Raw genomic sequence first — 57522 nt, 5'->3', positions numbered from 1 at the left:
ACTGACAGCACGCATCCGCATCTACGATATTCAGCCGCCGTTAACCGCCTACGATATCGGCCTGTTCGCGCTGGAGAAACGCCTTAAAGATCCGCTGATTAATGCCTTCTGGAATCGCCAACGCTAAATTCTTGCAGCGAGTCACCCCCAGAAACGCAAAAAGCCCTCAGGGATCTCTCCCTGAGGGCTTTTCGTTTTATCAGTACAACGCAATCAGATGCTCAGCACCTTGTCACCACGGGCAATGCCGGTAACACCACTGCGCACGGTTTCCAGAATCGACGCGGTGCCGATGGCCTGGATAAAGCTGTCCAGCTTGTCGCTCGTGCCGGCCAGTTGAATGGTGTAAACGCTGCTGGTCACATCGACGATCTGCCCACGGAAGATGTCGGTGGTACGTTTGACTTCAGCACGTTGAGCACCAGTGGCCTTGACCTTAACCAGCATCAGCTCGCGCTCGACGTGAGCACTTTCCGACAGATCGACCAGCTTGACCACCTCGACCAGCTTGTTGAGGTTTTTGGTGATCTGCTCGATGACTTCATCATGGCCCACAGTGGTCAGCGTCAGACGCGACAAAGTCGGGTCTTCGGTCGGCGCCACAGTCAGGCTTTCGATGTTGTAGTTGCGTTGCGAGAACAGACCGACCACGCGGGACAATGCGCCGGGCTCGTTTTCCAGCAGCAGGGAAATAATGTGTCGCATGATTAGGTACGCTCCGTCTTGCTCAGCCACATATCGCGCATTGCACCGTCTTTGATCTGCATCGGATAGACGTGCTCACTGGTATCAACCTGGATATCGAGGAACACCAGGCGATCTTTCATCGCGAAGGCTTCCTCCATCTTCGGCTTGAGATCCTTCAGATCAGTGATGCGCATGCCGACATGGCCATAGGCCTCGGCCAGCTTGACGAAGTCCGGCAACGATTCCATATAGGAATGCGAGTGACGGCTACCGTAGTTCATGTCCTGCCACTGGCGCACCATACCCAGCGCACCGTTGTTCAGGTTGACGATCTTCACCGGCAAACCGTACTGCAGGCAGGTCGACAGCTCCTGAATGTTCATCTGGATGCTGCCTTCGCCGGTTACGCAGGCGACTTCGTCATCCGGAAAGCTCAGCTTGACGCCCATGGCTGCAGGGAAGCCAAAGCCCATGGTGCCCAGGCCGCCAGAGTTGATCCAACGGTTCGGCTTGTTGAAGCGGTAGTACTGGGCAGCAAACATCTGGTGCTGACCCACATCGGAAGTCACGAACGCATCGCCACCGGTCACTTCGGACAAAGTCTCGATCACGGTCTGCGGTTTGATGATGCTGCCGTCGCCCTTGTCGTAAGGGAACATGATGCGACCGCCACGCCACTCTTCGATCTGCTTCCACCAGCTCGCCAGGGCATCCTTGTTCAGCTGCTCGCCGATCTCTTTAAGGATCGCGACCATCTCGGTCATCACGCTATCAACCGGACCGACGATTGGGATATCGGCCTTGATGGTCTTGGAGATGGAGGCCGGATCGATATCAACGTGGATGATCTTGGCATTCGGGCAGAACTTGCTCGCGCCATTGATCACGCGGTCATCGAAGCGTGCGCCAACCGCCAGGATCACATCGGCGTGGTGCATTGCCAGATTAGCGGTGTAGCTGCCGTGCATACCGAGCATGCCGAGGAACTGGCGATCGGTGCCTGGATAGCCACCCAAGCCCATGAGGGTATTGGTGACTGGCAGGTTGAGCATCTGCGCCAGCTCGGTCAGCGGCGCTGCAGCACCACCCATGATCACACCACCACCGGAGTAGATGACTGGACGCTTAGCAGTCAGCAGCAGTTCAGCCGCCTTACGGATCTGCCCGGAATGACCGCGCAGAGCAGGGCTGTAGGAGCGCAGCTTGACCTTCTTCGGATAGACGTACTCGAACTTCTCAGCCGGGTTGGTCATGTCCTTCGGAATATCCACGACCACCGGACCTGGACGACCGGATTGCGCCAGATAGAAGGCTTTCTTCAAGACTTCTGGGATCTCCGAAGCGTGCTTGATCATAAAGCTGTGCTTCACGATCGGCCGGGAGATACCGATCATGTCGGTTTCCTGGAAAGCATCAGTACCGACCATGGTGCTTGGCACCTGACCGGACAACACCACCATCGGAATGGAGTCCATATAGGCAGTGGCAATACCGGTAATGGCATTGGTTGCGCCAGGACCCGAGGTTACCAGCACCACACCGGCTTTACCGGTTGCGCGGGCATAGCCGTCAGCCATATGGGTTGCCGCTTGCTCGTGACGAACCAGGATGTGCTGCACTTCCGGTTCTTTGAACAGGGCATCGTAGATGTGTAGAAGAGCACCGCCTGGGTACCCATAGATGTTCTTAACGCCTTCGTCACGCAAAAAGCGGACGACCATTTCAGCGCCGGATAAAAGCTCCACGTTGTTCACCTCTAAAACGCCAGAAAACCGCCCAACAAGGAGGACGGCCTAAGATAGGTTTACTGCCAGCAGAGCATGAGCGACGGTGGTCGCCGACTACGTCAGCTACAACTGAGCAAGTATTGGGAACTCCCCAAAGTGTTGCGGGGTTTTCCCACCCAGCGCGAGGTAACGCGTTGCGGGTGTAACAGGTCGGCGCGGGTGTGCGCCTCATGTCTACTGAGCTAAAGCCTGCTTGCGGCGGACTCCACTACAGCGAGCGTGGAATTGTTGGGATTCGGCGCGACCAAGTCAAGTAATCCGTGATTGAATCTGCAATCTTCTGCTGTGACGCAGCGCAGGATGACGATTCAGACAATTTGGTTATAGTACTCAGCAGGCACCGCAGCTCAACATAAGGAAAACGCATGCGCCGCATGATGATCACCAGCAGCTTGCTGCTCGCCATGAGCGCCACCGCCATGGCCAGCCAGGTTTATAAGTGGGTCGATGCCCAAGGCGTGACGCACTTCAGCGCACAGCCGCCGCAAGGCCAAGACGCCACCAGCGTCAACACTGCAGCACCACCGCCAAAGCCTGCTGTTGCGGAAGAAAAGAAAGCAGCACCTACCTTCGAGAGCATCGCTGACCCCGAGCAGGCAGCCATCGATGAGAAGGTCAAACAGGATATTGCGGCCAAAGAAGTAGAGCGCAAGAAGTACTGCGCAGATGTGCGCACTAACCTTTCGCAGCTAGAGAACAATCCGCGCGTACGCACGGAAGTAGACGGTGAAGTACGGCGCCTAAGCGAAGAAGAACGCCAGAGCCGTATCAGCGAAGCACAGAAGGCGATCGCCGAAAACTGCAAGTAAGCCGTTGGCGCGACTCAGGTCGCGCCAACAATCAACTGATCGAACTCACCCAGCAGCTTGATCAGTTCTCTGGCCTTTTTGGCCTGGCCACCAAACACCTGCTCGGCCATCGGCTGAATTCCGGAAACACGGGGCAATGCGGCCCCCGCCTCCACCATTTGCTTCATTCTCGGTAAGAATATCCACTGCAGCCACTGCTCGAACGCCAGCGTGTCGACACAAAATGGCTCCTGACTGGACAGCGCCTGCGCGCTGGGCGCCTGCGCGTCCCACCAACCCTGCACGCGCAACTCTCGCTCAATGAGCAACAGCTGCTCCGCTACCGCAAGCACACGCGCATCCATTAGAGATTAACTCGCGCCTGCTCACGGGCCTGCGCAGCCCCGGCAGCATCGCCTTGACGCTCGCGCGCTTGAGCAATCAGGTTCCACAGGCTGGCCTGCAACGCCGGACGGCCGCTGGCATAGCTCAGACCGCGACGGGCGAATTGCTCGGCCTGCGCAGCATCACCTTGAGCCAAGCGCACCTCGGCGAGTTTGTAGAGCACCTGCGGCTCACGTGGCGCAATGCGCTGAGCGCGCTCCAGGCTGGAAGCGGCACCGTTCAGATCGCCACCGCCCTGCTGTTGCTGGGCAGTCGTCAACAAGGCCAGAACCGGCCCGTCCAGCTGCTCATCCATGGCCAAACCACCACTTGGAATGCCACTGGGCGCAGGGGCGACATAGCCACCTTGAGTCGTAGCAGGCGCCGAAGCACTCCAAGGCTGCGAAGTTGTGCCGTTGTCCAACGGTGCATTGGTCGCCGGGAACGACTGAATCGGCGCAGAACTCCCACCACCACCTGGCACCATCACGACCACGCCGGAGTCTTCCGGCAGGGCCTGAGGCTGTGTAACTGGGGCGCCATAGCTGCCAGGCGTACCTGACTGCGCGCCGGCGACCGCAGTGCCACCTTCAACGACCGGAATAGAGCCACGCGGCACACTGCTGCAACCCGCCAGTACCAGCGAAACCGTTACAGCTGGAATCAACCACTTATTCACGTCACACCCTCTTCGCTTAATCCAACCAGCCGCGTACCCAATCCATCACTTCATTGACCGGCGCCTGAATACCACAGGCCGGCCCGGCGACAGGCTGGCTGCCGCGAATATACGGCATCTGTACTGCATTCGGACAACTCGGGTCCGTTCCTTGGCCGCTGCTCGCATCCACCCAGGCCAACACCACGTTGTCCGGTACAGGCATATCCAGCGGCAACGGATCGGCCTGACGCATAAAGTCCGTCCACACCTGCAGCGCACCGGTCGCACCGGTCAGCGGTGTCGGGCCATTGTCATCACGCCCCAACCAAACCACGGCCAGGACATCCTGGCTGAAGCCGGCAAACCAACTGTCACGGGAGTCGTTACTGGTGCCGGTCTTGCCGGCGAGTGCCAACGAACGCGGCAGTTGGCTGTAGACCGAGCTCCCAGTGCCTTCTGACATCGTGCGTTGCATGGCGTTCTGCAGCAGATAAATGGCACCGCTGTCGAAGCGCTGCTGAATCTGATACGGGTAGCGTTTGAGGGGTTCACCCTCAGCGGTCAACACCGCACGAATACCGCGCAACGGCGTATTGAAGCCGCCATTGGCCAAGGTCTGGTACATGCTCGCCACGCTCATTGGGCTCAACCCGCCAGCGCCCAGCAGCATCGACGGATAGGCCGGCCATTCCTGCTCAACACCTAAACGGTTCAGCGTCTTCAGCACTTCCGGCACGCCGATTTCCAGCCCCAACTTGGCGGTCGACAGGTTGTAGGAGTTCACCAAGCCCTGGTACAGGTAAATGGTGCCATGGGCCTTGCGGTCATAGTTCTGTGGGCGCCACACCTGACCGTCCTGACCCTTGATCGAGAAGGGCTGATCTTCAAGCAAACTGGTCAGAGTGTATTGGCTCGGCCGCTCCAGCGCGGTCAGGTAGATGGCTGGCTTGATCAGCGAGCCAATTGGCCGCACCGCATCCAGAGCACGGTTGAAGCCAGCAAAGCGTGGCTGACGGCTACCAATAACGGCCTGCACCTCACCACTTTCTGGGCTGGTCACCACCATGCCCGCTTCCACCTGATCAACCCCTTTGCGCCCAGACAAGCGCTTCAGCGTGCCGGCCAACGCACTTTCGGCTTTCAGCTGCATGATCGGATCGAAGCTGGTGAAAATGCGCAGACCTTCTTCAGTGAGGTCCTGCTCCTGGTAATCCTCGCGCAACTGGCGTTTGACCAGGTCAAGGAAAGCTGGGAACGAGCTGTCTGCCAAACTACCGCGCCGCGTGATGCCCAACGGTTTCTGCTTCGCGGCATCCACTTCTTCAACACTGGCGACACCCTGTGCGGCCAGTACATCAAGCACCAGATTGCGCCGTTCCAGCGCCCGCTCCGGGTTGCGCCGCGGGTTGTAGTAGGTTGGCCCTTTGACCATACCGACCAGCAGTGCGACTTGATCAAGTTTCAACTCGGAGAGAGGCTGACTAAAGAAGTATTGGCTGGCCAAGCCAAAACCGTGCACTGCACGCTGGCCATCTTGGCCAAGGAAAACCTCGTTGAGGTAAGCCTCAAGGATGTCCTTCTTGTCGTAATGCAACTCCAGCAACACCGCCATCATGGCTTCGGTAGCCTTGCGGACCAGAGTGCGCTCGTTAGTCAGGTAGAAGTTCTTTACCAACTGCTGAGTCAGGGTACTACCCCCCTGACGCAGCTGACCGGCAGTGGCGTTGATCCACACGGCGCGGGCAATGCCTTTGGGCGACACGCCGAAATGATTGAAGAACTCACGGTCTTCAATCGCCACAAGGGTTTCCACCAGATACGGCGGCACCTGCTCCAGCTTGATCAGCACGCGGTCTTCCTGGTGCGCCGGATACAGCCCGCCAATCAGCAACGGTTCAAGCCGGGCTACTGCCAGGTTGCCGCCCCCGGCCTGCGTCAGGCCCGCGACATAGTCACCGGAGAAGCGCACGCGCACGCGCTGCGAAGGCTCAGTGCTTTCATAAAATTGAAAACCGCGTGAATGCAGCTCGATATTGTTGCCTGCCACCGACACACCGCCGGGGCCGGCTACCGCGCTTTCACGGCGATAGCCCAAGGCATCCAGCTCCTTGAGGAAGTCATCCTTGGCCAGTTTCTGCCCAACGAACAACTCCAGCGGCCTGGCATAGACCTTGGCGGGCACAGTCCAGCGCTTGCCGGAGAACTTCTCCTGCACCACAGCATCGAGATAAACCGCAAACACGGCGAGCACCACCAAACCAACCAGACCGAGCTTGATAGCCCAGCCCAACCAGGGGCGCATACCGCCGGAACGGCGTTTAGAACGGGGACGGGAAGATCGGGTACGAGTCATGGCGCGGCATTATACGCACTTTGCCCGCTTGCCAGCAGGCCAGCTCAGCGGTTTGCAGACTGGCGTTGAGCGGCCATAATGGCCGCCTCTTATATCAGCACAACGCCAAGGATCGCCCGTGAGCCAAGCTCTGATCACCGCACTGCAGAACCCGGCCCTCTACCCTCATCCTGTAGAGCAGTTCCAGGTCATCGAAACCCATATTTCCTGGGTGGTGCTCACCGGCCCCTTTGCCTACAAGCTCAAGAAACCGGTGAATTTCGGCTTTCTCGACTTCACCGAGCTGAGCGCACGCGAACACTTCTGCAAGGAAGAGCTGCGCCTCAACCAACGCCTAACCCAGGGTCTTTACCTGGAAGTACTGCCGATCAGCGGCAGCGTCGATGCACCGCAATTTGGCAGCGACGGTCCTGTTATCGAATACGCGCTGAAAATGCGTCAATTCCCACAAAGCCAGCTACTCAGTGAGGTGCAGGCGCGTGGTGAACTGAGCGAAGCGCATATCGATGCCCTGGCCAAACAGATTGCCGACTTCCACGGTTCGACCCCAGCCGTCGCAGCCAGCCATACGCTATGTACCCCTGAAGCAATCGTCGCTCCCATGCGGCAGAACTTCGAACAGATCCGTCCAATGCTCAGCGACGCAGCCGACCTGCAGCAATTGGAAGCTCTTGAAGCCTGGACCGAAGCTAACTGCGCGCGCCTTGAACCGCTGCTGGCCGCACGCGCGGCCAATGGCTCGATTCGCGAATGCCACGGCGACATCCATCTGGGTAATGCCACGCTGCTGGACGATCAGGTGGTGCTGTTCGACTGCATTGAATTCAACGAACCGTTCCGTCTGATCGACATCGCCTCGGACGCCGCTTTTCTCGCGATGGACTTGGAAGACCGGGGCCTCAAGGCCCATGCCTGGCGCTTCGTCAATGCCTGGCTGGAGCACACCGGTGATTACGCCGCTCTGGAGCTGCTGAATTTCTACAAAGCCTATCGCGCCCTGGTACGCGCCAAGGTTGCGTTGTTTAGCCTGGCCCATCAGACCGATGCCGTGCAAAAGGCCGTGACCCTGCGCCAGTACCGCAACTACGCCAACCTGGCAGAAAGTTACAGCGCCATCCCATCAAGCTTCCTGGCCATTACCCACGGTGTTTCCGCTGTCGGCAAAAGCCATGTGGCCATGCGTCTGGTTGAAGCGCTCGGAGCTGTTCGCCTGCGTTCGGATGTGGAACGCAAACGCCTGTTCGGTGAACAGAAAGATACCGACCTCGGCAAGCTCAGCGCCGGCATCTATACCCAAGACGCCAGTGCCGCCACCTACCAACGCCTGCACCAGCTCGCCGAAGCCGCATTGCGCGCTGGTTTTCCGGTCGTGATCGACGCCACTTACCTGAAGCACGCACAGCGCGACGCGGCGGGCCAGGTAGCAGAGAACTGCGGCGCGCCTTTTCTTATTCTGGAATGCCACGCCCCAGATGAAGTAATTGCCAGTTGGCTGGAGCAACGCAACGCCGCCGGCAACGACCCGTCCGACGCCACCATGGACGTTGTAAAGGCCCAACACGCCAGCCGCGAAGCACTGAGTGAGCATGAGCTGCTGCACAGCAAGCGCGTCGACACCCACGAAAGCGCCAGCCTGGATACCCTGATCGCACGTATTCGTCAGCGCTTGCCGGGCGTTTAATCAGTTCAGGGAAACGCATCCGCGGCGCGAGCAGAGCGCGCCGCGACTTCTATACTGAGGATAACCCTCATATGGAGATGCCCCATGAGTCAGCCCAGACAACTGGATAACCCGTTGTATGCCCTGATCCACAATGAAAAAATCTCAGCCTTCAATGCGCAGAAGCCCAAGGATGTCATCGTCGACCTGAGCGACGGTGATTTTCGCGGGCTTGACCTACGCGCCCTAGACGCACAGGGCATCAACTTCACCAACGCTTACTTCCGCGGCGCCGATTTACGCGGCCTGGACCTGCGCGACGCTCAACTGCAAGGTGCCAGCCTGGCCCACGCGCAGATTTCTGGCGCTTACTTCCCAGTCGAACTGACAGCTGACGAGATTCTGATGTCGGTTAATTTCGGCACCCGTCTGCGCTATAACACCCGGTGAGGGGCAACGACGTGAGCCAACTGTTCGGTGCCCGAGCAGATGCTTACGCCAGTTTTCGCCCGCACTATCCAGCCAGTCTGTTTTCCTGGCTGGCCGCGCAATGCGCCTCACACCAACGGGCACAGGACATTGCGTGCGGCAGCGGGCAGGCCAGTCGCCCACTGCGACAGCATTTCAAGCAGGTGCTGGCCAGTGATGCCAGCCTTAAACAAGTGGTAGCCGGCAAGAATTACGCGGGGGTGCAACGGTTCGTCGCCGAAGCGCATGCGCAACCGCTGCCTAATCACAGCCTGGACCTGATCGTGGTAGCGCAGGCACTGCACTGGTTCGCCACTCCAGCGTTCTTCAGCGAAGTGCGTCGCCTGCTCAGGCCTGGCGGCGTGTTCTGTGCGTGGTGTTACAGCCTGATGCGCATTGACGATGAGCTGGACGCACTGATCGACGATCTTTACTGGAATACCCTCGGCGGCTATTGGCCTGCAGGCCGCGCCAGTGTGGATGTCGGCTACAGCGATATCGACAATCCCTTTACCCCATGCACTCCGCCGACCTCGGCGATCGAAAGCAGCTGGACGCTGGAACACCTGCTGGGCTACCTGCGTACCTGGTCGGCGGTTCAGCGCTATGAGCAGGAAAATGCTACGGACCCGGTGTCCCAATTACTGCCCGAGCTGCAGCAAATCTGGGGTGATGCCAAACAGCCACGCTTTGTCCGCTGGCCGCTACACTTTCTGGCAGGTACGCCAAACTGACTCCACCGCACAACGGCTCAACGGCGCAAGGAGGCTTGATGAACGATGAACTGCAACATTTGAAGAACCTCGGCAAAACCTCAGCTCAGTGGTTACACGCAGTCGGTATCCACAGCGCGAATGACCTGCGGCGGCTAGGGGCCGTCAGCGCCTACCGGGCAGTTCGCGCAAGGGGCTTCAGGGCATCTAAAGTGCTGTTGTATGCGATTGAAGGCGCACTGCTGGATGTGCACTGGAACGAACTGCCACCTGGGCATAAAGCCGAACTCAATGGCCAGCTCAATGAAAGTTCACCCCACAACAAGAGCTAGCTCACAACCTCTCAGGCTTTTGATTTACCTGAAGCGCGCTGGCAACTATTGTTTTAGGGACGTTCGTGCGGTTTAGTATGCCCAGCCAGTTCAAGGATATTCGCTCATGTATTTACTCGGGGAGCAACCGGCTTACGCCGATCAGCTGATCAACCGACTACAAAGCATCCCCACTCAATTGCTCGATGGGCTTGCACCTGCTGGATCGCCACTACAGCTTGAACGCGCAGAAGACCTGGCCAAGATGCTGCCGGGCAATCAGTTATTCATCATTGAAAATGGCCTGTTGCATGCCGTGGTCGATGAGCGTCCGCTGTTTTATCTGCAGGAAGGCGACCTGGTAGGCTTGCGCCAAGGCTTGGACATGCCCAGCTGCCGCTACAGCAGTGAAGAACAGCTGAGTCTGATTCCCTATTCACGCAGCGACGTGTTCAAACACATCTATGCCAGCGAACAGCGCCAGGAACTGTTTATCCAGTACCTGATCGGCCATACCGCCCTGCTTTCCGATGCCCTGGCGCGCTTGAAACAGCCAGAAATTCGCCCCTCCACCGGCTTCCAGCATTTCGCTGCGGGTGAAGAGCTGATCCATCAGGGCGACGTCGCCGACAACGTCTTTATCATCATCGAAGGCCATGCCGAGGCCTACGTCGACGGGCACAAGGTCGGTGACGTGCAGAAGGATGAAATCTTCGGCGCCATGGCGGTGTTCACCCGCGAGAAGCGCAGCGCCACGGTGCTGGCCAGCGAGCCATGCACCGTGATGGTCATTCCCAAAGAGCAGTTCCTCAGCCTGATGCAGAGCAACCCGCGCATTGCCCACAGCCTGATCGAGAGCATGGCCAAACGCATCGACCTACTGAACAAGGAAGTCACCCAGCTGCGCCTGCCAGCCGAAGTGTCCTGAAACCCGCTTGCAGCCTAAACAACCCGACCTTGTGTCGGGTTGTTTGTTTATGGGCCGAGCAGGTAGTTGGCAGGCAAATAAAAAAGTTTACTTAAGGGTGTTGACTTGAAAATGAGAATTGTTATTATTACCGCAACTGATCGCGAGATCAGCCGATAAGCTTAAGAGACCTTCAGTCGGCCTCTTCAGATTATCTCCTCATCAGGCTAATCACGGTTATTGACCCGGCTCTTGCCGGGTCTTTTTTTGCCTATCGAAAAGTACGCTTAGCAGCCTTTAGAAATCGACCTGTGCCAACCATTCCGGCAGATTGAAATGCTGGCTTACGCGGCAGATCTTGCCGTCGCGAATCTCGAAGAAACTCGCTGCCGTCAGCTGATAGCTCTGGCCACAGGCGTCCGGCAGGCCATCATCAGTGCTCAGGTATTCGCCGCTCAGGGTGAACTCACAAGCGGCGCGCTGCCCGCTTGGCTCGGTGAGGATTTGCAGGTTATCGATGCTTTCGCGGTAGCAGCGCTGGGTGCGCTCCAAATAGTCGGCAAAGGCTTTTATTCCCTGCTCGCGCGGGCCCTGGTTGATGTCCAGCAACACATCGTCGCTGAGCAGGGCCAGGCAGGCACGGCTGTCGCGTTCGTTGAGGGCGTTGAAGTAGCGGGTAAGCAGGGCGTGGGCAGCGGCTGGCATCAGCAGTCTCCGGTGAAAACCGCAGACTACCTGCTCAGCCGCAGGCAAATCGGGCTAGGGTCGCAGTTTTGCGCAGTGGTCCTGCTCAGGTTGCGCTGGCGTGTACCAGACGTAATCGGCCGACTCAGCGTCAACCTGGCTGCCGACCTCCGCAAGAATCAGCACTTGCACACCTTCAGCTGCCCCTAAATCCTGCAGATACAGCGGCACACCCAACTCACGGCGCACATGGAAGGCGCCAGCAAACAGCAGGCTTGGCGCCGGCGCAGCCAGCAGGGCTTCGGCCATACGCCGGTCACGCTGTTGCTGCACGGCGAGCATGGCGGGCAACTGACTTTCCGGCAGCAGGTTGCAATGCGACTCCCGAATCTGCTTGAACAGCGCCTCGCGCACCGGCTGCGCCGTGGATGCCGGACCTCGCAGTTGTGGGACCTGGGCGTAAATCTGCATGACTTCGCGGCGCTCGAGGTTGGCCGCCAGCAGCGGATAAGGCTGACGCAGGGCATGCTGCACCAACGGCCCGTACAGCGACCAAGCCCAGCCTGGCTGCCAGTTCAAAGCACTCAAGATGTCCTGCGGCGCCTGCCCTGCCGCGATAGCAGCGCGTACCTGATCGACCTTGACCTGTTGATCAGGGGTCAGCATTTCCAGCAGCAGACTGCCTTGCGGCCGCTGCGCTGCCAGTGCCCGCAACAGCCAGAGCTGCAGCGCATGGTGATCGGGATTGTCATGCCGCTCGCCGACCAGCACTTTGGGTGCCGCGGCCAAGCGCGTCAGCAGTTGCTCAGGCGTCAGCCGCGCGCCAGTACGCAGCTCAACAATCTGCCCAAGCTCAGGATGTTGTAATCCTTCCGGGCTTTGCCAGGCGGGTAAAGCCGGTAACGAGGTCTGACAGGCACTCAACAGCGCGGCAGCCAGCAATAACGCAATACGCATAAACAAGACCTTAACGAGCAACAATTAAAGGATGACCCCGTTCTGGATGCCGCTGCACCAGCACTTCAAGACCGAATACGGCTTGAAGCGGTTCGGCACGCAGCACGTCCTCAGGGCTACCGAGCGCATGAGGGCGGCCACGTTCCAGCAGCAACAGGCGGTCGCAGTAACGCGCGGCCAGGTTGAGATCGTGAAGAATCACCAGCACGGCTGCGCCCTGCTCGACGAAAGCGCGAGCGGCCTGCAGCGTGGTGTGCTGATGCAGTGGATCGAGCATCGAGGTAGGTTCATCGAGCAGCAGCATCTGCCCTTCCCCACCGGGCCAGAGCTGCGCCAGCACACGCGCCAGGTGCACACGTTGGCGCTCGCCGCCGGATAACGCCAGGTAACTGCGTCCGGCCAAATGCAAGGCATCGGCCGCTTCCAACGCCTGCTTGATGATCTGTGCATCACGCAGGCGGCCGCTGGCATGGGGTAAACGGCCCATGCCGACCACTTCTTCCACGCGAAAGGCAAAATTCAGCGTCGAGGTCTGCGGCAATACCGCCAAACGTTGCGCACGCTCGCTGCCGGGCCAGTCCTGTAAACGCCGTTGATCCAGCCAGACATCGCCGTGGCTCGGCTGCAGCTCGCCACACAAAGCACCGAGCAAGGTGCTCTTGCCGGCGCCATTGGGCCCAAGCACGCCGAGCACTTCACCCGGACGCAGTTCCAGGTTGATATCCGCTAACACCGTGCACGGGCCGCGCTGTACCGCCAGATTTTCCGCGCGCAGCATCAGGTACGCCCTCGCAACAACAGATAAAGAAAGAACGGCGCACCAATCAGCGCCGTGACAATACCAATCGGCAATTCGGCCGGCGCCAGCACCAGCCGTGCGGCCAGATCAGCCAGCAGCAGCAGGCTGGCACCCGCCAACGCTGACGCTGGCAACAGCACGCGATGATCCGGCCCCACAAGCAGACGCACCAGATGCGGCACCACCAGGCCGATAAAGCCAATCATCCCCGCCGCCGCCACCGCTGCACCGACGCCCAAGGCGGTGCAGAACACCAGCTCAGCCTTGATCCGCTCAACAGCAAAACCCAGATGACGCGCTTCGGACTCGCCCAGCAGCAGGGCATTCAGGGCCTTGGCCCGTCGTGGCAACCACAGCGCCACGGCGGCCGTGACCAACAGCAGCGGCCACAGACGTGCGTAGCTGGCGCCATTCAGGCTGCCCAGGTTCCAGAACGTCAGGGTGCGCAAGGTGGCGTCATCGGCCAGGTAGGTGAACAGGCCGATGGCCGCGCCGGCCAATGCGGTCAGCGCAATACCAGCCAGCAACATGGTCGCCACATTGGTTTCGCCGTCACGCCGGCCCAGACGATAGACCAGCGCCGTCACTCCAAGGCCGCCGATAAAGGCGAACAACGACAACAGATAAGGTGCAAAGGCTTCCGGCAAACCGCCAAGGGCAGCGCCGCCGACAATCGCAATCGACGCGCCGAGCGCCGCACCGCTAGATACGCCGATCAGGCCCGGGTCAGCCAGCGGGTTACGAAACAGCCCTTGCATCGCCACCCCGCACAACGCCAGCACCGCGCCGACCAGCAACCCGAGCAGGGTGCGCGGCAGACGAATCTGCCCGAGTATCAATTCAGCCTGGGCCAGATCATCACCCGGTTGCGCCAGGCCAAGCAGGCGCAGAGCTGCCTTGAGAGTATCGAGCAGCGGCAGGCTGACCGGCCCCAGCGCCAGGGATAACCAGAGCGCGAGCGCCAGCAACAGGCCCAGTGCGATAAACAGTGAGCGCGGTCGAATAACAGGATTCATAGCGTGGGCTTAGCTTCGGCGACCAGGGGTTGGCTGGCAGGATAAAAGGCTGCGGACAAGGCCGCCAGCCCATCCGGTAAACGCGGGCCAAGGCCACCGACCAGCAGCGTCGGGTCAAGCATCAACAAACGCTGATCACGTGCCGCCCGGGTCGCCGCCAGCGCCGGGTTCTGCTGCAGCAATGCCTCACGCGCGGCGTCACCGGACAGGCTGCGGTCGGCGATGATCACCACCTCGGGATCAAGCGCCAGCAGGGCTTCGGTGGACAGTGCCTTGTAACCGCTATGGCTGGCCAGATTGCGCCCACCGGCACGCTCGATCAGCCAATCGGCCGAAGTGTCCTTGCCGCCCGCCATCGGGCTACCACCGGCATGCCCGAGCAACAGCAACACCCCCGGAGCCGCTTGCTGACGCTGCGCAGTCACCAGCCAGTCGGCCTGCTGCTGCAAGCGCTGCTGATAGGCCGCAAAGGCCTGATCAGCACGCTGCGGCTCACCTAACAGAGTGCCGATGCGCTGCAGGCTGGCCTGCAAACTGCTCAGATCCGCCTTGGATGAGAGCATTTCCACCAACACCCCGGCGCCGCGCAATTGCGCCAGCACCGGCGGCGGGCCCATCTCTTCACTGCCAATCAACATATCCGGGCGCAGCGTCAACATGCCCTCGGCCGCCAGCTGGCGCTGATAACCGATGCTCGGCAGTGCGCGCAGCGATTCTGGATGCTGACTGGTGCTGTCCACCCCGACCAGACGGCTTTCGCCACCCAACGCCACCACCCACTCGCTGAGCGAGCCGCCGGAACTGATCCAGCGTTGCGGCAACGGCTCGGCGGCCATCGCCGAGGCACAGGACAACAGGCTCGCGCCCAGGGCGAACAAAGTATTAAGGCGTTTCATGGTTGGCCTCTAGAAGAATGCGACTGTCTTGAATGCCCTGCTGCTGCAGCAAGGCCATCAGATCGAGAAATGCCGATAGCGGTGCCTGACGATCCAGCGCCAGGTCCAGACCTACCGTGTTGTCGGCGACAAAGGCTGCAGTCAGTTCAGTGCGCAGCCTGTTGAAATCCGCATGCTGCACGCCGTTAAAGCGCCAAGCACCTTCGGCTGAGAGCTGTATTTGCATGCGTTCGCCACTGCCGGCATTCGCTGTTGGCAGCGCCTCGCGGCTCTGCGGCAACTGCAAAGGCAGCTCCAGCAGTGGCGTTTGCGCGGTCAGCAGAAAGAACACCAGCACGATAAAAATCACATCGAGCAGCGGTGTCAGATCGGGCAACAGATTGCCCTGAGAATTGCTGGCAGCCGGCAGGCGGATCACGACAACACCCACTGCGCGGCTGGCTGATGACTCGGCAGTTCCAGCTCCAGACCATCCAATGCCAGCTGACAACGATTGAGTAACGCTTGCACGCCCTCCAGATAACGCTCGGCCCACAAGGCAAAGCCCTGCCCTGCCGCCAGCGCCGGTATGGCGATCAGCAAGCCCCACACCGTGGTGTACAGCGCCTGCCACAATCCATCGGCGAGCAGCGCAGGGGTGACCGGGCGGTTCTGCCCGGCGATATTGGCAAACATCTCAAGCATGCCCAGCACTGTGCCGAGCAGCCCGAGCATGGGCGCCAGCATGCCGATCAGCTGCAGCAAGCGCAGTTGTCGGTTGAGACGCTGACGCTCTTCCAGCAACCAGCAGCCGAGCAGCTCTTCGCGCTGCACCGCCGGCAAGGCGCTATGTTTTAGCAACAACGCCAGGCCATAGCGCCAACCACGCGCGCGACCTTTGCAGTGCTCACGTTCACAGGTGCGGCAGGCGCTGACAGCCGCACGCCCGGCGGCAGTGCTCAGCGGCTGCAAACGCAGAAATACGCTAAGGCGCTCCAGAATCAGTGCCAGCGCCAGCAGCGAACACAGCGCCAGCGGCCAGCCCAGCGGCCCCATCGCACTCCACCACTGGCTCATCTCAGCACTCCAGCGCTGGCGCGCTTTCGGCCAGGGCGCGCCAGTCTTCGCGCTCTGGGACGCCCGGTTTGCGCGCGCCAAACAGCTGCACCACCAGCTCGCCATTGGCATCGAAGGCTTCCCAGCTGGTAATCACGCCATCGGTGCTGGGCTTGCGTACCCGCCACAGCTCGGTCACGCCAGTGGTCTGCAAGTGCAGATTGAACTCGGGATCGAGCACGTTGAACCAGGTGTCCATCCAGCGCAGGTTGCGCACCGGGCCGGAGTGAATCTGGATGCAGTGGCGATTGCCGACAAACACCATGATCGGCACTTCACGCGCCCCAGCCTGCTCCAACAGTTTGGGCAGTTCGTGCACGTCCAGCGGCTCGGCCCACTCACTCCCGGCCAGGCGCAGGGCCTGGGTGCGTGTAGTGCCGTGCTTTTTCAGCAGGGCGAAGAAATGGTGAGTGTCCTTGAGGGTCGACCAACCCACGCGCAGAGCATTCGCATCTATCTGGGCATCGGCTTGCGCGGGCTGCACCTGGGGCCGCGGCATCAGTTCCAACTCGGTGCTCTGCTCAGCCATGCGGAAACGTTCCACCAGTGGCGCCCAGGCACTTAGCTGGCTGTCTTCGGTGAGAAACACCTTGTGCACCGCAATGCCTTGGCGGTCGAACACCTGAATGCTGCGCTGGGTGCCTTTGCTGGTCTGCTCTTCGATGGCAAACACACTGGCCCAGCCGCCTAGGAACAGGCGCAGGTCGATATCGGCCGACACCACCAGGCCCATCTGGCCATTACCGGTCACAGTCACTTCACGGTAATAGCCTTTGCGCTCATGCACGCAATGCTCGTTGCGGGTCAGCGCCATCACATAGCCCAGCTCACCCAGTGCCGGCAGCAATTGCGCCCAGTCCGGCTGCAAGCGCACGGCATCGACATCGAGGCGGCTGGCCACCAGTTCGGCCTCGCTGACGGCCAGACGCTCGGCGGCATCCCGAGCGCGCAGGCGTGGCTGCTCGCTGCGCAGCACCTGCCAGGCCAGATACAGATCATTACTGGGCGCGACGGATTGGGCGTGTGTACTCATGGAAAGCTCCTCACTGATTAATCAACGGCTCGCCGTCAAGGCGAACTGAATAGGGATCTGTACACGGCTAGGCACAGCCTGACCGCCGGTGGTTTCGGGGCGAAAGCGCCACTTGGCAACTGCCTCCAGAGCGGCGCGATCAAGACTCTCTACGCCCGAAGAGCGCAGTACATTCAGGCTGCGTTGCTGGCCGCGCTCATCCAGACGCACCTCGACCAGCACCACACCCTGCTGATTACGCCGCCGCGCCTGGGACGGGTAATTCGGCTGGCGGGGCGGCTCGCTGAAACTCGGTTTGCGGCTAAGCACTTCAGCGACCGGCTTTGTGGCAACCGGCTTGGCAGGCGCGGCTTGAGCCGCTGCACGCACCGCAGCCGACTGACGGGTTGCCTCGGCTGGCTGCGCTTGCACCGGCTGGTTTTGAGTTGGCTGTGCCGCTACCACTGGCTTTGCCTTGGCCACTGGCGCCTGCACGACAGGCTTAGGTGCCGGGGACTTTCTAGGCACGACCGCCTGGCGTTGCGGTTGCGGTTGCGGTTGCGGTTGCGGTTGCGGTTGCGGTTGCACAGGCAGCTTGGCCGGCGCGGGCTCGGCCTGTTGCAGCACGGCAGCTAGGCGTAATACCTGGGGCGCTTCGCGGGTTTGCACCGCACTCAACGTAGGCGGTTGCGCCTCGCCATGCAGCAGCCAGCCGGCGGTATGCAGCGCCAGCGACAGCAGCAGAAACAGCGACAAACGCAACATGCGATTACCCAGTCAAATCGAATTAAATCTATTTGATAATTATTTGCATTCGCATGTCAATGTCGTTTAGGTTTGCCGCCGATGCCAACCCGGTGGTCACAGAAACCACCCGTACGATCCTGGAGTCCCCATGCACAGAAGTCCTCCATTCGCCCGCCGCCCCTGGCTTGCCCTGCTGTTACTCAGCCCATCGCTGACCCTTGGCGCCGAGAAAGCGCCGAACCAGTTCGATACCGTGACCGTCACGGCAACCCGCACCGAACAGACCCTCGACCAAGTGCCGAGCACAGTGTCGGTACAGACCGAACGCGATATCGATCAGAAGAACGTGAAGAACATTCAGGACCTGGTGCGCTATGAGCCAGGCGTGACCGTAGGCGGCACCGGGAGCCGCTTCGGCCTGGCGGGATTCACCATCCGCGGCATTGGTGGTAACCGCGTGCTGACCCAGGTGGACGGTGTACCGACCCCTGATGCCTTCACCTTCGGCCCCTTCCTCGATGCGCGGCGCAACTACGTCGACCCGGATACCGTGAAGCAGGTGGAAATCATCCGCGGCCCCGCCAGTTCGCTATACGGCAGCGACGCAATTGGCGGCGCGGTGAGCTTCCTGACCAAGGATGCAGGCGACTATCTGGATGAAGGTGACGACGTCTACGCGCGCCTCAAGACCGGTTACAACGGCGCCGACGACAGCTGGATGCGCAGCACTACCCTGGCCGCACGCAAAGGTCAGTTCGATGGCCTATTGCACCTCGGCCGTCGCGATGGCCAGGCTCAGGACACCTATGGCGGTCGTGGCGGCATCGGTGCCGCACGCGAGCAAGCCAACCCGCAGGATTACCGCGCCGACAACCTGCTGACTAAGCTCGGCTGGAACTACAACGACAGCGACCGTCTGCAGCTGACCTACGAAACCCTCGAAGACAGCGCAGATACCCAGGTGCTCAACGAATACAGCACGACCGCCACCGTGCGCACCTCCGATGCAACTGACACCACCGACCGCCAGCGCGTCAGCCTGCAACACCAGTTCGAGCTGGGCAGCGTCATCGCCGACCGCGCTGAATGGCAGCTGAGCTATCAGGACAGTCAGATCCGCCAACGCACCGAGCAAACGCGTTTCAGCGCTGGCAACCTGCGCGAGCGTATGCGCGACTCCACTTACGAAGAGAAGCTGTGGGCGTTCAATACCAAGTTCGACAAGCTGTTCGAAACCGGCAGCGCCAAGCACCAACTGATCTATGGTTTCGACGTCAAACGCCTGGACAGTAGCGACCTGCGCCGCGGCCGCGAAGTCTTCGCCAGCAATGGTTTGCCGGTGCCGGCTATTCCTGGAGATGAAACCTTTCCCCTGAGCGACTTCCCCGACCCGACGTCCACCGAGTACGCACTGTTCGCCCAGGACAATATCGAGATTGGTCGCTGGACCCTGTTGCCGGGCTTGCGCTACGACCACTACGAGATGAAGCCGGACGTGACTCAGGAATACCTGAACAGCAAACCGGTCAACAGCAATCCCTCGGATTACAAAGACGATGCAATCTCGCCCAAGTTTGGGGTGACCTACCAGCTCGATGACGCTCACAGCGTTTACGGCCAGTACGCCGCTGGCTTCCGCGCGCCCAATGCCGTGGATATCTTCGGTGAGTTCATCAACTTTGCCCGCGGCTACCAGACCATCGCCAACCCCGACCTCAAGGCCGAAACCAGCGACAGCTACGAGCTCGGCCTGCGTGGTAAATACAGCGCAGGCAGCTTCGGCCTGGCGCTGTTCTACAACCGCTACGACGACTTTATTGAGCAGGTCACCCTGGCCAATGATCCGACGGGCAACGGCCGCATGACCTTCCAGTACCAGAACCTGGATCGCGTCACCATCCGCGGTGCAGAAGCCAAAGGCGAGTTGTTCCTCAACAGCGTTGGCCTGCCGGACGGCACCCGTCTGCGCGGCTCGATTGCTTATGCACGCGGCAAGGACGAAGCCAGCGGCCAGCCGATCAACAGTGTTGATCCGCTAAAAGCAGTGTTCGGTCTCGGCTATGACGCCCCGAGCGGTCAGTTCGGCGGCGAGTTGGCCTGGACTCTGGTGGCGGCCAAGGAGCGTGTCGACGAAACCCAGATCGCCAACCAGTACGAACCCTCCGGCTACGGCCTGCTCGACCTGACGGGCTACTGGCAGGCAACTGAGCAGTTCTCGGTCAATGCCGGCCTGTACAACCTGGGCGACAAGCAATACTGGCAATGGGGCGATGTCCGCAGCCTCACCGAAAACAGCGCCAGCCTAGGCCGCTATACCCAGCCGGGCCGCCATGCCGCCGTCAATCTGGTCTGGGAAATCTAACCCAGCAACACGTCTACCGCGCTATCAACTAGCCGCAAAAAAGAGTTCCACTTGGCGCAAGGATGCGCCCTCCTCTTTCACTTCCACGCCAGGGCGGCATAATGCCGGCCTGTCGGGGAGGTTCCTATGTTGCGTTTGTGTGCACCGGATGAAGTGGCCGAAGGCCGGAGCCGGGGCTTTGAGATAGCGGGAGAGAAGCTGTTTGCCGTGCGCAAGGACGGCCAGCTGTATGCCTATCGCAATCGCTGCCCGCACCGTGGCATCCCACTGGAATGGCTGCCCGACCAGTTTCTCGATCACAGCTCCAGCATGATCCAGTGCGCCACCCACGGCGCACTGTTTCTGATCGAGTCCGGCGAATGCGTCGCCGGCCCCTGCGCAGGGCAATCGCTGCAGATACTGGCAGTTCGTGAAGATGATCAGGGCATCTGGGTTGATCTTAACGACGCCTAAGAGCTCTTAGTGTCGCAATAAGGTCAACTATCGCCGACCTGTAGGAGCACGCCATGCGTGCGAATCGCCGGCATGGCCGGCTCCTACAACCCGATGGCTAACGGCAACTCACTCCACGACAAATGATCTGTGACGCGACACTAGAGTCCTGCGGCCTGCAGCCGTTGCGCGTGCTCAACAAACAATTTGACCGGCTCGGCGCCTTTGCCGACCAGGCCAAAGGTCTGATTGATGATGTCGAAGTGATCCAGCGGGTACTGATCACCAATCACCGAGCCCAGGTGTGAGCTGTAGCGCCCGACCATGCCATCGCATTGCCCAGGCTCGCGCTGAAAGGTTTTGGCAAACATCCGGCAGGCGACATTCGGTCCGTCGAAGCGGTTACCGCCTTTATCGGTGATCCCCGGCTGAATGGTGCCGGACCAGGAGTAGTAGCGCACGCCGTTGACCTCGGCTGCGCCCTCACCGCCCCAGACTTCAGGCAGACCCTGCGGATACTGCGCATTGAATGCAGCCACGCCGTCGCTGGTCAGTGATTGCTGCGCTGCTGCCACATCCATCGGCAATGGTTCACCTTTGTAGCCGCGCTCCAGCCAGGCCATGCAGCGGGCCACGCCACGCAGCAGACGCGCCAACAGACGCTCGCGCCAGCTGCCGTGCGGGGCTTTGCGTTTGAGAAAATCCGCCAGTTCCGAGCCATGGTTAGGCCCGGCCACCGAGGTAACGGACGCCACCCACTCGGGCTTTAGCGCAGCCGCGTAGCGCGCCGTCAGGGCGCCCTGGCTATGGCCGATCAGATGGACCTTTTCTGCGCCGGTCTCTTGCAACACATCGGCGATGCGCAACAGCAGTTGCTCGCCGCGCACCTCGGTGGAATGCACCGAAGACACCAGCACCGGGAAGACTTTTGCACCGATGCGGCGCAGCGCCGTGACGATGCCGTACCAGTAGGGATAACCGAGCAGGCTGATAAAGCCGAGCAAACCTGGCACCAGAACCAGGGGATAACGGGGTGCAGAAGATGTCGACATAGCAAACCATCCTTGTGTCATACCGCCGAGAAAGAAAGTGCAGAACCACGAAGCATGCCAATGCCGCTCGTGGGAAAAGTGGGCCGCCTGACATATAGTCCCGGCTTCTCTTTGCGCTGCCATGACCATGCATACCATCGAACGGATTTACCCGAAGGATCTCAACCCGCTCAACCCGGATGACCAGGCCAGCCTGCAGATTCATATGCAGCGCTATGAGTTCGCCGCCGAGCATCTCAGCGGCCAGCGCGTGCTGGATATGGCCTGCGGCTGCGGCTACGGCACAGCCCTACTGGCCGAGCGCAACCCGGACAAGCAGGTTACCGGCGTGGACATTGACCCGTCGGCCATTGCCTACGCCCGCGAGCATTACCAGCTGTCCAACCTGCGTTATGAATGCGCCGATGCCGAACAATTCAGCAGCGACCTGGGCTTCGATTGCATCGTCAGCCTGGAAACCATCGAGCATCTGCCACGCCCGCACGTGCTGCTGGCCAACTATGCACGTTTATTGGCCGAGGGCGGCAAGGTCATCGCTTCGGTGCCGATCACTCCAACCCTGGACGGCAACCCCCACCACCTGCATGACTTCAGCAAACGCAGCTTTTATGCACTGTTCCGCCAGCAAGGGCTGCATGCCCGCCAGCACTTGGAACAGATTCAGTGGTGGCAGTTCAAAGGCTTGTTCTCGAAGCAGGTCGATCAACAGAAACAGCACCGCTCCGAAGGCGTCGGCAATGCTGTGCTGCTGTACTACCGCAAGCGCCCGCTGTACCTGTTCAGCCGGCTGTATTCGATGCTGCGCTATGGCTTTAGCAACCGGTATATGACTTGCGTGTTTACACGCCAGCCGGCATAGCCTCGGCAGGGCGCCGGCGGTAAATCCAGATCCGCCTCAGCACAGTCGAAAACTGGCTCCACAAACTGCCGTTGTTATAAACCTGGCCGTAACGCTCGGCGATCTCCCGTACTTCCACGGCCAACGCCGCATAGCGCCGTGCCGGCAGATCAGGAAACAGGTGGTGTTCGATCTGGTGGCTAAGGTTGCCGGTGAGGATATGAAACAGCGGCCCGCCGTTGAGGTTGCTGGAGCCGCGTAGCTGACGCAGATACCAGTGGCCACGGCTCTCACCGACCACCGACTCCTTGCTGAACACGGCCGCCTGCTCGGTAAAGTGACCGCAGAAGATCACCGTGAAGGTCCACAGATTGCGGATCAGGTTGGCCAGCACATTACCGGCGAGCACTGCCATGGCATTAGCGCCGACCAGCAGCGCCAGCAGTGGGAAGAACAGGTAATCCTTGCCCCACTGACGCAGTATTTTGGCGTTGAACTGTTTGATCAGCGGGCGCACTTCGGCCTTACTCAGCTTGCCCTTGTAGACCTTGTCCAGACGCAGGTGCTGGATCGCCACCGAGTACTGAAACAACAGCGCCTGAATCGTCACCCACAGCGGCTGCCAACGGTAGAACGGCTTCCAGCGCTGCTCGGGAAACAGCCGCACCACGCCATAGCCCACGTCATCGTCCATGCCCAGCACATTGGTCCAGGTGTGGTGCACATGGTTGTGGGTGTGCCGCCAGAAGTCACTCGGGCCGGCGATATCCCACTCGTAGCTGCGACCGGCAAACTCCGGGTCATTCATCCAGTCGTACTGGCCGTGCATGACGTTATGCCCTAGCTCCATATTCTCCAGAATCTTGCCCAGCCCCAGCAGCAGGGTGCCGAGCAGCCAGCTTGGCGGAAACCAACCGAGCATCAACAGGCCACGTCCGCTCCAGCAACAGAACCGCACCGCTGCGCGAATCCGGCGGATATAGCGTGCATCCGCCTCGCCCAGATCGGCCAGGGTGCGCTGACGCAGGGCGTCCAGCTCGCTGCCGAAGGCGTTCATTTCATCCAGGGAGAGTTCGCGATCACGACGCATGGGGATTCCCTCGCAAGTTAAAGATCAATGTCGACATCGCTGTGGGGCGCGCTGACGCACAAACGAATGGGTTGTCCGGGCTCGCTAAACAGTGCCCCGCTGCGCAGATCGCGCACCGTGCCGCTGAGCAACGTGCAAGTGCAGCTGGCACAGATGCCCTGGCGACAACCATGGGCCGGCTTAAGGCCATGGGCTTCGGCCTGTTCCAGCAAGCTGAGCTGATTATTGGCGGTCGCCTGCTGATGGCTGCGGGCAAACCCCAAGCGCACTTCGCGTAGGCTGACATCGGCGCGCAGCACGGGCGCAGTGAAGGCCTCAACCTGCAGCGCGCCAGGCAATTTGGCGGCCTGCCACCACTGCTGCACCTGGCCGACAAAACCCGCCGGGCCGCAGGCCAGAACGCGGCGCTGATCCAACTGCGCAACATCGGCCAGATGCTTATCCGTAAAACGCCCAACTGATCCTTCCGCTCCAACTCCGGCAGCGGTCAGTGACCAACGTACCTGCAGGTTGCTGTGCTGCGCCTGCAGGGCCTGCAATTCGGCAACAAAACCGCGCTGGCCCTGCTCCCGCACGTAATGCAGCAGCGTGATCGGCGCACTGAAGCCCTGCGCCAGCGCGGTACGCAGCAGGCCCAGCAACGGCGTGATGCCACTGCCTGCCGCCAACAACAACACCCCCTCGTGCGCCTCTGGCCAACTCAATTCGCCATACACAGGCCCCAGTTCCAGCACATCACCCACCGCCAGGTGTTCCAGTAAATAGGGTGACACCCGGCCGCCGGCCTGATGCTTGATGGCGATCTGCACGCAGCCATTCGGCTGCACCGCCGTCAGGCTGTAGCTGCGGCTCAGGCGCACGCCATTGCGTTCAAGGAACAGCTGCAGGTGCTGACCCGGCTGCGCGCCGCACCAGTTACCGTTGGCCTGCAGGGTCAGTTCAAGCATGTCATCCGCCACCCACTGGCGCTGAACGACCCGGGCGAATACCCGGTTCAAGCGCAGCGCCGGGTGCAGCAGTTTCAGCCCAGCATCGACATCGCTTTCGCGCAACCAGCCCTGCGCCGCCAGCACCCGTAAGGGCGCAAGCAAGCGCGTACAGCCGCGCACCCACGCAAAAGGGATCAGGGTCATGACAGACTCCAGTGAACATTTGTTCACTAGACTGGCAGAATCACAAGCACTCAGTCAACACTCGTACACTCAAAGTCGTACACGCTGCGGTTCGACGCCTGCAACACCGCTTTGTTAGAGTGCAGCGCTGAACGCCATGCCGAGCCTCGAAGTTTGAAACCACTACAACCGCGCGCCGAACAAAAACTGCAAACCCGCCACGCCCTGATGGACGCCGCCCGCAGCCTGATGGACAGCGGCCGTGGCTTTGGCAGCTTGAGTCTGCGTGAAGTCGCGCGCTGCGCCGGGATTGTGCCTACCGGGTTCTACCGGCACTTTGACGACATGGATGCCCTCGGCCTGGCCTTGGTGGCCGAAGTGGGCGAAACCTTCCGCGAAACCATTCGCCAGGTACGCCACCACGAATTCGAGCTGGGCGGCGTGATTGATGCCTCGGTGCGGATTTTCCTCGATGCCGTGGCGGCCAACCGCTCACAGTTTCTGTTTCTCGCCCGTGAACAGTACGGTGGCTCGTTGCCGGTGCGCCTGGCCGTAGGCGCTTTGCGTGAACGTATCACCGCTGACCTGGTGGCGGATCTGGCGCTGATGCCCAAGCTGCAGCACTTCGATACGCCAGCACAGAACGTGCTGGCAGACCTGGTGGTCAAGACCGTATTCGCCACCCTGCCCGAACTGATCGATCCGCCCGCCCGCGCCCTACCACGGCATGCCACCCCCGAAGCGAAGATGATCGAGCAGCTGCGCTTTATCTTTATCGGTGCCAAGCACTGGCAAGGCCTGGGCCAGCACAACGACTAAACGCACCACAACTGCGCACACAATTCGTGCGCGCACCAAAGCGCAGCCATCAATGCCCAATACTTAGGCACGACACCCGCCGCACAGCCCGCATCATGCGGCCAGGCAGCAGCTTGGCAAGGCACTTGCTCTATAACCGGTATTGACCTGCCGGAAACTGCCCCATGTTGGTGATTCACCGCCGTATTGCCGCCCAGCCCAACTGGGACGCCGAACTCGAACTGAGCTTCGAGGCCCGCAGCAAAAGCCGCCTGCGCTGCTTCAGCCGCACCGGCGAGGATGTCGGCCTATTCCTCGAACGCGGCCAGCCGGCGCTGCACGATGGCGAATACCTGCAAGCCGAAGACGGCCGCATCGTGCGCGTGCTCGCCCGCCCCGAGCCGCTGCTGCACGTCACCTGCGCCAACCCTTTCGAACTGATGCGCGCCGCCTATCACCTGGGTAACCGCCACGTGGCCCTGCAACTCGGTGATGGCTGGTTGCGCCTGCCGGATGACTACGTGCTCAAGGCCATGCTCGAGCAGCTCGGCGCCACGGTGCAGCTGATCGAAGCGCCCTACCAACCCGAGCAAGGCGCTTACGGCGGCGGCCATCACCACTCCCATGCTGGCGATGCCGAATTCAGCTATGCACCACGCTTGCATCAATTCGGTGCGCGCAAGTGAATAACGCCTGGCAGCTACTGCGGCTGGCCAGCCCGCAGCTGCCGATCGGTGGTTACAGCTATTCCCAGGGCCTGGAAATGGCCGTGGAACAGGGTCGGGTCGATAGCGCCGAGAGCGCCCAGCGCTGGATTGCCGATCAGCTGCTGCTCAATCTCGCGCGCTTCGAGGCACCGCTGCTGCTCGCCCATTGCCAGGCTGCTGCCAGCGAGGACTGGGCCCAGCTGCGCCACATCGCCGAGCAACAACGCGCCAGCCGCGAAACCCGCGAGCTGCGCCTGGAAAGCCGGCAGATGGGTTACTCCCTGCAGCAGTTGCTCAGCGGTCTGCCGGAACTGGACTCGCCAGCGCAGCAACTATTCAACGAACTTGAAGAACCCGGCCTGGCCGTCGGCTGGGCACTGGCAGCCCGCGCCTGGCAGATAGCGCCAGAAGATGCCCTGGCGGCCTGGCTCTGGGGCTGGCTGGAAAACCAGCTGGCGGTGCTGATGAAAACCCTACCGCTGGGTCAACAAGCCGCCCAGCGTTTGACCTCAGAGCTGCTGCCGATGCTCGACCAGGCGCAGCGCCACGCCAGTGAACTACAACCCGAACACTGGGGCAGCGCCGCCTTCGGCCTGGCCCTGGCGAGCATGGCGCACGAGCGTCAGTACAGCCGTTTATTCCGTTCTTGATGATAAGGAAGACTTGAAGATGAACAGCCAACCCCTGCGTGTCGGCATCGGTGGCCCGGTCGGCTCCGGCAAGACCGCCCTGACCCTGGCCCTGTGCCTGGCCCTGCGCGAGCGCTACAACCTGGCGGTGGTGACCAACGACATCTACACCCAGGAAGACGCGCAGTTTCTGGTGCGTAACGAAGCTCTGGTGCCGGAGCGGATCATCGGCGTGGAAACCGGCGGTTGCCCGCACACCGCCATCCGCGAAGACGCCTCGATCAACCTGGAAGCAGTCGACCAGCTCAACCGGCGCTTTCCGGGCCTGGACCTGATCATCGTCGAGTCCGGCGGCGACAACCTCTCGGCCACCTTCAGTCCGGAGCTGTCGGACCTGACCATCTACGTGATCGACGTATCTGCCGGCGACAAGCTGCCGCGCAAAGGCGGTCCAGGCATCTGCAAATCCGACCTGCTGGTGATCAACAAGGTCGACCTGGCACCACTGGTCGGCGCCTCACTGGAGGTGATGGAGCGCGACACCCTGAAGATGCGTGGCGACAAGCCGTTTGTCTTCAGCAACCAGAAGATCGGCCAGGGGCTTGATCAGATCATCGCCTTTATCGAACAGCACGGCATGCTCAACGCAGCCTGAGAACCTGCTTACGATCTGCTGCGCGTCGGCCATTCGGCGTTAAAAACAGCCTCGGAATGCTCATTTACAGCTCGTAAATTCCGCTTCCTCGGCTGTTTTTGCCTTGACTGGCTCTAGCTCGCGAGATCGTAAACAGGTTCTAAGTACAACCCATTCAGTCAAGGAGACACCCCATGAACCTGCGTAAATCCCTGTTCGCCCTCGCCCTGTTTCTCAGCCCCGCAGTGGCCTTCGCCCACGCTGGCCACGATCACTCCGGGCTAATGGCCGGCCTGGCGCACCCGGTATTCGGCCTCGACCACCTGCTGGCGATGCTCGCCGTCGGCCTATGGGCTGCGCAGCAATCCGGCGCGGCGCGCTGGGCGCTGCCGCTGACCTTTGTTGGCACGATGTTGATCGGCGGCCTGCTGGGCTTTAACGGCTTGCAGATTCCGCTGATGGAAACCGGTATCGCCGCGTCAGTGCTGGCGTTTGGTCTTCTAGTCGCCGTGGCCATCCGCCTGCCAATGGTTATTTCCATCGCCCTGACTGCACTGTTCGCCCTGACCCACGGCGTGGCCCACGGCCTGGAGCTGCCGGCGCTGGCCAGCCCATGGGGCTATGCCGCCGGTTTCGTGGTCGCAACCGCCGCTCTGCACGCCAGCGGCTACGCCCTGGTGCGCCTGCTGCCCCAGGCCGCTGCACCGGTGGTGCGCATACTCGGCGCGGCTTCGGCAGTCACCGGTGCCTGGCTGCTGGCCGGCTAAGTGACTGGCTCGGGTGGACGGCCAGCGTCCACCCGCATCCGCCACGCCAACAACCCCTGACCGCAAAGGTCGCTAGGCTGGCGCATTTCGCCTCTCGCCCAGCCGCCATGGCTTTGTCATAGTCGAGGCGTATTAAACCTCCTCTCCCTTGACTGCCCTGGACCCTGACCATGCTGCGCGTTGCCCGCTTTCTCTCTGTTCCACTGCTGTTACTGGCCATCGCCATCGGCGTACTGAGCCTGACCAGCACACCAGCCCAACCCGCCGCAGTGCTTAGCCGCTTTGCCGAACAACCGCTGGTGATTGCCCACCGCGGCGGCAAAGGCCTGTGGCCGGAGAACAGCCTGTTTGCCTTCGAGCGTGCCAGCGCGCTGGGCGTGGACATGCTGGAGATGGACCTGCACCTGTCCAGTGACAGTGAGCTGGTGGTGATCCACGACCGCACCCTGGATCGCACCACCAATGGCGAAGGCCCGGTTGCCGCGCTCAGCCTGGCGCAGCTGCAAGCACTGGACGCCGGCTACCGCTGGAGCGCCGATGGCGGCCAGAGCTACCCCTACCGTGGCCAGGGCGTGCGTATCCCGACCTTTACTGAGGTGCTCGAACGATTCCCCGATATCCCCAAGGTGATCGAGATCAAGGTGCCGGATGTCGGTATGGAAGCGCAGTTATGTGACGCCCTCACCGCCCACCAGCAACGCGACAAGGTGATTGTTGGCAGCTTCTATGACCGCAGCCTGCAGCTGTTCCGCGAACAGTGCCCGGGCGTGGCCACCTCCGCTGGCCCCGGCTCGGTGCGCCTGCTGGTGGCACTCAATTGGGTCGGCCTGGGCAACCTGCTGTCGCCCTCCTACCAGGCGCTGCAGATTCCCGAGGCCCACGATGGCCTGCACATTGCCAGCCCGAGCTTGCTCAAGACCGCCACACAACGTGGGCTGAATGTGCAGCTATGGACCATCAACGAACAGCCCGATATGCGCCGCCTGATTGATCTGGGGGCAAACGCACTGATCACCGATTACCCGGATCGTGCCTTGCAGGTGCTGGGGCGTTCGACCCAGATCAGCGCCCTAGAAGACTAAGAGCCTTTTACGATCTGCTGCGCGTCGGCCCTACTGCGTTGAAAACAGGCTCGGAATGCTCATTTACAGCTCGTAAACTCCGCTTCCTCGCCTGTTTTCGCCTTGCAGTGCTCTAGCTCGCGAGATCGTAGAAAGGCTCTGACCACTCGCCGCTGTATAAAAAACAACCTACCGCGTTCAGGCCACGTCCGCTGTGGCCTGAACGCATGCGTGCTCAGCTTATCCACAGGTCGCTCCACAGCAACCTGGGATAAGTTATCCACCGTGCGCCACAGCACTGCGACAAACCCTTGAAATAACGCGATTATTGCTTGACTCGGCAGAGCGTAAATGACGTATTTCGAGACTTCTACACGCTGCTTAAAAATCGATCAAAGGGCGAAAAACCAGGCTTTATAAGCCTTGCAGGCAGTCATACCAGAGTTATCAACAGCTCTACCCACAGTAGTCGTGGACAACTTCAGCGCTACCCCATAATGCCCTGAATAACCAGGCTAACCTGTTGTTTTAACGGTAAATAATTGACTGATCAAAAAGCGTACAAAGGCCGTAAGAAGCCACACGACTAGGCCTGCAAGCGCCTACGCCCACCTTATCCACAGTTCGCTCCACAGTCTTTGTGCACAACTAACTGTGCACCGCCGCAATGGCTGTGCATAACGCCAAAGCGGCTTCCGGCTATGACCCCAATCGAGACAATCAACAGCCCAGCAGCCGGGCACAGGCGTAACGTCACGCCACCAATCAAGGAGATACGCCCATGCCTCTCAATGACCTGTTACGCAGCCTGCTCGCTGCCTATGCCAGTGGCGCCAGTGGATCGTGCGGCAATAGCAGCGACTAACCCGTACCACCGTTTTTTCGTGCACTGCGGCAAAACTGGGTTTTCCGCCTATGGCTGATACGTGCTGACTCACGTATAAATCTGCGCACCGTCGCCTGCCCTTCTGCCAGGCGATTCGCCTCAGAAACCCAAGAAAGGAATCACTCGCATGGCCGGCGCTAGCCTATTAACCCTGCTTGATGACATCGCCGCCGTTCTCGACGATGTGGCGGTAATGACCAAAGTGGCGGCCAAGAAAACTGCCGGGGTACTCGGCGACGACCTGGCGCTGAACGCCCAGCAGGTCAGCGGCGTGCGGGCCGAACGGGAGCTGCCGGTGGTCTGGGCGGTGGCCAAGGGCTCGTTCAAGAACAAGCTGATTCTGGTGCCTGCTGCCCTGCTGATCAGTGCCTTTGCGCCCTGGGCGGTAACGCCGCTGCTGATGTTTGGCGGCGCCTTCCTCTGCTACGAAGGCTTCGAGAAACTCGCGCACAAGTTCCTCCACAGCAAGGCCGATAATCAGGCGCAGCATCAAGAACTACTGCAGGCCGTGGCCGACCCCGAAGTGGACATGCTGGCGTTCGAGAAGGACAAGATCAAAGGCGCGATCCGCACCGACTTTATCCTCTCGGCAGAAATCATCGCCATCACCCTTGGCACCGTGGCCCTGGCCAGTTTCGGCAAGCAGGTCGCGGTGCTTTCGGGTATCGCTCTGCTGATGACAGTCGGGGTTTATGGCCTGGTGGCGGGTATCGTCAAGCTGGATGACGCCGGCCTCTATCTCAATCAGCGTGGTGGTGAAGGCCTGGGCGGCCGCCTGCAACGCAGCATCGGTCGCGGCATTCTGTTTACCGCGCCCTATATGATGAAAACCCTGTCGATTCTCGGCACCGCAGCGATGTTTATGGTCGGCGGCGGCATCCTCACCCACGGCGTACATGCTGCGCAGGCGTGGATCGACCAGATGGCGCAGAGCGTGGCGGCCAGCAGCGGCCTGCTCGCGGCCTTGCTGCCAACCCTGCTGAATGCCGTCGCCGGAATCATCGCCGGCGCCGTTGCCCTACTGCTGGTCAGCCTGGCGACTCGCCTCTGGAAAGCCGTGAAACCGAACAAGGCGCACGCCTGATCCAGCGCCGGCCGCCTCCCCCAGCGGCCGGCATCCTCTGTTACCCCGCCTGCTGCATGATCACCGTCTGCGCCGGCATCGGCGCCGGGAAGCCGCCTTCACCGAGGGCATCCTTGATCATCTTGTTGCTATCGAAATACACCTGCCAGTAATGGTCGGTGTGGCAATACGGACGCACCGCCAGCACCGGGCCGACCAGATTGAACTCGATAATTTCCACATCCACTGCCGGCTCTTTCAGCACGTTGGCAATGCCCCCGATACGCTCCTTGAGCAGCGCCGCAGCGGCTTTGTAGTCCGCCGCGCCGGACAGCTGCGCCTGCAGATCAACCCGGCGAAACGCGTTATGGCTGAAGTTCTGGATGTTGTCGGAGAAGATCTTGTTGTTACCCACCAGGGTCATCACGTTATCCGGCGTATTGATCGCGGTGACGAACAGGCCGATCTCGGTGACGGTGCCGGTCACCCCACCCGCGCTGATAAAGTCGCCGACCTTGAACGGCCGCAGCACGATAATAAAACCACCCGCCGCCAGGTTGGCCAACAGCCCCGACCAGGCCATGCCGATGGCCAGGCCGACCGCCGCAATCAGTGCCGCCAGGCTGGTGGTTTGCACGCCGAAGTAGCCGAGAATGCCGATGACCAGAATGATGTTGAGGGTCACCGAGATAAAGTTGCCGACATAGCGCAGCACCGTCGGATCGACCCGCTGCTGACCCAGGGCACGCTGCACCATGCAGACGGCAAAACCGATCAGCCAGCGGCCGATCACCCAGAAGGCAATTGCCGAGATGATCTTGATGGCAAACGCCGCGCCGTACTGCGCGACCAGGTTGTAGAGATCGGCAACTTTTTCGGTGCCGAGATTAATCAGGTTGGTTTCTTCCATGGCGCAGCTCCAGTAAGTGTTCACTGGAAAACGCTAGCACGCCGTTACATAAGCGCTAGATCGCGGGGATTGGCAGCACGGTCACCTGTACCTCGGGGTCATGGCTGCCGCCGCCAAGAATCACCCCACGCAGCGGTGAGACATCGGCAAAATCGCGGCCCCAGGCCAGGGTGATATGTTCCAGCGCCGGTCGAACATTGTTGGTCGGGTCGAAATCCACCCAGCCCTGCTGCGGGCAGAACACCGAGACCCAGGCATGCGAGGCATCGGCGCCGATCAGTCGGGGCTGGCCGGGCGGTGGCTGGGTCAGCAGGTAGCCACTGACATAGCGCGCCGAAAGGCCCATAGAGCGCAGACAGGCAAGCATCAGGTGGGCAAAGTCCTGGCACACACCGCGGCGCTCCTCCAGCACCTGCAGCAGCGGCGTGGCCACCTGGGTCGCCGCCGCATCAAAGCTGAACTCGGCAAAGATCTTCTGCATCAGCCCGTCCACCGCCGCCAGCAACGGCCGGCCGGGGCTAAAGCAATCCGCCGCATACTCGGCAAACACCTGCTTGAGGTGCACATAAGGCGACTCGAAACGAAAACGCGTCGCCTCCAGCACCCCAGGCAGTAACGCCTGACCGCTGTAGCGCAGCGCCGTGCAGGCCTCTTCCCAGGGCGGTGACGCCTGCAGATCCAACGCTGGGCGCGCCAACACTTCGACCTGTAGCCGCGCGCTGACTTTGAGTTCGTCATGCGGGCGCTCGAACACCAGGCGGGTCAGCGGGTTGCCGAACACATCAAGCGCATCCTGGCGCTGGCACGGCTGCGGGCTGACCAGCAGTTGCTGTTCATGGTTGCGTTGCCAGGGGCAAGCCCGTGGCCACAGGTGCGCCAGCTGCTGAGCCAGCGACACCGGGCTGGCGTAGCGGTAATGGGTGTCGTGAAGTATCTGGTAGAAGGCGCTGCTCATGAGGATTGCGTCCGCTGGCTGGCGTCGACATGCACAAAGAAGCGCAAGCCTAAACGGTCGGAGATGTCCGCACTGGCCTGGCTGATGCTTTCCAGCAGCCCAGACAAACCATCCAGCACCTCCTGCACGCTGGCCGCGCCAAACAGTGGATTCTCCAAGCTGGCCAGACTAAAGCGCGCCAACTGCCCTTCCAGGTGTTTCAGCCGGCGCTCGCTGGGCAGCTCGAAACGCTCGCCCAGGCGCGCCAGCGAGCGCAGCAGGGTGCGCACCTGAAACAGCACGGCATGCGGGTTCTGCTCATCCAGCAGCAACAGGTCGAGCACCGGAATCAGCTGCGCGGAAGCCAGGTAACGGGTGCGGTAGGTGATGCTGCTGTTACCCAGTTCCAGCAGCCACTCCAGCGCCGACTGATCCTGCGCCGCGCTACTGGTGAGGAAGTTGGCCAGGCTGTCGCAGAGAAACTGCAGACGCTCGATGCAGCGGCCGATCATCAGAAAACGCCAGCCGTCGTCACGGGTCATGTCATCCAAAGCAAAGCCTGAGAGCGCCGCCAGCGACAGCAGCAGGCGGTCAAGAAAATCCAGTAACTCGCCGAAATCGGCCTGCTCGCTGCTCAACCCCTGGGCCTCGCGCTGTAATTCGAGCAGGGCCTGCCAGTTGGCCTGGGACAGCTTGCCGCGCACGCTGCCGGCCACCCACTGCAAACGCTGCAGATTGCCACGTAGGCTGCCCTGCCAGTCCTCACCCAGCAGCGCTTCAAGCAGACGCTGCTGCAGTTCGCCGCTGTCGGCATCCGGCAGCAGACCCAAGCTTTCAGCCAGGCTCAGGGCGGTTTGCAGCGCCTGCGGGTCATCGTCGTCATCGACATAGCGCGCCAGCATGATGCGCAGCAGGCGCGCACCGTCCTCGCAGCGTTCGCTGTAGCGGCCAAACCAGTAGAGGTTTTCCACCACCCGCGAAGGCAAATAAGGGTCACTGCGCACCAGATCGGCCACGCCCAGCGGGCGCAACCATTGCCAGGGTTCGCCGCCGGCATGCCGTTCACCGAGCACCCAGGTGTCCTTGCTGGCACCGCCGCGCTGCATCGACACCACTTCGGCGTCGGCTTCGGCGGCTACCCGGGTCAGGCCGCCGGGCATGACCCGGTAACCCTCGGCACTCGCCACGGCAAATACCCGCATGCCGATGGCGCGCGGCGCCAGTTGGCCTTCTTCAGGCTGCCAGACCGGTGCCTGCGACAGCTGCGCCAGCGCCTGGGCGACATAGGCATAAGGCCGCGCCTTGAGGCGTTCGGCCAACTCGGCGCGCTGCGCTTCATCCAAATCACGGCCAAACACCGGGGCAAAACTCTGCGAGGGAAAGCTGGCGCGCACCAGCAACTCGTCGAGCTGTTCCAGGGCCTTGTCCAGCACCGGCGGCTCGCCGCACCACCAACTGGCGACACTCGGCAGCAGCAGTTCTTCGCCAAGAAGTTTTTCCGCAATGGCCGGCAGAAAGCCCGGCAAACCTGGGGACTCCAGCACACCGCTGCCGAGGGCATTGGCCACCAGCACATTGCCCTGGCGCACCGCTTCGAGCAGGCCAGGCACGCCGAGGGCCGAGTCGGTGCGCAGCTCCAGCGGGTCGCAGAAGTCATCATCCAGGCGGCGCAGTACCGCATGCACGCGGCGTAGGCCGGCCAGGGTCTTCAGATAGACCTTGGCATCGCGCACGGTCAGATCGCTGCCTTCCACAAGCGGGTAACCGAGCTGACGCGCCAGGTACAGGTGCTCAAAATAACTCTCGTTGAAACGCCCAGGGGTGAGCAGCACCACCAGCGGCGTTTCACTGCCGGCCGGGGCCTGGCGCGCCAGGGTGTCCTGCAGGGTGCGGAAGAAACCGGCCAGGTATTGCACGCGCAGATCGCGGTACAGCTCGGGAAAAGCACGGGAGACGATCTGCCGGTTTTCCAGGGCATAACCCGCGCCAGACGGCGCCTGGGTACGATCGGCGGTGACCCACCAGCGGCCATCCGGGGCGCGGGCCAGATCCACCGCATACAGGTGCAGATAAGTGCCGCCGGGCGGCTGCACACCCTGACAGGGCCACAGGTAGTTGTTGTGGCCAAACACCAGCTCAGCCGGCAACAGCCCGTCGGCAAGCAGTTGCTGTGGGCCATACAGGTCGGCCAGCACGGCATTCAGTAAACCGGCCCGCTGCGCCACGCCGGCGGCGATCTGCTGCCATTCTTCGGCCGGAATCAGATTGGGCAGCAGGTCCAGCTCCCACGGCCGGTCGGCGCCATCGGGGTCGGCGTAAACGTTGTAGGTGACCCCATTTTCCTGAATCTGCCGCGCCAGCAGAGCCTGGCGCTGCGCCAGCTGCGCCGGGCTGCTGCGCTGCAAACGCTCCAGCAACAGGCGCCAGTGCGGACGCACCTGACCGTCTGCGTCGAACAGTTCATGGTAAGCCCCTAGTGTCAGGGGGTAGTCGGCAAGCAGGTCGGGCATGGCAGGCTCGGCAGTGGCAAGGCAATACGGCATTACGCTCCCCTCTCCCATTTATGGGAGAGGGGCCGGGGGAGAGGGCTGAAAACACCGCGAAGCTACAAGTTTTCCCCTCTCCCTAACCCTCTCCCCAAAGGGGCGAGGGGACTGGTCGCGGCAGCCTTCATTCAAGTGAGCAACATTACGTCAAACAAGGCGCAGATCCAGGGTCATGGGCAGTTCATTATTGTTGATTGGCGCCAATATTGGACGCTTGCCTGGGCTATGGCCTAGGCGGAAGAAGCGCGCCAGACGCCGACTCTCCGCCTCATAGGCGTTTACCGGCAGGCTGTCGTAGTTGCGTCCGCCGGGATGGGCGACATGATACTGGCAACCGCCGAGGGAGCGGCTCATCCAACTGTCCACTAGGTCGAAGACCAGCGGCGCATGTACTTCGATGGTCGGGTGCAGGCAGTTGGCCGGCTGCCAGGCGCGGAAACGCACGCCGCCAACAAACTCGCCGACCTTGCCGGTAGGCCGCAACGGCACCGGCACGCCATTGCAGGTCAGCACATAGCGGTCACTCGGCAGGCCACTGAGTTTGACCTGCATGCGCTCCAGCGAGGAGTCGACATAGCGCACCGTGCCGCCGCCCCCGCCCTCCTCGCCCAGCACATGCCAGGGTTCCAGGGCCTGACGCAGTTCCAGCTCGATGCCCTTGACGCTGAAATCGCCGGATTTGGGAAAGCGGAACTCGAAGTGCGGAGCAAACCACTCGCTGTGCAGGCGATAGCCGCAGCCGTCCAGCTCCTGCAACACGTCGGCAAAATCCTGCTCGATAAAGTGCGGCAGCAGGTAGCGGTCATGCAGCTCGGTGCCCCAGCGCACCAGCCGCGCGGGCTTGTAGGGTTCACGCCAGAAACGGGCGATCAGCGCGCGAATCAACAGCTGCTGGGCCAGGCTCATCTGCGCATGGGGCGGCATCTCGAAGGCGCGCAGCTCCAGCAGACCAAGGCGCCCTGAGGCCGAGTCCGGCGAGTACAGCTTGTCGATACAGAACTCGGAGCGATGGGTGTTACCGGTCACATCCACCAGCAGGTTGCGCAGCAGGCGGTCGACCAGCCAGGGCTGGCAGTCGCGACCCACTTCAGGCATCTGCGCGAAGGCGATTTCCAGCTCGTACAGCGCATCGTTACGCGCCTCATCGATACGCGGCGCCTGGGAGGTCGGGCCGATAAACAGGCCACTGAACAGGTAGGACAGCGACGGATGGTTGTGCCAATAGCTGATCAGGCTGCGCAGCAGGTCCGGGCGCCGCAGAAACGGCGAATCAGCCGGCGTCGCACCGCCGAGGACAAAGTGGTTGCCGCCGCCGGTGCCGGTGTGGCGTCCGTCGATCATAAATTTCTCGCTGGAAAGGCGGCACTCGCGCGCCTGCTCGTAGAGAAACTCGGTGCGTTCGACCAGCTCATCCCAACTGGCGGCCGGGTGGATATTCACCTCGATCACGCCGGGGTCCGGAGTCACCCGGAAGAACTGCAGGCGCGGGTCCAGCGGCGGCTCATAACCTTCCAGTAGCACCGGGCATTTCAGTTCGGCGGCGGTGGCTTCGATGGCGGCCACCAATTCCAGGTAATCCTCCAGGCGCACCAGCGGCGGCATAAACAGATAGAGCTTGCCCTCGCGCGGTTCGGCGCACAGCGCGGTACGTACCACGGCGGCGGCCGACTGACCCGACAGCGGACGCTTGCCCGCGCCGTTCTGGCTACCCGGCCAGACGCCACGCAGCTGCGGTTTGATCTGCGCCGCAGCCGGTAACGGGGCGAACACCTGGCTGGGGTCTTCCGGGGTGACGTAGGGATAATCGGCTTCGCTGACCCAGGGCTGGGAATCCAGCGGCAGCCGGTAGCCCATCGCCGAATCGCCCGGTATCAGCCGGCAATGCTCATCACGCAAGAACCAGCTGCCACTCTGCCAGCCCAGCTGCTTGGCCTGCCGGGCCAAAGGCAGGATATGCCCGACTACTTTATCCAGCCCCTGCTCAAACACCTTACGCAGGCGCTCGCGCTCCAGCGGGTCAGCCAGGCGTGGGTCTTCGGCGGTGACGTTGATTGGCAGCTTGCGCTCGCGCCACAGATAGTAGAAGCGGTCCTCATAGGCCGGCACGCAATATTTAGCGTCCACGCCCAGGCGTTCGGCGAGCAGGGTGAGAAAGTCTGCGGCCTTGGCCGCATCGACGCCGTAGTCTTTTTGCTCATCGGCATACAGCGCCGGGTTGTGCCAGATCGGCTCGCCGTCACGCCGCCAGTAGGCATTCAGCGACCAGCGCGGCAGCTGCTCACCGGGGTACCACTTGCCCTGGCCGAAATGCACCAGCGCTTGCGGCGCATAGTGCTCGCGCAGGCGATGGAACAGGTCGGTGGCCAGGCGGCGCTTGTTCGGCCCCAGGGCAGCGGTGTTCCATTCCGCATCGTCGGGGTAATCGAGGGCAACAAAGGTCGGTTCGCCGCCCATGGTCAGGCGCACGTCCTGAGCCTCCAGGTCGCCGTCGATCTTCTGCCCGAGCGCGACAATCGCCTGCCATTGCTCATCGCTGTATGGCTTGCTGACGCGCGGCGCTTCCCAGATACGCTCGACCCACATCTCGTGGCTGAACTCGCATTCGCTCTCATCCACGCCGCCACTGATCGGCGCCGCCGAGGACGGTTCGGGGCTGCAGGCCAGGGGAATATGGCCTTCACCGGCGAACAAGCCGCTGGTGGGGTCCAGGCCAATCCAGCCGGCGCCGGGCAGGTAGACCTCACACCAGGCATGCAGGTCGGTGAAATCCACCTCGGTGCCGGAGGGGCCGTCGAGAGATTTCACATCGGCTTTCAGCTGAATCAGGTAGCCGGAAACAAAGCGCGCCGCCAGGCCCAGGTGGCGGAACAGCTGCACCAGCAGCCAGGCCGAGTCGCGGCAGGAGCCGGAGCCTTTCTCCAGGCTTTCTTCCGGAGTCTGCACGCCCGGCTCAAGTCGAATCAGGTAGCTGATATCGGTGGAAAGGCGCTGGTTCAGCGCCACCAAAAAATCCACGCTCGGCAGCGGCGTACGCTCGATGCTGGCCAGGTATTTGGCGAAAAGTTTGCCGGCCGGCAGCTTGACCAAATAAGGCGCCAGCTCCAGCTGCTCGCCCTCGGTATAGGCGAAAGGGATTTTCTCAGCGTAAGGCTCAAGGAAAAAATCGAAGGGGTTGAACACCGCCATTTCGGCGACCAGATCGACCTCGATCTTCAGCTCGCGGGTCTTCTCCGGAAACACTAGGCGCGCCAGGTAGTTGCCCTGAGGGTCCTGCTGCCAGTTGATAAAGTGCTCGCCCGGTTCGACCTTCAACGCGTAGGACAGAACCCGGGTACGGCTGTGCGGTGCAGGACGCAGGCGCACGACCTGCGGGCCAAGATTGACCGCGCGGTCATAGCGATAGTGGCTGACATGGTGCAAGGCGATATGAATCGACACAGCGGGCCTCCTGCGAACCTGGGCGATAACCAGGCAGCGCAAGACTTATGCCAGTGATCCAAGCCAGCACTGGCGCGGCCTGGCGCATTCACCCACCACTGACGCGCACCACAACAGGGCCAGCCATGCCCCACACCTGCCGCAGCGCACGAAAACAGGTCGCGCCGTTCCTAGAGCCTGCTCAAGGGCTCGCGAGCTAGAGCCATGCAAGGCGCTACGTTAGTAACAGCCTCCGACTGGTCAAAACAGGCGAGGAAGCGGACTGGGCTCGCACACGAGTTTACTTTTGTAAATGAGCATTCCGAGCCTGTTTTTAACGCATCAGGGCCGACGCGCAGCAGCCTTTGAGCAAGCTCTCAGCAATCCCCTTGCAGGCTGGCAACCCACCGCTGCAGTACGTCCACGCCTTCGGCATGCATAGCAGAGCGACCCAGCTCCGGCATCATGATGCTGGGGTCGACACTTTCCACGCGAAACAGCAGCACCGACTTATCCGGCTGGCCCGGGTGAATATCCACCAGGCGATCACCGGAACCTTTGCCCGCCGCCACCGGCTGCTTGCACAAGCCATAACTGATGCCGATGGCCGTGGCCGGGTCGAGCAGCAGGCCCGAGGTACGCCCTGGGCCCTTGGGGTTGTGACAGTGGCTGCAGTTGGCGTCTAGGTAACTGCGCGCCTGTTTTTCCAGGCTTTCGCCAGCGCGCGGCGTCGGCCATAACGCGTTCTGCGGCACGCCCTGCAACTCGGCCGGCACACCCTGCAAACGACCCTGCTGCTGCCAATGCTGCAACTGGTTATGCATGCCGTCGGCGTAAGCAAAATCCTTGTTCAGATGGCGCGCCTTCGGCCCCAGCGGATTGACGCCCTGCCCTGCGGTTTCTTCATGGCAACCAGCACACTGGTTGGCATCCGGCACCTGATAGGCAACTGCCTGAGTCTTACCCTCGGCATTCAGCAGGCTCAACTCGCGGCTGTCACCCGCCCATTCAAGATGCGCCTCTTGTTGCTGTTCATCCCACACATAGGGCAACGCTACCCAGCCCTCCTGCTGTTTCAGCAGGATGCGCGTCTCGATCAACTGCACCCGCGCCAGCTCCAGGCCACGCTGCGGATCGCGATCATCCCGCTCGTTAAGCAGCAAGCGGCCCTGGGCGTCCTTGGTGTAGTAGAAGGTCTTGCTCAGTACTGTGCCAACTGGGTAGTCGAAGTGCGCCTCGCCATAACTCGCCGCCGTATCTGCTGGCATCCAGACGGTACGCAGCTTGTGTGCGTAGTCGGTAAACAGCGGGGTATTCAGGTCATAGGGCAAGGCCTCGGCAACCGGCGCGATAAAGCCGTCTGCGCGTTGCAGCATGCCCCACTCGCTGAGTGTTTCTGGGTAGTTGTCACCTTGCGGCAAGTACAGCGGCGCCGGCTGCTGCTCGCAGCCGGCGAGGAGCAGCAGCGCTCCCAGCAACAGACGATGCATCAGGCCCCCTGGTCGGCATCAGCCGAGGCCAGTTTGACGGCAGGCAATGGCGGCAGGCTGCAACGGTAGTCGGTCATATCGGTGCTGATGTTTTTGTAGTTGTTCGGCCCGTCGACGTTGATCATCCCCGCCTCGCCGTTATTGATGCAGATCGCCCGGTCCGCCGGCAGCTTGCCGTCCACCAGAATGTCGAGGTTGACGTAACCGTCCCAGAGAATATCCGGCAGGCGGCCATTCAAACCGAACTGGCTGACCTTTAGCGCTTTCAACTCCAGGTGATCAGGGCTGTCGCCGGCTGGGCCGAATCGGTTGCCATGGATATGAATACCTTCCGGGTAAGGGTCGAAACTCTCCGCTGTGGAGAGATCGGTATAGCCGGTACTGAAGTAGCTGCTGATGATCACGTTGGCGGTCTTGTGGTCGCCAATGTCGTTGTCGAACACCTCAACATCATCGTTGGAGTTGATCACCACGCCGGAACCTGCCGGCACGCTGGCCACCGGCGTGCCCTTGTGGCCGAAGTTCTTGTGGTTATTGCCCTCGATCTTGTTGCGGAACACCCGCGTCACCCGCCCGGCCTGCGGCAGGTTGGGCATGTTGAACACCAGAATGCCGCCGGTGTTACCGGTGGCGACGTTGTCATACACGTCCGCGTCGATGGTGTTTTCGATCTCGATCCCGGCGACATTGCGCTCGGCACGGCTGTTGCGCACCACCACGTTGCGCGACTGGCCGACATAGATACCGGCATCCGATGCGCCGATGGCCACCGCGCCGTCGATCAGGGTGTTCTCGGTCTGCACCGGGTAGATGCCATAAGCGCCGTTCTCGGTGGCCGGGCCGTTGGTCCACTCGGTGCGCACACGGCGGATGATGATGTTCTTGCCGCCCACCACTTTCAGCGAATCACCCAAGGTGTCCTCGAAGGCGATGTCTTCAATGGTGAAATCCGAAGCGTCCACCAGCAGGCCTTCGGCGCCGGACTTCTGCCCCTTGAAGCTCAAGATGGTCTTGTCCATACCCGCACCCTTGATGGTCACGCCACTGACTTTCAGGCTCAGGCTGCGGTCGAGCTGGTAGGTGCCGGCAGGAATCTCAATCACGCTGCCGGGCTTGGCCTTGATCAGCTGAGTTTGCAGGTCTTTCTGGAAATCCAGATCGGCCACCGGGGCTGGTTCTTCGCTGCAGGCAGCTAGCAGCACGGACAGGGCAAGCACGGAAAGCGGGGCAAGGCGCATGGCAATCTCCAGCATTATTCTTATTAAGTGGAACGATAGTACCAACTAATAAGGAAAAGCCAAGCCCTGCGCACGCCGGCCGACCAATAGCCCAGAGCAGCATGCATCCGTTACCATCGCCGGCAATTAAGCGAAGAGATGCGGCATGTATATCTACCGATTGGTGCTGATCCTGGTGGTGGGAATCTACCTGTTCTCCCCGGCCATCATGGACTGGTGGATCGACCCCAATGGGGCCTGGTACCGCCCCTACCTGCTGTGGCTGATCCTCATCGTCGTGACCTTCATTCTGCAGAGTCAGCGTGATGCCGATGAACTCTGACCTGCTGCGGCGCAACCTGCGTGACCGCGTCTTAACCTTCTTCGCTTCAGAGCCAACGTGATGCTAACGAGCTTTAGCCTGAGCCAGCTGATTCTGATCAGCGCCGCCTACCTTCTTATCCTGTTCGGCGTGGCCTGGATCAGTGAGCACGGCCTGATTCCGCGCTGGATAATTCGCCATCCACTGACCTACACCCTGTCGCTCGGCGTCTATGCCAGTGCCTGGGCCTTCTACGGCACAGTGGGGCTGGCCTATCAGTATGGGTATGGCTTCCTCGCCAGTTACCTGGGGGTGTCCGGGGCATTTCTACTGGCGCCGGTACTGCTCTACCCGATTCTGCGCATCACCCGAACTTACCAGCTGTCATCGTTGGCCGACCTGTTTGCCTTTCGGTTTCGCAGCACCTGGGCCGGTGCCCTGACCACGGTGTTTATGCTGATCGGCGTACTGCCGCTGCTGGCCCTGCAGATTCAGGCAGTAGCGGACTCCATCGGCATCCTCACCCGCGAGCCAGTGCAGGAGCGCGTGGCGCTGGCCTATTGCGGGCTGATCATTCTGTTCACCATTTTGTTCGGCGCCCGGCATATCGCCACCCGCGAAAAGCATGAAGGCCTGGTGTTCGCCATCGCCTTTGAGTCGGTGGTCAAACTGGTGGCGATCAGCGCCATCGGCCTGTATGCCCTGTACGGTGTGTTCGACGGTCCGCAGGACCTGCAATCGTGGCTGGTGCAGAACCAGTCCTCGCTGACAAGCCTGCACACGCCGCTGCAGGAAGGCCCCTGGCGCACCTTGTTGCTGGTGTTCTTCGCCTCGGCGATCGTCATGCCGCACATGTACCACATGACCTTTACCGAGAACCTCAACCCGCGCGCCATGGTCAGCGCCAGCTGGGGCCTACCGCTGTTTCTGCTGCTGATGAGCTTGGCGGTGCCGCTGATTCTCTGGGCCGGTCTCAAGCTGGGTGCGACCACCAACCCGGAATACTTCACCCTCGGCGTCGGCATCGCGGTGAATAGCCAGACCCTAGCGCTGATCGCCTATGTCGGCGGCCTGTCGGCTTCCAGCGGGTTGATCATCGTCACCACCCTGGCGCTGTCCGGCATGGTGCTCAACCATGTGGTGTTGCCGCTCTACCAACCACCGTCGGAAGGCAATATCTATCGCTGGTTGAAGTGGACACGGCGCGCACTGATCCTGCTGGTGATCATGGCCGGCTACGGCTTCTATTTACTGCTCGGTGCTGAACAGGACCTGGCCAACCTCGGCATCGTCGCCTTCGTCGCCACCCTGCAATTCCTCCCCGGCGTTCTGTCGGTGTTGTACTGGCCCGCCGCCAATCGCAAAGGGTTTATTGCCGGCTTGCTGGCGGGGATCGCCGTCTGGGTGGTGAGCATGCTGTTGCCGATGCTCGGCAACCTGCAGGGCTTGTATCTGCCCTGGTTCAACGTCATTTATGTGCTGGATGACAGCAGTTGGCACCTGGCCGCCATCGGCTCATTGGCCGCTAACGTGCTGGTGTTCACTCTGGTGTCACTGTTCACCGAAGCCAGCCCGGAAGAAAAGAGCGCCGCAGAAGCCTGCGCTGTAGATAACGTGCGCCGCCCGCAACGCCGTGAACTGCTGGCCGCTTCGCCACAGGAATTTGCCGCGCAACTGGCCAAACCCCTGGGTGCCAAGACCGCCCAGCACGAGGTGGAGCAAGCCCTGCGCGACCTGCATTTGCCGTTCGATGAAGGTCGCCCTTATGCCCTGCGCCGCCTGCGTGATCGCATCGAAGCCAACCTGTCCGGTCTGATGGGCCCCAGCGTGGCCCAGGACATCGTCGAAACCTTCCTGCCCTATAAAGCCGGCAGCGAAACCTACGTCACCGAGGACATCCACTTTATCGAGAACCGCCTCGAGGACTACCACTCGCGCCTCACCGGTCTCGCCGCCGAACTCGACACCCTGCGCCGCTATCACCGCCAGACCCTGCAGGAACTGCCGATGGGCGTTTGCTCGTTGGCCAAGGATCAGGAGATTCTGATGTGGAACAAGGCCATGGAAGAACTCACCGAAATTCCCGCGCAGCGTGTGGTCGGCTCACGCCTGAACACTTTGGCCGAGCCCTGGCGTGGGCTGCTGGAGCGGTTTATCGAACTGCCCGACGAACACTTGCACAAACAGCGCCTGGCCTTGGACGGCCAAACGCGCTGGCTCAACCTGCACAAAGCGGCCATCGACGAGCCACTGGCCCCCGGCAACAGCGGCCTGGTACTGCTGGTTGAAGACCTCACCGAAACGCAGATGCTGGAAGACAAGCTCGTGCACTCCGAGCGACTCGCCTCCATTGGTCGTCTGGCTGCCGGCGTGGCACATGAGATCGGCAACCCGATCACCGGCATCGCCTGCCTGGCGCAGAACCTGCGCGAAGAACGCGAAGGTGACCCCGAGCTGACCGAGATCAGCGAGCAGATCATCGAGCAGACCAAGCGCGTGTCGCGCATCGTTCAATCGCTGATGAGCTTTGCCCATTCCGGCAGCCACCAGCACAGCGAGGAGCCGGTGTGTCTGGCCCAGGTGGCGCAGGATGCGATTGCCCTGCTGGCGCTCAACCGGCGCAGCGTCGAAGTGCAGTTTTTCAATCTTTGCGACTCCGATCATTGGGTGGTGGGTGACCCGCAACGCCTGGCTCAGGTGCTGATCAACCTGCTGTCCAACGCCCGCGATGCCTCACCGCCGGGCAGCGCGATCCGGGTCAAAAGCGAACGTTTCGAGCACACCGTCGACCTGATCGTCGAGGACGAAGGCAGCGGTATTCCCAAGGCAATCATCGACCGCTTGTTCGAACCTTTCTTCACCACCAAGGACCCGGGCAAAGGTACGGGACTGGGCCTTGCACTGGTCTATTCGATCGTGGAAGAGCATTATGGACAGATAACAATCGACAGCCCGGCCGACCCCGAGCTTCAACGCGGCACCCGCATTAGGGTCAGCCTGCCGAGGCATGTCGAGGCGACGTCCATAGCGACTTAAACCAGCTACCAGCGAGCATGCCTGCCAGGCCCTTTAGCCCAGCGGCATGCCCCGAGACCGTCGAGAGACCGAATTGATGCCTCATATTTTGATCGTCGAAGACGAAACTATTATCCGCTCTGCCTTGCGTCGTCTGCTGGAACGTAACCAATACGAAGTCAGTGAAGCGGGCTCGGTGCAGGAAGCGCAAGAGCGCTTCAGCATCCCCAGCTTCGACCTGATCGTCAGCGACCTGCGCTTACCGGGCGCACCCGGCACTGAGCTGATCAAGCTCGGCCAGGGCACGCCGGTGCTGATCATGACCAGCTACGCCAGCCTGCGTTCGGCGGTCGACTCGATGAAAATGGGCGCGGTGGATTACATCGCCAAACCCTTTGACCACGACGAAATGCTCCAGGCCGTCGCGCGCATCCTGCGCGATCACCAGCAGGCCAAGAGCGCTCCAGCCCCCGCCACCGGCACAACAAAAGCCAGCGCCGAAAAGGTGGTGGACAACAGTAACGGCGAAATAGGCATCATCGGCTCCTGTGCGGCTATGCAGGAGATGTACAGCAAGATCCGCAAGGTCGCGCCTACAGACTCCAACGTGCTGATTCAGGGCGAGTCCGGTACCGGTAAAGAGCTGGTCGCCCGCGCTCTGCACAACCTTTCACGCCGTGCCAAAGCGCCGCTGATTTCAGTGAACTGCGCCGCCATCCCCGAATCGCTGATCGAGTCCGAGCTATTCGGCCATGAGAAAGGCGCCTTTACTGGCGCCAGCGCCGGCCGAGCGGGTTTGGTCGAAGCCGCTGACGGCGGCACTTTGTTCCTTGATGAAATCGGTGAACTGCCTCTGGAGGCCCAGGCACGCCTGCTGCGCGTACTGCAGGAAGGCGAAATCCGCCGGGTCGGCTCGGTGCAATCACAGAAGGTCGATGTGCGCTTGATCGCCGCGACTCACCGTGACTTGAAAAGCCTGTCGAAGATTGGCCAATTTCGCGAAGACCTGTATTACCGCCTGCATGTGATTGCCCTCAAACTGCCCGCACTGCGTGAGCGCGGCGCTGACGTAAGTGAAATCGCCCGCGCCTTCCTGGTGCGCCAAAGTACCCGCCAAGGCCGTCCGGAATTGAGCTTTGCTGCCGATGCTGAACAAGCGATTCGCCATTACCCCTGGCCGGGTAACGTGCGTGAACTAGAAAACGCCATCGAACGCGCAGTGATTCTCTGTGAAGGCAATAGCATCTCGGCCGAACTACTGGGCATCGATATTGAACTGGATGACCTGGAAGACGACTTCACCGGCCTGCCCGCACAAAGCGGCGGCCTGGGGCATGAGCCGAGCGAACCCACTGAAGACCTGTCGTTGGAGGATTACTTCCAGCACTTCGTTCTCGAGCACCAGGACCATATGACCGAGACCGAACTGGCACGCAAACTCGGCATCAGCCGCAAATGTTTGTGGGAGCGCCGCCAGCGCCTCGGTATCCCACGGCGCAAATCTTCAGGGGCAACCGCGGGCTAGAGCGGCGCGCCAAGGTGACAGATGCGCCCGCAAGAGGTTCCCTCTCCTGTTACCCCTTCAACACTTAGTAACAAAAGCCGGGTCTTACGGTAACGAGAACCCGGCTTTTTTGTGCCGCACCGCGCCTCACACAAACAATCAAGCCGTTGATTTTAAAGGGATTTAAAAAACTGGCACGGGGTATGCTTTAGAGTCAGCACAACAACAATAACAAAACGTTCCAACCCTAATAAAAATAAGACGTACCGACTCCAGCATAATAAAAACAACAACGCGGAGGCGCAGCTAACTGATTCTTTTGGAAAGGAATTGCCGTTGGGGTACGCCCCATAACCAGGCTGAGAATAATAAAACTGCCCCAAGGCAGCGCCAATACTGGTTAGGTCACACCGTGATCATTGCAGCGTCAGCATCCAAAGCAATCCGTTTGCTCTTGATTCCCAGCTTGGGAAGTTTTCCAAAAGTCCTTGACTGGATGGAACGGGTAAATCAACAAAAACAACAAGCCCGCCATAATAATAAAAACAGAGCACGCACCAATTTGGGGGGGAGCTTCGGCTCCCCCAGTAGCTTCAAATCCCCCGCCTGCCGCCCTTTCCTGTCGTTTCCTCCATCAATCGTCGACTCAATGCTAGAATCCGCGCCATTCCTGCGGCCGGCATATACTCTGGCCAGTCATTTAGTCAAACAGTGCCTCCCATGCTGAAAAAGCTGTTCAAGTCCTTTCGTACCCCAGCCCGCCGTGGCAACCACTCACACAGCACGCCTGAAGTGCTGAGCAGCAGCCAGCACCCGATCGAACGCGGTGAAATCAGCCGCTACGCCATCAGCGTGGTCGAACGCCTGCAACAGGCTGGCTACCAGGCGTATCTGGTCGGCGGTTGCGTACGCGATCTGCTGCTGGACATTGACCCCAAGGATTTCGACGTGGCCACCAGTGCCACGCCCGAACAAGTGCGCGCCGAGTTCCGCAATGCCCGGGTCATTGGCCGCCGCTTCAAGCTGGTTCACGTGCATTTCGGCCGCGAGATCATCGAGGTCGCCACCTTCCGCGCCAATCATCCGGAAGGCGAGGAAGAAGAGAACAGCAATCTATCCTCGCGTAACGAGAGCGGACGCATTCTGCGTGACAACGTGTATGGCAGCCTGGAAGACGACGCCCAGCGTCGCGACTTCACCATCAATGCGCTGTATTACGACCCGAGCACCGAGCGCATCCTCGATTACGCCAATGGCGTGCACGACATTCGCAACCACCTGATCCGCCTGATCGGTGACCCGACTCAGCGCTACCAGGAAGACCCGGTGCGCATGCTGCGTGCGGTGCGTTTTGCCGCCAAGTTGGATTTCGACATCGAGAAACACAGCGCCGCGCCGATCTACAAGCTGGCTCCGCTGCTAGGCGGGATACCCGCTGCGCGCCTATTCGATGAAGTGCTCAAGCTGTTTCTCGCCGGCTACGCGGTGTACACCTACGAGCTGCTGGTGGATTACGGTCTGTTCGGCCAGCTGTTCCCGGCCAGTGCCGAGGCGCTGAAGCTCAACCCGGATTACACCGACCAGTTGATCCGTAATGCATTGGACAACACTGACCTACGCATTCATCAGGGCAAAACGGTCACGCCCGCCTTCCTCCTTGCCGCATTGCTGTGGCCAGCCCTGCCAGCCCGCGTGATCAAGCTGCAGGATCGCGGTATGCCGCCGATCCCGGCCATGCAGGAAGCCGCTCACGAGCTGATCAGCGAGCAATGCCAGCGCATCGCGGTGCCCAAACGCTTCACCATGCCGATCCGTGAAATCTGGGATATGCAGGAACGCCTGCCACGTCGCAGCGGCAAACGCGCCGACATGCTGCTGGAAAACCCACGTTTCCGCGCTGGCTACGACTTCCTGCTGCTGCGCGAAAGCGCAGGCGAGGAAACCGGTGGCCTGGGCGACTGGTGGACCCGCTATCAGGATGTCAGCGACAGCGAGCGGCGCAATATGATCCGCGACCTCAGCAACAAGGACGATGGCCCAGGTGCCCCCCGTAAGCGCAAACGCAATAACAGCAAGCGTAAACGCGGCCCGGCTGCTGAGAACTCGAGCAGTACAGCCGGCGAATAATGGAACGCGTCTATATCGGCCTGGGCAGTAACCTGGCCACACCGATCGAGCAACTGCGCAGCGCGCTGGCCGCCCTGGCCGCGCTGCCGCAGACAGATCTGATTGCCCAGTCATCCTTCTATAGCAGCGACCCATTGGGTCCTGCGGATCAACCGCGCTATGTAAATGCCGTGGCGGCACTGGATACCGAACTCAGTCCATTGGCCCTGCTAGATGCCTTGCAGACGATCGAACTTGAGCAAGGCCGTACGCGAAAGGCCGAGCGTTGGGGGCCACGCACCCTCGACCTAGATATTTTGCTGTTCGGCGAACGCTTACTGGATGAGCCGCGCCTGACCGTGCCGCACTACCACATGCACGCCCGCGCCTTTGTCCTCTACCCGCTGGCTGAGATCGCCCCCGACCTAAAGCTGCCGGATGGCCGCGCCCTGATAGAACTGCTTGGGGCTTGTCCTTATGTAGGGCTGGAACGCCTCAGCGAAACAGCGTTGACCTGAATTCCGGACAACTTCGACTGCTGGGTCATGCAGCCGCAGCAGTAATAACCCTACCTGCGAGCTGGCACATTGGCGGTAACGGCAGTAACAAGCCGGTAACACCTGCAATTGACTTCGAGCCCCCCCATCAGGACTATAGGCGTCCCGTTGCCCCGCACCGGTGCAATTCGAGGCCAATGCAGGCCAACTTGAAGCAGCACAACTGCTGACTGAACGCCTGAGTGAGGACAGTTTTCATGCCTGATGTAACCCTGACCACCCTGCAAAGCCTCAAGCAGAGCGGCGAGAAAATCGCCATGCTGACCTGCTATGACGCCACGTTCGCCCAGACAGCCTGCCAGGCCGGTGTCGATGTGCTGCTGGTGGGCGATTCCCTCGGCATGGTCTTGCAAGGCCATGACAGCACGCTGCCCGTCACTGTCGCCGAAATGGCGTACCACACCGCCAGCGTCAAACGTGGCAACCAGGGCGCACTGATTCTCGCCGATCTGCCCTTTATGGCCTACGCCACCCTTGAGCAAGCCCTGAACAACAGCGCGGCACTGATGCAAGCCGGCGCCCACATGGTCAAGCTTGAAGGTGCAGCCTGGCTCGCCGAGCCAATTCGTCAACTGGCTGAGCGCGGCGTACCCGTGTGCGCCCACCTCGGCCTCACCCCGCAGGCGGTGAATATCCTCGGTGGTTATAAGGTGCAAGGCCGCCAGGAAGCCCAAGCGCGGCAGATGCGCGCTGACGCCATGGCACTGGAACAAGCCGGCGCGGCGATGCTGCTGCTGGAATGCGTACCCTGCGAACTGGCCGCTGAAATCAGCCAAGCCGTGAAGATCCCAGTCATCGGCATTGGCGCCGGCGTTGCCACCGACGGTCAGGTGTTGGTCCTGCATGACATGCTTGGGCTGTCACTGAGCGGCCGCACGCCAAAGTTCGTGAAGAACTTTATGGCCGGCCAGAGCAGCATCCAGAACGCCATCAGTGCGTACGTCAAAGCGGTCAAAGACCAGAGTTTCCCAGCAGCCGAACACGGATTTTCTGCATGAACACAGTTAAAAGTGTGCGCGAGTTGCGCGCCGCTGTCGCCCAGGCCCGTGCCGAAGGCAAACAGATCGCCTTCGTCCCGACCATGGGCAACCTGCATGCCGGTCACGCCGCATTGGTGGAGAAAGCCGCTCAGCGTGCCGATTTCGTGGTCGCCAGCATCTTCGTCAATCCCTTGCAGTTCGGCCCCAGCGAAGACCTCGACAAATACCCGCGCACCCTGCTCGCCGATCAGGAAAAGCTAGTCGAAGCCGGCTGCCATCTGCTGTTCACCCCGGATGTCGAGGAAATGTACCCGCACGGTATGGATGGCCAGACCCGCGTCAGCGTACCGGGCGTGTCTGAAGGCCTCTGCGGCGCCAGCCGCCCTGGTCACTTCGAAGGCGTTGCGACCGTCGTCAGCAAGTTGTTCAATATGGTGCAGCCTGATCTGGCGATTTTTGGCCAGAAGGATTTCCAGCAACTGGCGGTGATCCGCACCCTGGTGCGTGACCTCAATATGCCGATCCAGATTATCGGCGAGCCGACGGTGCGGGCCGACGATGGCCTGGCGCTGTCATCGCGCAACGGTTACCTGAATACGGCACAGCGTGAAGTTGCGCCGGTGCTGTACCGTACCCTGCAAGAGATGGCCACAGCGATTCGCGCCGGTGAGCGTGATTACGCCAAACTGGTCGCCGTCGCACAGCAGCAGCACAGCGCCGCAGGCTTTAGCCCGGATTATCTGGAAGTACGCGAAGCCAACAGCCTACGTCCGGCCACCTCAGATGATCGCCGCTTGGTCATACTGCTGGCAGCGTTTATTGGCAGCACCCGGTTGATCGACAACCTGGCGTTCGACCTCGATACTCCAGGCTGATCCACGGCGTAGATGCTGGCCCCACGCCCGCCAGTTACACTCAAGGCCCGGATAACTCCGGGCTTTTTTGCATGATTCGCCGCACCCAAAACAAGGAACACGCACCAATGGCCTATTTCCAGCAAACGCATGACGTCACCAGCCTGCCCGCCTGGCAGGCGCTGCGCGAGCAGCGCGGGCAGATGAACGACTTCAGCATGCGCGAGGCCTTTGCCCGTGACCCGCAACGTTTTACCCGTTTTTCCCTGAGCAGCAGCGGCCTGCTGCTGGACTACTCAAAGAACCTGATCGACGAAAAAACCCTGGGACTGTTGGTGCAGCTAGCTGAACAAGCCCAGCTGCCGGAGTCCATTCACGCCCTGTTCAGCGGCGATAAGGTCAATGCATCTGAAGGGCGTGCAGCACTGCATACAGCCCTGCGCAGCCCGATTGGCCGCACCCTGAAACTCGACGGCGTCGACCTGATTCCGCAAGTGCACCGCGTACTCCATCAGATGACCGAATTGGTCAGCCGCGTGCACAGCGGCCTGTGGCGCGGCTACAGCGACAAACCGATCACCGAAGTGGTAAACATTGGTATTGGCGGTTCATTCCTCGGCCCTCAGTTGGTGTCCGAAGCACTGCGGCCCTTTACCCAGCGCGGCGTGCGCTGTCATTACCTGGCGAATATCGACGGCAGCGAGTTCCGTGAACTGACGGCGCGCCTGAACCCACAGACCACGCTGTTTATTGTGTCGTCCAAATCCTTCGGTACGTTGGAAACCCTGAAGAACGCCCTGGCCGCACGCGACTGGTACCTGGCCCTGGGCGGCCCGGAAGCCGAGCTGCACAAGCACTTTATTGCGGTGACCAGCAACCAGAAGGCTGCGATCGAATTCGGTATCAAGGCGGAAAATATCTTCCCGATGTGGGACTGGGTCGGCGGGCGTTACTCACTGTGGTCGGCCATCGGCCTGCCGATTGCCCTGGCCATCGGCATCTCCAACTTCAAAGAACTGCTGGCCGGCGCCTACGCCATGGACCAGCATTTCACCCAAGCGCCGCTGGCGGAAAACATGCCCGTCCTGATGGCCCTGCTGGGGATCTGGTACGGCAACTTCTGGGGTGCGAAAAGCCAGGCGATCCTGCCCTACGACCACTACCTACGTAACTTCACCAAACACCTGCAGCAGTTGGACATGGAATCCAACGGCAAAAGCGTGCGCCAGGACGGCAGCCCCGTGGACTTCAGCACCGGCCCCGTGATCTGGGGCGGCGTGGGCTGTAACGGCCAACACGCGTATCACCAGTTGCTGCACCAGGGTACCGAGCTGATCCCAGCAGACTTTATCGTCCCGGTTAATAGCTTCAGCCCGCTGGCTGACCATCACCAGTGGCTGTTTGCCAACTGCCTGTCACAGAGCCAAGCCTTGATGCACGGCAAGACCCGCGAGGAAGCTGAAGCCGAGCTGCGCGCCAAGGGTCTGGACGAGGCCGAAGTGCAACGTCTGGCACCGCACAAGGTGATCCCCGGTAACCGCCCGAGCAATATCCTCGCGCTCAACCGCGTCGACCCATTCAACCTCGGCGCACTGGTAGCGCTTTACGAGCACAAGGTGTTCGTACAGAGCGCCATCTGGGGCATTAACGCCTTTGATCAGTGGGGCGTCGAACTGGGCAAGGACCTTGGCCAGGGCGTTTATCAGCGTCTCACCGGCCAACTCGACGAGCCCGCCAGTGACGCCTCTACACAAGGCTTGATCCAGCACTTCCGCGAACGGCATCGCGGCTGATCCACAGCGACCGAGCACAAGGCCAGCACTTGAACCAAGCACCCGCTTGGTTCACCCTACGAACATCGCGGAACACAACAATAAGGACCCGCCATGTTCGAAATCACCCGCCACCCCGTGCCCGATGCAGTGCGCCAACGCGCCCACCTGGACAACGACGACTACATGCGTCTTTACCAGCAGTCGATCGAGCAGCCGGAAATCTTCTGGGCCGAGCAGGCCAAGGCCTTCCTCGACTGGAGCAAACCCTGGACCAGCGTGCAACAAGGCGACCTGCTAAGCGGTTCGGGCTCGTGGTTCAAGGGTGGGCAACTGAACGTCAGCTACAACTGCATCGACCGTCACCTGGAAAAACGCAGCGAGCAAATTGCACTGATCTGGGAAGGCGACAACCCCAGCGAATCGGCTCACATCACCTACAAGAAGCTGCACCACAACGTCAGCCGCCTGGCCAACGTGCTGAAAAGCCGTGGGGTGAAAAAGGGCGACCGGGTGTGCATCTATATGCCGATGATCCCCGAGGCCACCTACGCCATGCTCGCCTGCACACGCATCGGCGCGGTGCATTCGGTGGTATTCGGCGGCTTCTCTCCCGACGCTCTGCGTGACCGTATTCTGGATGCCGATTGCCGCACGGTGATCACCGCCGATGAAGGTGTGCGCGGCGGCAAGTACGTGGCGCTCAAGGCCAATGTCGACAAGGCCCTGCAGAGCTGCCCGGCGGTGTCCACAGTGGTGGTAGTCGAGCGCACCCAGGGCGAGATCGATTGGGTTGAAGGCCGCGACATCTGGTACCACGAAGCCCTGCGCGACGCCGACGGCAACTGTCCACCCGAGCCAATGGACGCCGAAGATCCGCTGTTTATCCTCTACACCTCCGGTTCCACCGGCAAACCTAAAGGCGTGCTGCACAGCACTGGCGGCTATCTGCTGATGGCGGCGATGACCCACAAGTACGTGTTCGACTACCACGAAGGCGACATCTACTGGTGCACCGCCGACGTCGGCTGGGTCACCGGGCACAGCTATATCGTCTACGGTCCGTTGGCCAACGGCGCGACCAGTCTGATCTTCGAAGGCGTGCCCAACTACCCGAGCGCCTCGCGCTTCTGGCAGGTGATCGACAAACACCAGGTAAACATTTTCTACACCGCTCCCACCGCCCTGCGTGCGCTGATGCGTGAGGGCACTGGTCCGGTCGAATGCACCGAACGCACCAGCCTGCGCCTGCTCGGCAGCGTCGGCGAGCCGATCAACCCGGAAGCCTGGGAGTGGTATTACAACGTGGTCGGCGAACGCCGCTGCCCGATCGTCGACACCTGGTGGCAGACTGAAACCGGCGCCATCCTGATCACCCCACTGCCCGGCGCCACCGACCTCAAACCCGGTTCGGCAACCCGGCCGTTCTTCGGCGTACAGCCAGTGCTGCTGGATGAACAGGGCAAGGAGATTGATGGCGCTGGTAGCGGCGTACTGGCGATCAAGGACAGCTGGCCAAGCCAGATTCGCAGCGTTTACGGCGACCATCAGCGGATGATCGACACCTACCTCAAGCCCTACCCCGGTTACTACTTCAGCGGCGACGGCGCGCGCCGCGACGAGGACGGTTACTACTGGATCACCGGCCGGGTGGATGACGTGATCAACGTCTCCGGCCACCGCATCGGCACCGCCGAAGTGGAAAGCGCCCTGGTGCTGCATGACGCCGTCGCCGAAGCCGCCGTGGTCGGTTACCCGCATGACCTCAAAGGCCAGGGCATCTATGCCTTCGTCACACCGATGAACGGCGTGGAAATCAACGATGCGCTGAAGCAGGAACTGCTGGCCTTGGTCGGCAAGGAAATTGGCAGCTTCGCCAAACCCGAGCTGATCCAGTGGGCACCGGGCTTGCCGAAAACCCGTTCGGGCAAGATCATGCGGCGCATCCTGCGCAAAATCGCCTGCAACGAGCTGGAAAACATGGGCGACACCTCAACCCTGGCCGACCCGACGGTGGTCGACGGTTTGATCGAGCAGCGCCTGAACCGATAACCGCACGCTAGGATGTAGGGTGGATCGAGGCGCCTAGCTGACGCTCTGTTCATCCACCAAAGGCCCCGCGCGGCGGAGCGCCATCGGGCGGATCGCCAACCGATGGATCGATGAAGCGCGATCCACCCTACACCAGCAAACGAACCCACCATTCCATGGAATTTCTTCGCCGCCGTATCGAAAGCCAAGTCCTTAGTCTCAGCGGTATCGCCTTGGGGCAAATCGACTTCGAAAAGCCCCAGGACGACCCCGGTCTGTTCGGCCCCGACTCGGTGAGTTGGCAGGTGCATGGCGACTTCACCAGCATGCTGATCGGCGGGATCAGCGCCCTGCTCTTGCAAGCTCTGCATCCACTGGCATTAGCCGGGGTGTGGGATCACTCAAATTTTCGTCAGGACCTACTCGGCCGCCTGCGTCGCACCGGCCAGTTTATATCTGGCACCACCTACGGCTCGCGCGCCGATGCCGACTGGCTGATCGACAAGGTCAAGACCATTCACCTCAAAGTCACAGGCACCGCCCCGGATGGCCGCACCTATGCCGCCAGTGATCCGGCGCTGCTGACCTGGGTGCATGTGGCCGAGGTGTACAGTTTTCTCCAAGCACACCTGCGTTACCGCAACCCACAACTGAGCGAAGCCGATCAGGACCGCTACTACGCGGAAATCGCCCTGATCGCAGAGCGTCTGGGCGCCATCCAGGTGCCGCGCTCGCGCTCCGAGGTCGCCGCCTACCTGGCAGCTGTGCGCCCCGAGCTGCTCTGTGATGAACGCTCGCTGGAAATCTTGCACATCCTGCTCAACGCCCCGGCACCCAGCGCCCTCGCGGCCCCGGCGGCCAAGCTGCTGATGCAGGCTGGCATCGACCTGCTGCCAGATTGGGCGCAACAGATGCTCGGCCAGCAGATCAGCCCGGCGCGTAGCCGGATGATCCACACTGGCGTACACAGCCTGGCCCCCGTGCTGCGCTGGGCGGTACGCGGCGGCGCCATCCACCGTGCGCGCAAACGCCTGAACCTGCCGCCACGCTGACCGGCCGGTTCGCGCGCTGGCCGTAAACAAAGCCGCTGTGCCACCATAGCGGCCTTTCGCGGCCCGCCGCGCCTGTCACTTGTGAGGATCGCGTTATGCAAGACGTTGTCATCGTTGCCGCCACCCGCACCGCCATCGGCAGCTTCCAGGGTTCACTGGCGAATATCCCAGCCCCTGAACTAGGCGCCGCGGTAATCCGCCGCCTGCTGGAACAAACCGGCCTGGACGGCGCGCAGGTCGACGAAGTGATCCTCGGTCAGGTACTTACCGCAGGCAGCGGGCAGAACCCGGCGCGTCAGGCAGTAATACTCGCCGGCCTGCCGCACGCCGTACCAGCGCTGACCCTGAACAAGGTCTGCGGCTCGGGCCTGAAAGCTCTGCACCTCGGTGCCCAGGCGATCCGCTGCGGCGATGCCGAAGTGATCATCGCCGGCGGTATGGAGAACATGAGCCTGGCGCCTTATGTAATGCCCGGCGCACGCACCGGCCTGCGCATGGGTCACGCCAAACTGGTCGACACCATGATCACCGACGGTCTGTGGGACGCCTTCAACGACTACCACATGGGCATCACCGCTGAGAATCTGGTGGAGAAATACGACATCAGCCGCGAAGCCCAGGACGCCTTTGCCGCCGCCTCGCAGCAAAAAGCCGTAGCAGCCATCGAAGCCGGGCGTTTTATCGATGAAATAACCCCAATCATGATTCCCCAGCGCAAAGGCGAGCCACTGGCCTTCGCCACTGACGAGCAGCCGCGCGCCGGCACCACAGCAGAATCCTTGGGTAAGCTGAAGCCAGCGTTCAAGAAGGACGGCAGCGTCACCGCCGGCAACGCCTCCAGCCTTAACGACGGCGCCTCCGCCGTACTGCTGATGAGCGCCGCCAAAGCCCAGGCCCTCGGCCTGCCGGTACTGGCGAAAATCGCCAGCTACGCCAACGCCGGCGTCGACCCGGCGATCATGGGCATCGGCCCGGTCAGTGCCACCCAGCGTTGCCTGGCCAAGGCCGGCTGGCAGCTGGCCGACCTGGACCTGATCGAAGCCAATGAAGCCTTCGCCGCGCAGGCCTTGGCAGTGGGCAAAGAGCTGAATTGGGACGCGAGTAAAGTCAACGTCAACGGCGGCGCCATCGCCCTAGGCCACCCGATCGGCGGTTCCGGCTGCCGCGTGCTAGTGACCCTGCTGCACGAGATGATCAAACGCGACGCCAAAAAAGGCCTCGCCACTCTGTGCATCGGCGGCGGTCAAGGCGTGGCACTGGCGATCGAACGGGCCTGATAACACCGCTCAGCTATCGTGACGAAAACGCCGGCGCCCCGAACTAACGGGAGCCGGCGTTTTTCTTGGTAAACTGCGCGCCCTCCTTTTTCGAGTCGCCGCGCATGCCCTCTCACGATCAGGCGCTGCGCGCCGCACTGCATAACCGTCAAGATCTGCTGACTGCACTGCATCAGCAAGGC

General features: G+C 61.3%; 52 protein-coding genes (2 of these 52 running past the window's edge). 29 read left to right on the top strand and 23 right to left on the bottom strand.

All coding sequences use genetic code 11. The features are described 5' to 3' along the window. Positions 1–127, top strand: the 3' portion of a protein-coding gene (gene ilvY / locus BLO50_RS19975; RefSeq protein WP_090256034.1) for an HTH-type transcriptional activator IlvY. 755 nt of this gene lie to the left of the window's left edge; 127 of the gene's 882 nt are visible here — the last part of the coding sequence; its start codon lies off the left edge, out of view; its stop codon occupies positions 125–127. An 86-nt stretch (positions 128–213) separates the two neighbouring features. Here ilvY and ilvN read toward each other — a convergent pair whose 3' ends face one another. Beyond that, a complete protein-coding gene (ilvN, locus tag BLO50_RS19970) occupies positions 214–705 on the bottom strand; it encodes an acetolactate synthase small subunit (protein ID WP_090256033.1) in 492 nt (163 codons plus the stop codon). A gap of 2 nt (positions 706–707) precedes the next feature. Further along, positions 708–2432: an acetolactate synthase 3 large subunit gene (locus tag BLO50_RS19965; protein ID WP_090256048.1), complete on the bottom strand. Its 1725-nt coding sequence runs from the start codon at positions 2430–2432 to the stop codon at positions 708–710. Between the two features lie 407 nt (positions 2433–2839). Between BLO50_RS19965 and BLO50_RS19960 the strand changes: the two genes are divergently transcribed. Then, the gene (locus tag BLO50_RS19960) at positions 2840–3283 is read left to right on the top strand and encodes a DUF4124 domain-containing protein (RefSeq protein ID WP_090256032.1); all 444 of its coding nucleotides are present in this window, start codon (positions 2840–2842) and stop codon (positions 3281–3283) included. A 14-nt stretch (positions 3284–3297) separates the two neighbouring features. Here the strand turns inward: BLO50_RS19960 and BLO50_RS19955 are convergent, their stop codons facing one another. The 3 genes from BLO50_RS19955 to mrcB are packed head-to-tail and all read right to left on the bottom strand — an operon-like array spanning position 3298 to position 6660. Beyond that, entirely contained in the window at positions 3298–3627 is a 330-nt protein-coding gene (locus BLO50_RS19955) for a YqcC family protein (protein WP_090256031.1), read from the bottom strand. After that, on the bottom strand, positions 3627–4325 hold the full coding sequence (locus BLO50_RS19950; RefSeq protein ID WP_090256030.1) for a tetratricopeptide repeat protein: 699 nt from the start codon (positions 4323–4325) through the stop codon (positions 3627–3629). The genes BLO50_RS19955 and BLO50_RS19950 overlap by 1 nt, the downstream gene beginning before the upstream one ends. A 16-nt stretch (positions 4326–4341) precedes the next feature. After that, positions 4342–6660: a penicillin-binding protein 1B gene (gene mrcB / locus BLO50_RS19945; protein ID WP_090256029.1), complete on the bottom strand. Its 2319-nt coding sequence runs from the start codon at positions 6658–6660 to the stop codon at positions 4342–4344. A 118-nt stretch (positions 6661–6778) separates the two neighbouring features. Between mrcB and BLO50_RS19940 the strand changes: the two genes are divergently transcribed. The 5 genes from BLO50_RS19940 (at position 6779) to BLO50_RS19920 (ending at position 10740) form a co-directional block, all read left to right on the top strand. Further along, a complete protein-coding gene (locus BLO50_RS19940; RefSeq protein WP_090256028.1) occupies positions 6779–8341 on the top strand; it encodes a bifunctional aminoglycoside phosphotransferase/ATP-binding protein in 1563 nt (520 codons plus the stop codon). Positions 8342–8425: 84 nt separating this feature from the next. Continuing rightward, positions 8426–8770 carry a pentapeptide repeat-containing protein gene (locus tag BLO50_RS19935; RefSeq protein ID WP_090256027.1) on the top strand — a complete coding sequence of 115 codons (345 nt, stop codon included), beginning with the start codon at positions 8426–8428 and terminating at the stop codon, positions 8768–8770. A gap of 11 nt (positions 8771–8781) precedes the next feature. Next, a complete protein-coding gene (locus BLO50_RS19930; protein WP_244152920.1) occupies positions 8782–9522 on the top strand; it encodes a class I SAM-dependent methyltransferase in 741 nt (246 codons plus the stop codon). A 38-nt stretch (positions 9523–9560) separates the two neighbouring features. Then, a complete protein-coding gene (locus tag BLO50_RS19925) occupies positions 9561–9833 on the top strand; it encodes a TfoX/Sxy family protein (RefSeq protein ID WP_090256025.1) in 273 nt (90 codons plus the stop codon). 106 nt (positions 9834–9939) lie between these two features. Next, entirely contained in the window at positions 9940–10740 is an 801-nt protein-coding gene (locus BLO50_RS19920) for a cyclic nucleotide-binding domain-containing protein (RefSeq protein ID WP_090256024.1), read from the top strand. 276 nt (positions 10741–11016) lie between these two features. Here BLO50_RS19920 and BLO50_RS19915 read toward each other — a convergent pair whose 3' ends face one another. The 9 genes from BLO50_RS19915 to BLO50_RS22180 are packed head-to-tail and all read right to left on the bottom strand — an operon-like array spanning position 11017 to position 17943. Beyond that, on the bottom strand, positions 11017–11424 hold the full coding sequence (locus BLO50_RS19915; RefSeq protein ID WP_090256023.1) for a nuclear transport factor 2 family protein: 408 nt from the start codon (positions 11422–11424) through the stop codon (positions 11017–11019). 54 nt (positions 11425–11478) lie between these two features. Next, a complete protein-coding gene (locus BLO50_RS19910; protein ID WP_090256022.1) occupies positions 11479–12360 on the bottom strand; it encodes a ChaN family lipoprotein in 882 nt (293 codons plus the stop codon). 10 nt (positions 12361–12370) lie between these two features. After that, positions 12371–13138, bottom strand: a complete 768-nt coding sequence (locus BLO50_RS19905; RefSeq protein ID WP_090256021.1) for a heme ABC transporter ATP-binding protein — start codon at positions 13136–13138, stop codon at positions 12371–12373. After that, positions 13138–14175, bottom strand: a complete 1038-nt coding sequence (locus BLO50_RS19900) for a FecCD family ABC transporter permease (protein WP_090256020.1) — start codon at positions 14173–14175, stop codon at positions 13138–13140. The genes BLO50_RS19905 and BLO50_RS19900 overlap by 1 nt, the downstream gene beginning before the upstream one ends. Next, on the bottom strand, positions 14172–15071 hold the full coding sequence (locus BLO50_RS19895) for a heme/hemin ABC transporter substrate-binding protein (RefSeq protein ID WP_090256019.1): 900 nt from the start codon (positions 15069–15071) through the stop codon (positions 14172–14174). Before BLO50_RS19895 ends, BLO50_RS19900 begins: the two co-directional genes overlap by 4 nt. Continuing rightward, positions 15058–15489, bottom strand: a complete 432-nt coding sequence (locus tag BLO50_RS19890; protein ID WP_167354482.1) for an ExbD/TolR family protein — start codon at positions 15487–15489, stop codon at positions 15058–15060. Before BLO50_RS19890 ends, BLO50_RS19895 begins: the two co-directional genes overlap by 14 nt. Next, on the bottom strand, positions 15486–16127 hold the full coding sequence (locus BLO50_RS19885; RefSeq protein WP_167354481.1) for a MotA/TolQ/ExbB proton channel family protein: 642 nt from the start codon (positions 16125–16127) through the stop codon (positions 15486–15488). The genes BLO50_RS19890 and BLO50_RS19885 overlap by 4 nt, the downstream gene beginning before the upstream one ends. Before the next feature lies 1 nt (position 16128). After that, positions 16129–17199 (bottom strand): hemin-degrading factor, encoded by a 1071-nt coding sequence (locus BLO50_RS19880; RefSeq protein ID WP_090256017.1) that lies wholly within the window; start codon positions 17197–17199, stop codon positions 16129–16131. A 21-nt stretch (positions 17200–17220) separates the two neighbouring features. Then, positions 17221–17943: an energy transducer TonB gene (locus BLO50_RS22180; protein ID WP_090256016.1), complete on the bottom strand. Its 723-nt coding sequence runs from the start codon at positions 17941–17943 to the stop codon at positions 17221–17223. Positions 17944–18073: 130 nt separating this feature from the next. Between BLO50_RS22180 and BLO50_RS19870 the strand changes: the two genes are divergently transcribed. Both BLO50_RS19870 and BLO50_RS19865 read left to right on the top strand, forming a co-directional pair. Further along, positions 18074–20287 carry a TonB-dependent hemoglobin/transferrin/lactoferrin family receptor gene (locus BLO50_RS19870; RefSeq protein WP_090256015.1) on the top strand — a complete coding sequence of 738 codons (2214 nt, stop codon included), beginning with the start codon at positions 18074–18076 and terminating at the stop codon, positions 20285–20287. Between the two features lie 126 nt (positions 20288–20413). Beyond that, the gene (locus BLO50_RS19865; protein ID WP_090256014.1) at positions 20414–20740 is read left to right on the top strand and encodes a Rieske (2Fe-2S) protein; all 327 of its coding nucleotides are present in this window, start codon (positions 20414–20416) and stop codon (positions 20738–20740) included. 140 nt (positions 20741–20880) lie between these two features. Here BLO50_RS19865 and BLO50_RS19860 read toward each other — a convergent pair whose 3' ends face one another. Continuing rightward, a complete protein-coding gene (locus BLO50_RS19860) occupies positions 20881–21771 on the bottom strand; it encodes an esterase/lipase family protein (RefSeq protein ID WP_090256013.1) in 891 nt (296 codons plus the stop codon). Positions 21772–21892: 121 nt separating this feature from the next. Between BLO50_RS19860 and BLO50_RS19855 the strand changes: the two genes are divergently transcribed. Beyond that, positions 21893–22630, top strand: coding sequence for a class I SAM-dependent methyltransferase (locus tag BLO50_RS19855; protein WP_244152919.1), 738 nt, complete (start codon positions 21893–21895; stop codon positions 22628–22630). Here the strand turns inward: BLO50_RS19855 and BLO50_RS19850 are convergent. Together BLO50_RS19850 and BLO50_RS19845 are read right to left on the bottom strand one after the other, a co-directional pair. Next, positions 22611–23699 carry a fatty acid desaturase family protein gene (locus BLO50_RS19850; protein ID WP_090256012.1) on the bottom strand — a complete coding sequence of 363 codons (1089 nt, stop codon included), beginning with the start codon at positions 23697–23699 and terminating at the stop codon, positions 22611–22613. The genes BLO50_RS19855 and BLO50_RS19850 overlap by 20 nt on opposite strands. A gap of 17 nt (positions 23700–23716) precedes the next feature. Next, positions 23717–24832: a ferredoxin reductase gene (locus BLO50_RS19845; protein ID WP_090256011.1), complete on the bottom strand. Its 1116-nt coding sequence runs from the start codon at positions 24830–24832 to the stop codon at positions 23717–23719. A gap of 207 nt (positions 24833–25039) precedes the next feature. On the opposite strand from BLO50_RS19845, the gene BLO50_RS19840 reads away from it, so the two are divergent. The 7 genes from BLO50_RS19840 (at position 25040) to BLO50_RS19810 (ending at position 31377) form a co-directional block, all read left to right on the top strand. Then, entirely contained in the window at positions 25040–25630 is a 591-nt protein-coding gene (locus BLO50_RS19840) for a TetR family transcriptional regulator (RefSeq protein WP_090256045.1), read from the top strand. 164 nt (positions 25631–25794) lie between these two features. After that, positions 25795–26295: an urease accessory protein UreE gene (gene ureE / locus BLO50_RS19835; RefSeq protein ID WP_090256010.1), complete on the top strand. Its 501-nt coding sequence runs from the start codon at positions 25795–25797 to the stop codon at positions 26293–26295. Beyond that, complete coding sequence (locus BLO50_RS19830) at positions 26292–26966, top strand: urease accessory protein UreF (RefSeq protein ID WP_090256009.1); 675 nt, start codon at positions 26292–26294, stop codon at positions 26964–26966. Before ureE ends, BLO50_RS19830 begins: the two co-directional genes overlap by 4 nt. Positions 26967–26985: 19 nt before the next feature. Beyond that, positions 26986–27600 carry an urease accessory protein UreG gene (ureG, locus tag BLO50_RS19825; protein WP_090256008.1) on the top strand — a complete coding sequence of 205 codons (615 nt, stop codon included), beginning with the start codon at positions 26986–26988 and terminating at the stop codon, positions 27598–27600. 173 nt (positions 27601–27773) lie between these two features. After that, on the top strand, positions 27774–28346 hold the full coding sequence (locus BLO50_RS19820) for a HupE/UreJ family protein (RefSeq protein WP_090256007.1): 573 nt from the start codon (positions 27774–27776) through the stop codon (positions 28344–28346). 170 nt (positions 28347–28516) lie between these two features. Continuing rightward, the gene (locus tag BLO50_RS19815) at positions 28517–29428 is read left to right on the top strand and encodes a glycerophosphodiester phosphodiesterase family protein (protein WP_090256006.1); all 912 of its coding nucleotides are present in this window, start codon (positions 28517–28519) and stop codon (positions 29426–29428) included. 992 nt (positions 29429–30420) lie between these two features. Then, positions 30421–31377 (top strand): DUF808 domain-containing protein, encoded by a 957-nt coding sequence (locus tag BLO50_RS19810; RefSeq protein WP_090256005.1) that lies wholly within the window; start codon positions 30421–30423, stop codon positions 31375–31377. Positions 31378–31417: 40 nt separating this feature from the next. Here the strand turns inward: BLO50_RS19810 and BLO50_RS19805 are convergent, their stop codons facing one another. The 6 genes from BLO50_RS19805 to BLO50_RS19780 form a co-directional block, all read right to left on the bottom strand. Continuing rightward, entirely contained in the window at positions 31418–32266 is an 849-nt protein-coding gene (locus tag BLO50_RS19805) for a mechanosensitive ion channel family protein (protein ID WP_090256004.1), read from the bottom strand. Between the two features lie 55 nt (positions 32267–32321). Further along, positions 32322–33221 (bottom strand): transglutaminase family protein, encoded by a 900-nt coding sequence (locus BLO50_RS19800; RefSeq protein WP_090256003.1) that lies wholly within the window; start codon positions 33219–33221, stop codon positions 32322–32324. Further along, positions 33218–35710: a circularly permuted type 2 ATP-grasp protein gene (locus BLO50_RS19795; RefSeq protein ID WP_090256044.1), complete on the bottom strand. Its 2493-nt coding sequence runs from the start codon at positions 35708–35710 to the stop codon at positions 33218–33220. The genes BLO50_RS19800 and BLO50_RS19795 overlap by 4 nt, the downstream gene beginning before the upstream one ends. A gap of 183 nt (positions 35711–35893) precedes the next feature. After that, on the bottom strand, positions 35894–39184 hold the full coding sequence (locus tag BLO50_RS19790) for a transglutaminase family protein (protein WP_090256002.1): 3291 nt from the start codon (positions 39182–39184) through the stop codon (positions 35894–35896). 356 nt (positions 39185–39540) lie between these two features. Beyond that, positions 39541–40653, bottom strand: a complete 1113-nt coding sequence (locus tag BLO50_RS19785; RefSeq protein ID WP_090256001.1) for an SO2930 family diheme c-type cytochrome — start codon at positions 40651–40653, stop codon at positions 39541–39543. Beyond that, a complete protein-coding gene (locus BLO50_RS19780) occupies positions 40653–41891 on the bottom strand; it encodes a parallel beta-helix domain-containing protein (RefSeq protein WP_090256000.1) in 1239 nt (412 codons plus the stop codon). The genes BLO50_RS19785 and BLO50_RS19780 overlap by 1 nt, the downstream gene beginning before the upstream one ends. A gap of 145 nt (positions 41892–42036) precedes the next feature. Here BLO50_RS19780 and BLO50_RS19775 point away from each other — a divergent pair, with 145 nt between their 5' ends. From BLO50_RS19775 to BLO50_RS19720, 12 genes are all read left to right on the top strand, one after another. Further along, positions 42037–42213, top strand: a complete 177-nt coding sequence (locus BLO50_RS19775; protein ID WP_003244646.1) for a hypothetical protein — start codon at positions 42037–42039, stop codon at positions 42211–42213. Between the two features lie 60 nt (positions 42214–42273). After that, entirely contained in the window at positions 42274–45228 is a 2955-nt protein-coding gene (locus tag BLO50_RS19770; RefSeq protein WP_090255999.1) for a sensor histidine kinase, read from the top strand. Between the two features lie 76 nt (positions 45229–45304). After that, the gene (locus tag BLO50_RS19765; RefSeq protein WP_090255998.1) at positions 45305–46732 is read left to right on the top strand and encodes a sigma-54-dependent transcriptional regulator; all 1428 of its coding nucleotides are present in this window, start codon (positions 45305–45307) and stop codon (positions 46730–46732) included. Positions 46733–47431: 699 nt separating this feature from the next. Then, the gene (locus tag BLO50_RS19760) at positions 47432–48838 is read left to right on the top strand and encodes a polynucleotide adenylyltransferase PcnB (RefSeq protein WP_090255997.1); all 1407 of its coding nucleotides are present in this window, start codon (positions 47432–47434) and stop codon (positions 48836–48838) included. Continuing rightward, positions 48838–49335, top strand: a complete 498-nt coding sequence (gene folK / locus BLO50_RS19755; RefSeq protein ID WP_169852859.1) for a 2-amino-4-hydroxy-6-hydroxymethyldihydropteridine diphosphokinase — start codon at positions 48838–48840, stop codon at positions 49333–49335. Before BLO50_RS19760 ends, folK begins: the two co-directional genes overlap by 1 nt. A gap of 236 nt (positions 49336–49571) precedes the next feature. After that, on the top strand, positions 49572–50372 hold the full coding sequence (gene panB / locus BLO50_RS19750; RefSeq protein WP_090255995.1) for a 3-methyl-2-oxobutanoate hydroxymethyltransferase: 801 nt from the start codon (positions 49572–49574) through the stop codon (positions 50370–50372). After that, a complete protein-coding gene (gene panC / locus BLO50_RS19745; protein ID WP_090255994.1) occupies positions 50369–51229 on the top strand; it encodes a pantoate--beta-alanine ligase in 861 nt (286 codons plus the stop codon). The genes panB and panC overlap by 4 nt, the downstream gene beginning before the upstream one ends. 107 nt (positions 51230–51336) lie before the next feature. Further along, positions 51337–53001 carry a glucose-6-phosphate isomerase gene (gene pgi / locus BLO50_RS19740; protein ID WP_090255993.1) on the top strand — a complete coding sequence of 555 codons (1665 nt, stop codon included), beginning with the start codon at positions 51337–51339 and terminating at the stop codon, positions 52999–53001. Between the two features lie 93 nt (positions 53002–53094). Further along, positions 53095–55032: an acetate--CoA ligase gene (gene acs / locus BLO50_RS19735; protein ID WP_090255992.1), complete on the top strand. Its 1938-nt coding sequence runs from the start codon at positions 53095–53097 to the stop codon at positions 55030–55032. 155 nt (positions 55033–55187) lie between these two features. Next, positions 55188–56063: an oxygenase MpaB family protein gene (locus BLO50_RS19730; protein ID WP_090256043.1), complete on the top strand. Its 876-nt coding sequence runs from the start codon at positions 55188–55190 to the stop codon at positions 56061–56063. Between the two features lie 95 nt (positions 56064–56158). Next, positions 56159–57340: an acetyl-CoA C-acetyltransferase gene (locus BLO50_RS19725; protein WP_090255991.1), complete on the top strand. Its 1182-nt coding sequence runs from the start codon at positions 56159–56161 to the stop codon at positions 57338–57340. A gap of 104 nt (positions 57341–57444) precedes the next feature. After that, a protein-coding gene (locus tag BLO50_RS19720) for a class I SAM-dependent rRNA methyltransferase (protein WP_090255990.1) crosses the window boundary here: on the top strand, positions 57445–57522 show its beginning. 939 nt of this gene lie beyond the right edge of the window; the window shows 78 of its 1017 coding nt (coding positions 1–78); it begins with the start codon at positions 57445–57447; the stop codon falls past the right edge of the window.

The organism is Pseudomonas peli (assembly GCF_900099645.1).
Classification (GTDB): Bacteria; Pseudomonadota; Gammaproteobacteria; order Pseudomonadales; family Pseudomonadaceae; genus Aquipseudomonas; species Aquipseudomonas peli.
The sequence above is the reverse complement of the archived record's forward strand: the minus strand, read 5'-3'. Positions and strand labels throughout refer to the sequence as shown.

What these genes read in the sequence shown, in the direction of transcription:
- folK (WP_169852859.1), top strand. Translation starts at nt 48,838, where the DNA reads ATGGAACGCGTCTATATCGGCCTGGGCAGTAACCTGGCCACACCGATC.
- BLO50_RS19785 (WP_090256001.1), bottom strand. Translation starts at nt 40,653, where the DNA reads ATGCATCGTCTGTTGCTGGGAGCGCTGCTGCTCCTCGCCGGCTGCGAG.
- BLO50_RS19935 (WP_090256027.1), top strand. Translation starts at nt 8,426, where the DNA reads ATGAGTCAGCCCAGACAACTGGATAACCCGTTGTATGCCCTGATCCAC.
- BLO50_RS19960 (WP_090256032.1), top strand. Translation starts at nt 2,840, where the DNA reads ATGCGCCGCATGATGATCACCAGCAGCTTGCTGCTCGCCATGAGCGCC.
- acs (WP_090255992.1), top strand. Translation starts at nt 53,095, where the DNA reads ATGTTCGAAATCACCCGCCACCCCGTGCCCGATGCAGTGCGCCAACGC.
- BLO50_RS19910 (WP_090256022.1), bottom strand. Translation starts at nt 12,360, where the DNA reads ATGCGTATTGCGTTATTGCTGGCTGCCGCGCTGTTGAGTGCCTGTCAG.
- BLO50_RS19955 (WP_090256031.1), bottom strand. Translation starts at nt 3,627, where the DNA reads ATGGATGCGCGTGTGCTTGCGGTAGCGGAGCAGCTGTTGCTCATTGAG.
- BLO50_RS19885 (WP_167354481.1), bottom strand. Translation starts at nt 16,127, where the DNA reads ATGAGCCAGTGGTGGAGTGCGATGGGGCCGCTGGGCTGGCCGCTGGCG.
- BLO50_RS19880 (WP_090256017.1), bottom strand. Translation starts at nt 17,199, where the DNA reads ATGAGTACACACGCCCAATCCGTCGCGCCCAGTAATGATCTGTATCTG.
- BLO50_RS19860 (WP_090256013.1), bottom strand. Translation starts at nt 21,771, where the DNA reads ATGTCGACATCTTCTGCACCCCGTTATCCCCTGGTTCTGGTGCCAGGT.
- BLO50_RS19915 (WP_090256023.1), bottom strand. Translation starts at nt 11,424, where the DNA reads ATGCCAGCCGCTGCCCACGCCCTGCTTACCCGCTACTTCAACGCCCTC.
- BLO50_RS19925 (WP_090256025.1), top strand. Translation starts at nt 9,561, where the DNA reads ATGAACGATGAACTGCAACATTTGAAGAACCTCGGCAAAACCTCAGCT.
- BLO50_RS19900 (WP_090256020.1), bottom strand. Translation starts at nt 14,175, where the DNA reads ATGAATCCTGTTATTCGACCGCGCTCACTGTTTATCGCACTGGGCCTG.
- BLO50_RS19855 (WP_244152919.1), top strand. Translation starts at nt 21,893, where the DNA reads ATGACCATGCATACCATCGAACGGATTTACCCGAAGGATCTCAACCCG.
- BLO50_RS19840 (WP_090256045.1), top strand. Translation starts at nt 25,040, where the DNA reads ATGGACGCCGCCCGCAGCCTGATGGACAGCGGCCGTGGCTTTGGCAGC.
- BLO50_RS19730 (WP_090256043.1), top strand. Translation starts at nt 55,188, where the DNA reads ATGGAATTTCTTCGCCGCCGTATCGAAAGCCAAGTCCTTAGTCTCAGC.
- BLO50_RS22180 (WP_090256016.1), bottom strand. Translation starts at nt 17,943, where the DNA reads ATGTTGCGTTTGTCGCTGTTTCTGCTGCTGTCGCTGGCGCTGCATACC.
- BLO50_RS19870 (WP_090256015.1), top strand. Translation starts at nt 18,074, where the DNA reads ATGCACAGAAGTCCTCCATTCGCCCGCCGCCCCTGGCTTGCCCTGCTG.
- mrcB (WP_090256029.1), bottom strand. Translation starts at nt 6,660, where the DNA reads ATGACTCGTACCCGATCTTCCCGTCCCCGTTCTAAACGCCGTTCCGGC.
- ureG (WP_090256008.1), top strand. Translation starts at nt 26,986, where the DNA reads ATGAACAGCCAACCCCTGCGTGTCGGCATCGGTGGCCCGGTCGGCTCC.
- BLO50_RS19850 (WP_090256012.1), bottom strand. Translation starts at nt 23,699, where the DNA reads ATGCGTCGTGATCGCGAACTCTCCCTGGATGAAATGAACGCCTTCGGC.
- panC (WP_090255994.1), top strand. Translation starts at nt 50,369, where the DNA reads ATGAACACAGTTAAAAGTGTGCGCGAGTTGCGCGCCGCTGTCGCCCAG.
- BLO50_RS19815 (WP_090256006.1), top strand. Translation starts at nt 28,517, where the DNA reads ATGCTGCGCGTTGCCCGCTTTCTCTCTGTTCCACTGCTGTTACTGGCC.
- BLO50_RS19805 (WP_090256004.1), bottom strand. Translation starts at nt 32,266, where the DNA reads ATGGAAGAAACCAACCTGATTAATCTCGGCACCGAAAAAGTTGCCGAT.
- BLO50_RS19820 (WP_090256007.1), top strand. Translation starts at nt 27,774, where the DNA reads ATGAACCTGCGTAAATCCCTGTTCGCCCTCGCCCTGTTTCTCAGCCCC.
- BLO50_RS19865 (WP_090256014.1), top strand. Translation starts at nt 20,414, where the DNA reads ATGTTGCGTTTGTGTGCACCGGATGAAGTGGCCGAAGGCCGGAGCCGG.
- BLO50_RS19800 (WP_090256003.1), bottom strand. Translation starts at nt 33,221, where the DNA reads ATGAGCAGCGCCTTCTACCAGATACTTCACGACACCCATTACCGCTAC.
- panB (WP_090255995.1), top strand. Translation starts at nt 49,572, where the DNA reads ATGCCTGATGTAACCCTGACCACCCTGCAAAGCCTCAAGCAGAGCGGC.
- BLO50_RS19760 (WP_090255997.1), top strand. Translation starts at nt 47,432, where the DNA reads ATGCTGAAAAAGCTGTTCAAGTCCTTTCGTACCCCAGCCCGCCGTGGC.
- BLO50_RS19895 (WP_090256019.1), bottom strand. Translation starts at nt 15,071, where the DNA reads ATGAAACGCCTTAATACTTTGTTCGCCCTGGGCGCGAGCCTGTTGTCC.
- BLO50_RS19920 (WP_090256024.1), top strand. Translation starts at nt 9,940, where the DNA reads ATGTATTTACTCGGGGAGCAACCGGCTTACGCCGATCAGCTGATCAAC.
- BLO50_RS19845 (WP_090256011.1), bottom strand. Translation starts at nt 24,832, where the DNA reads ATGACCCTGATCCCTTTTGCGTGGGTGCGCGGCTGTACGCGCTTGCTT.
- BLO50_RS19765 (WP_090255998.1), top strand. Translation starts at nt 45,305, where the DNA reads ATGCCTCATATTTTGATCGTCGAAGACGAAACTATTATCCGCTCTGCC.
- BLO50_RS19795 (WP_090256044.1), bottom strand. Translation starts at nt 35,710, where the DNA reads ATGCCCGACCTGCTTGCCGACTACCCCCTGACACTAGGGGCTTACCAT.
- BLO50_RS19775 (WP_003244646.1), top strand. Translation starts at nt 42,037, where the DNA reads ATGTATATCTACCGATTGGTGCTGATCCTGGTGGTGGGAATCTACCTG.
- BLO50_RS19810 (WP_090256005.1), top strand. Translation starts at nt 30,421, where the DNA reads ATGGCCGGCGCTAGCCTATTAACCCTGCTTGATGACATCGCCGCCGTT.
- ureE (WP_090256010.1), top strand. Translation starts at nt 25,795, where the DNA reads ATGTTGGTGATTCACCGCCGTATTGCCGCCCAGCCCAACTGGGACGCC.
- pgi (WP_090255993.1), top strand. Translation starts at nt 51,337, where the DNA reads ATGGCCTATTTCCAGCAAACGCATGACGTCACCAGCCTGCCCGCCTGG.
- BLO50_RS19725 (WP_090255991.1), top strand. Translation starts at nt 56,159, where the DNA reads ATGCAAGACGTTGTCATCGTTGCCGCCACCCGCACCGCCATCGGCAGC.
- BLO50_RS19905 (WP_090256021.1), bottom strand. Translation starts at nt 13,138, where the DNA reads ATGCTGCGCGCGGAAAATCTGGCGGTACAGCGCGGCCCGTGCACGGTG.
- ilvN (WP_090256033.1), bottom strand. Translation starts at nt 705, where the DNA reads ATGCGACACATTATTTCCCTGCTGCTGGAAAACGAGCCCGGCGCATTG.
- BLO50_RS19780 (WP_090256000.1), bottom strand. Translation starts at nt 41,891, where the DNA reads ATGCGCCTTGCCCCGCTTTCCGTGCTTGCCCTGTCCGTGCTGCTAGCT.
- BLO50_RS19770 (WP_090255999.1), top strand. Translation starts at nt 42,274, where the DNA reads ATGCTAACGAGCTTTAGCCTGAGCCAGCTGATTCTGATCAGCGCCGCC.